Genomic DNA, 54,250 nt, shown 5'->3' on the forward strand with positions numbered 1-54,250 from the left:
ATTCTGCGGTTCCCCCTGGAAGACCTACGCAAGTTGGGCCAGCTCAGAGGTGGAATCAACGAAGGCGAGCGAATGAGGCATCTTTTCTGGCGTCTTAACTTTCTCCTTCTCTCCGGGGCAACAAACAGCGCCCAGATGTACCATGAGGCCGCCGCTCTTTCCTCCGAGCTGGATACTCGTTGGTCTTACCGCTCCAAAGAGCTTATGACGCTCTACAGCAAGGCGAAATCCTATGAGGCTGGGGAACGTGTCGAGTTCGGCGGAAAGTCGTTTGCACCGCTATACACGCCCAAAAACGACACGCTGATCAACCTATTCCAGATCTCACAGCAAGAACAAGAGCAACTGAAGACGATTATCAGCACTGACGAGGCTCAGAAGCGCCGCAGAGAGCGCGATAGACTGCGTGATGAAGAACGTCGCCGCGCCGCTGGCCAGCTTGAGCGTGAAGCCTATGAAGCCAACTCATTGAGCAGGCAAAAGCCCTGGGAAGCTATGGGCATGAGCCGGGCTAAATGGTATCGCCTGGGCAAGCCTTCACCTCAACAAAACAGTGAGACAAGTCCCTCCCCTATTACTAATGGCGAAGCCTCAGCGGTTGCCCTTCAGGCGGCCAGGTGTAAAGCCGTTTAGATGGCTATTTCAAAGTGAGTGAGATTTCGTAACGGATGGCAGCCCTAGAGGCTGCTTTCTTTTGAGGGGTTAGCAGGCGTATAGCCATGCTGGATCTCAGTCTATCACTACCTGCTTAATATTCCACCTTTAGATCCGGCAGCAGTTCGACCAGGTGGCCAACTTACCAGGCACCGGCAGCAGCTCGACCGGGTGGCCAAGTTCAGATCTGGACGCCAGAAGGAAATCAACCAGGTGGCCAACTTACCAGGCACCGGCAGCAGCTCGACCAGGTGGCCAAGTTCAGATCTGGACGCCAGAAGGAAATCAACCAGGTGGCCAACTCACCAGGCATCGGCAGCAGCTCGACCAGGTGGCCCATTTCGTACGTACGAAATCAGGCGACGCTATGCGAAATCTTGGCGGCAATCCCCCGCGACTACGTGATTTTTTTAACGTAGAGCGCGCTTTTTCTTGCCATAGTAGGCCATTTTGGCCTATAATCTTAATTAAGAAGACCGGGCACCCGCCACGGTCAATACCGGAGAACTCCGATGATCCACACAGCTAACCGCACCTTTCACCAACTCTATCGAGAATGGATACGCGAACGCCGCGAGCATATGCACAACGTTTTGACCTGGGAGCGTGATCGTTACGGTGCTCGCCTCGTCGGTCTGTTTTATCGTTACTGCAAGGTGGCCAACCCCTTTCCCCGTTGCACTCTGAATACTCGGATCAACTACCGCGCCCATGCGGTGAATCTGCCAGATTGGCCAGCCCGCAGCCTGGAGCTGAATAAAATGTGGCTCAGTTGGAGAGAAAAAAAGTAGGCCGATTTGGCCTATTTTTTATTGTACCCGCTTGACACAATAGGCCAAAATGGCCTATTATATATCTCAGAAGGCCGGGCACCCGCCACGGTCAATACCGGAGAACTCCGATGATGCAAACAGAACTTAATCCCCTGATCTGCTCCCTGGTCGCCACCCCTCGCCGTATGGCTGCAATGCCCCGCTATGTAGGCCGTTTCTATGTGGTTTTCGAGTCGATGCTTTACCAGCAAATGAAAGGGCTCTGCCGCGAGTATCGCGGGGCTTATTGGCTTATGTGGGAGCTGTCGAACGGCGGCTTTTATATGGCTCCTGGGCGTCGTGATGAAATGCTGAACATCGAGGCCATGAACTACTTTAGTGGCCAAATGAGCGCCGATGCTGCCGGGATTACCGCTTGCCTCTACCTCTATAGCCATCTGTCATTTCACACAGAAGGCGCTGACCAGGAGCGGTTTTCAAGGCTGTATCACAGCTTGCGGGATTGGGCTTGTGAGCATGACGAAAAAGAGGCCATCTTGGCCGCAATAGACTAGCAACAGAAAGCCCCGGTGATGGCCGGGGCTCTTAAAGGAGGTGCATAGGTAGAAAAAGAAATGGTGCCCCTGGTATGGCTGCAACCAATCACAGGGGCTTTCACCGGTCAATTTGAGGATAAACGCGATGAATACGGATATTGTATCACTTGCAAAACACATTGGCGACGCTCTGACGGCCCGCCGCCCCGTTCATATGCCGCGCATGAAGATGCGGGAGCTTGGCTTGCTCTTGATTGAACTGAAGGCGTATCGGGAGGCCGCCGCGACCGTTACCCATTGATAAAAAAGCCCCGGCATTGACCGGGGCTATTTGAGGATTTATCGCATGATTAGACCTGAAACGCTTAGGCCGTTCGCTGAAGATTGGCAGGCTCCAACCGCCGATGAAATCAAAGAGGTGTTGGAGCTGATTAGGCAACGAAAAGGGCTTAGTAAGCCTCTCAGTGGCGTTGATGTCGCTGATCTCGTTGGTTTGCCTGGTGAGAGAGGCAGCGGAAAGGGAACCCGAACCTTCAGGCGTTGGGTGAGCAAAACCAACCCTAGCCCTATTGCTTATGGTGCCTGGTCTATCTTGGCCCACCTGGCAGGTTTCGGGGCTATATGGGACGCTGACCGGGATTGAAACCATGACCGAACATAAGGCCGAACGTGCTCCCTGGGGAGACTTCCCGGCAGTAGTGAGGAACGGCGATCTAAAGGATCTCTCTAAAGAACCTGAATACGAAGCCGCCAAACATGGCGACCACAAGGCGATGAGCTATAAGCGCATGAAGCCGGCCGAGGACGAATTGCATTGCGAGATCAAGGCGCTGCTTGATCGCGCCAAGGCTACCGACGACCAGGAGCGTAACGAGCCGGAGCTGGACATTCCTGCCGAGATTTCTCGCCGCGAGAAGCGCCTGGAGGCGATCCAGGCGGCAAAGGCGCGCCTGGAAGCGCGCCAGCGTGAAGCGGACCAGGCCCGGGGGCGCAGCGAAGACGATGGCCGCCGGCCTCGCCATCCGGATGGCTCGGACAAGGGCGGTGGCTCGTACAAACGCGAGTTTGGTGTGCCGGATGACCGTGATCAGGAAAGCTTCACCGATCCGGACAGCCGGATCATGAAACACGCCGGTGGTGGCTCCGAGCAGAGCTACAACGGGTACACAGCGGTCGATGCCGAGCACCAGATCATCGTGGCGGCGGAGTTGACCAACTGCGCCGCGGACAGTCAGGCGCTGCTGGGCATGCTGGCAGCAGTTCAGGCCAACACCGGAGAAATGCCGGCCCAGACGCTGGCGGATGCGGGATTCCGTAGTGAGGCTGTTCTGGCAAAGGTCGCCGATCACCACGGCGATGTCATCGTTGCCCTCGGCCGCGAGGGACGTGAAGATGCCAAGGTCAATGCCAAGACCCATCCGCATACGGCGGCGATTGCGGCGAAATTGAAAACGGAGCAAGGCGATGCAGCTTACCGCCGGCGCAAGTCGATCGTGGAGGCTCCGAATGGTTGGATCAAGGCGGTGATGGGATTGCGTCAGTTCAGCATGAGGGGCCTGGACAAGGTGCAAGCCGAGTGGAAGCTCGTCTGCATGGCGCTAAATCTGAGGCGAATGGCGTATCTGTGAGGGCGAAGGTTAAATGGGGCGGCTCAAATGCACCCCAGTCGTCATAACACGCCGCGCGCCGCAAGATTGGTATCCTTGGCGCCGACGCCTTGCCAATTGCAGAGAGCGCCGCCGCCATCGTCAGTGCTCTACAGAAAACCGGTCACACGGCTCTGCCGCGCAGACTCCTAGCCTAAATGTGACAGTGGTTGGTAATCCATGCCGCCCGCAAGGGCGGCGGTGGTGGGCCAATAGATGATTTTCAGAGCCTTACTGCCCGTTGACGCCCAATCCCTCGAGCGCGAGTCTAGCCGCAGCGGCGATGACGGCCTCGCTGTGCTTGTCATCCTTGTTAGGCGCCCGGGTGTAGACGGCCAACACAATAGGTGCGCGCCCAGTGGGCCAGACGACGGCATAGTCATTTGCCGTGCCATACACTCCGCAGGTTCCGGTTTTGTCTCCGACTGCCCAGTCTGCCGGCACCGCCGCGCGGATGCGGTGGTTGCCGGTCGTGTTTCCCTTTAGCCAATCAACAAACTGCTGCCGCTGCGGCGCAGCCAGTGCAGAGCCCAGTGTCAGTTTTTGTAAGCTTTCCGTCACGGCGCGCGGCGATGAGGTATCGCGCGCATCGCCTGGGATGGCGGAGTTCAGCTCCAGCTCCCAGCGGTCCAGACGGAACGTGGTATCGCCGATAGAGCGCATGAAGGCCGTCAGCCCGGCCGGGCCGCCCAACTCCTTCAGCAACAAATTGGCGGCGGCGTTATCACTGTATTGCACGGCGGCCGCGGACAGCTCCGCCACCGTCATGCCTGTTGTCAGATATTTTTCCGAGATGGGTGACCACGGAACCAGCGCATTTTTGCCGTAACGGATGGGTGTGTCCAGCAAGCCGGCCTGCTGCTGGCTGCGAGCCAGCACAGCGGCAGCAAGAAAGCCCTTGAATGAGCTGCACAGTGGGAAGCGCTCCTCAGCGCGGTAACTTACAGTTGCGCCTGAGCCGGTATCCATCGCGTACACACCGATGGAGCCGCCAAAGTCCTGTTCGAGTTTAGCGAATGGTTCCGCGACGAGGTTGGTCAGCGCGGTGGCAGAAAAGCCAGCCAGCGGCCATGAGAGACAAGACAGCAGAACTAGACGGCGATACAGTGACATCAACGATATTCCTTGTTTGAAGGTGGAGCTAGGTGTAGCGGCCGGATGTAATCAGGCCGCTACAGCTGGGATTAGGGGGTCTGACGCTCAGTGGAACGAAAACTCACGTTAAGGGATTTTGGTCATGAGATTATCAAAACTAGATCCTTTTAAATTAAAAATGAAGTTTTAAATCAATCTAAAGTATATATGAGTAAACTTGGTCTGACAGTTACCAATGCTTAATCAGTGAGGCACCTATCTCAGCGATCTGTCTATTTCGTTCATCCATAGTTGCCTGACTCCCCGTCGTGTAGATAACTACGATACGGGAGGGCTTACCATCTGGCCCCAGTGCTGCAATGATACCGCGAGACCCACGCTCACCGGCTCCAGATTTATCAGCAATAAACCAGCCAGCCGGAAGGGCCGAGCGCAGAAGTGGTCCTGTAACTTTATCCGCCTCCATCCAGTCTATTAATTGTTGCCGGGAAGCTAGAGTAAGTAGTTCGCCAGTTAATAGTTTGCGCAACGTTGTTGCCATTGCTGCAGGCATCGTGGTGTCACGCTCGTCGTTTGGTATGGCTTCATTCAGCTCCGGTTCCCAACGATCAAGGCGAGTTACATGATCCCCCATGTTGTGCAAAAAGCGGTTAGCTCCTTCGGTCCTCCGATCGTTGTCAGAAGTAAGTTGGCCGCAGTGTTATCACTCATGGTTATGGCAGCACTGCATAATTCTCTTACTGTCATGCCATCCGTAAGATGCTTTTCTGTGACTGGTGAGTACTCAACCAAGTCATTTTTCAATATTATTGAAGCATTTATCAGGGTTATTGTCTCATGAGCGGATACATATTTGAATGTATTTAGAAAAATAAACAAATAGGGGTTCCGCGCACATTTCCCCCGAAAAGTGCCACCTGACGTCTAAGAAACCATTATTATCATGACATTAACCTATATGTCAAGACCCGGCTGGTTATACACGCGTTTCCTGAACAATTCAGGGCGTTTTTCATGCCATTCCTTGAGCGCCTGAACGGGTGTTTTGTGTTGGAGCGCGCGTTGCGGAATGCTGTGGTTGTAGATCTTGACGTAATTGCGCAGCGTCGATTCCAGTTCGGCAGCTGAACCAAAACGGGTCTGGTTGACGATGTCGCTGATACGACCGTTGAAGCGCTCCACCATGCCGTTGGTCTGCGGATGACGAGGCGGGATGAGCCGGTGCTCGATGCCGAGCTGCTTGCACAGGCGGTCGAACACGTGTGTGCCGCTGGGTTCCTTCTTCTTGCCGCCAGCCGTGAAGCGGTCGGTGAACTGGCTGCCGTTGTCGGTCAGAAGCTTGACGATCTTGACGGGACAGGCTTGCTGGACTTTGTTGAGGAAGTCGCCACTGCTGCCATCGGTCTGGTCGGCATAGAGCTCGATGAAGACCCAGCGCGTAGCACGGTCGATGGCAACGAAGAGATAGCGCCTTGCCGTCTCGTCGGGCATCTGCGGCAGGTACTTGATGTCGATGTGCACAAAGCCCGGCTCGTAGTCCTTGAAGGTCTTTTTCGTGGCGGGCGCAGTGCCTTCCTGCTCGACCAGGTTACGTAGATCCGAGACACCGTGGCGGCGCAGGCAACGTCCCAGGCCGGCACGCGAGACGGCTGGATTGATGAACTCGCGCGTGACCGCCAGCAGGTCGTCCGTGGGCAGCAGCAACGTCTTGCGCAGCTCCACCACGATGAGCTCCTGCTCGGGCGTGAGCGTCGTGTACATCTTGTTCGGCGCATGCGACTTGTCTTCAGGAGACTCGCGGTTTTGCCACTTTCGGATGGTTTGGCGGGTGACGTTGTACATCCTGGCCAGTTCGGCCTGCGGGAGCGTCGAGTTCCTGATTTCCTCACGGATCAGGTGGGTAGTACGGGCTTGGCTGTGCAGTGCCTGGGTCATCGAGTTGCCAGTGAAGAGTCGGATTGGAACAGTGTACGCAAAACGTGTCTGGCCTTGAAGAGCGGCCAGCTACGCATGGGTACATGATCCCACGAGTCCAGACACCTATAAAAATAGGCGTATCACGAGGCCCTTTCGTCTTCAAGAATTTTATAAACCGTGGAGCGGGCAATACTGAGCTGATGAGCAATTTCCGTTGCACCAGTGCCCTTCTGATGAAGCGTCAGCACGACGTTCCTGTCCACGGTACGCCTGCGGCCAAATTTGATTCCTTTCAGCTTTGCTTCCTGTCGGCCCTCATTCGTGCGCTCTAGGATCCTCCGGCGTTCAGCTTGTGCCACAGCCGACAGGATGGTGACCACCATTTGCCCCCATATCACCGTCGGTACTGATCCCGTCGTCAATAAACCGAACCGCGACACCCTGAGCATCAAACTCTTTTATCAGTTGGATCATGTCGGCGGTGTCGCGGCCAAGACGGTCGAGCTTCTTCACCAGAATGACATCACCTTCCTCCACCTTCATCCTCAGCAAATCCAGCCCTTCCCGATCTGTTGAACTGCCGGATGCCTTGTCGGTAAAGATGCGGTTAGCTTTTACCCCTGCATCTTTGAGCGCTCTGATCTGAATATCGAGGGACTGCTGGCTGGTTGAGACCCGCGCATAACCAAAAATTCGCATAAAATGTACCTTAAATCGAATATCAGACACGATGTGTCTATTATGCCAAAATGACGATTTAATGGACACTCAAACGAAGCCGTTTTACTATGTCTGATAATTTATAACATTTCGTACGGTTGGAAAAATGTTACTAAATGCCCGTCAGGCAGGGAGGCCGATATGCCCGTTGACTTTCTGACCACTGAGCAGACTGAAAGCTATGGCAGATTCACCGGTGAACCGGATGAGCTTCAGCTGGCACGATATTTTCACCTTGATGAAGCAGACAAGGAATTTATCGGAAAAAGCAGAGGTGATCACAACCGTCTGGGCATTGCCCTGCAAATTGGATGTGTCCGTTTTCTGGGCACCTTCCTCACCGATATGAATCATATTCCTTCCGGCGTCCGGCATTTTACCGCCAGACAGCTCGGGATTCGTGATATCACCGTTCTTGCAGAATACGGTCAGAGGGAAAATACCCGCCGTGAGCATGCAGCGCTGATACGTCAGCACTATCAGTATCGTGAATTGGCTCTGTTGCAAAAATCGTGAAGCTTGAGCATGCTTGGCGGAGATTGGACGGACGGAACGATGACGGATTTCAAGTGGCGCCATTTCCAGGGTGATGTGATCCTGTGGGCGGTGCGCTGGTATTGTCGCTATCCGATCAGCTATCGCGACCTTGAGGAAATGCTGGCGGAACGCGGCATTTCGGTCGACCATACGACGATCTATCGCTGGGTCCAGTGCTACGCCCCGGAGATGGAGAAGCGGCTGCGCTGGTTCTGGCGGCGTGGCTTTGATCCGAGCTGGCGCCTGGATGAAACCTACGTCAAGGTGCGGGGCAAGTGGACCTACCTGTACCGGGCAGTCGACAAGCGGGGCGACACGATCGATTTCTACCTGTCGCCGACCCGCAGCGCCAAGGCAGCGAAGCGGTTCCTGGGCAAGGCCCTGCGAGGCCTGAAGCACTGGGAAAAGCCTGCCACGCTCAATACCGACAAAGCGCCGAGCTATGGTGCAGCGATCACCGAATTGAAGCGCGAAGGAAAGCTGGACCGGGAGACGGCCCACCGGCAGGTGAAGTATCTCAATAACGTGATCGAGGCCGATCACGGAAAGCTCAAGATACTGATCAAGCCGGTGCGCGGTTTCAAATCGATCCCCACGGCCTATGCCACGATCAAGGGATTCGAAGTCATGCGAGCCCTGCGCAAAGGACAGGCTCGCCCCTGGTGCCTGCAGCCCGGCATCAGGGGCGAGGTGCGCCTTGTGGAGAGAGCTTTTGGCATTGGGCCCTCGGCGCTGACGGAGGCCATGGGCATGCTCAACCACCATTTCGCAGCAGCCGCCTGATCGGCGCAGAGCGACAGCCTACCTCTGACTGCCGCCAATCTTTGCAACAGAGCCCGCCGTGCTAGTCTGCTCGGTGATGGTGGAGTGAAGCCAACCCGCAATCGGGTTATGAATCTGCATCGCGATTCGCAATCAGCTGTCTCTTGAGCATGTCGAACTCCTGCGATGTTATCTCGCCGTGCTCGTGCTGCTACACCAACTTGTCCAACTCATCCGCCACACCGCTCCCCACCACCTGCGATGGCCAGGTTGTTTGCTGGGCGCATTGGCGGAGTATCGTCTCGACCCGGGACACCCACACCGGCACAACCTTACGGGAGTGATTCACTGTCAAAGAATCGGCCCGGTGCTCTGACGCAAGTATCGGGATGGTCACCATTTGTAAGCCGTAGACCTGAGTGGTGATCAAGACTTCGATACCACCGACCGTACCGGTACTAATCGACGACGGTCGTGTTCGTCGCCTGCCGCAGGGACTCTGCACACCTCCGTTTACGCATGTGCCTGGAGGAGTTGGAAATCGTCGTGTTCGGGAAACATTAAACACAGGATGGCAGCGATCTGAGCCAGCACATGATCAGCTAGCTCACCATCCGGATCGACGGCCCACTGCATCGTCGCGCCAGCGATGACCGAGTGCAGGAGCAACTCAGCTGCCGCAGGAGCACCTGGGGGCAGTCGCTTGCGGATCCCCTCCACCACCGCGCGGTTCCGCTGGATCGCAAGCGTGCGTAGCTCCGGCACCTGGAGCTCGTACCAGGAGATGAGATAGTTCACCGAGAAGTCGTTGCGAGTGTTCATGCTCCGAACGAGCACCTGCAAAAATTCCCAGAGCCCTTGCGGCCCTGCGCCTATCGGTATCGCATTCAGGTAATGCCGCACCTGCTCGACGCCGCGCTCCATCATCCTCACCAGCAGCGTATCGCGGTTGGTGAAGCGCTGGATTAACGCTGCGCGGGAGAGCCCCACCTCCTTTGCTACTCCGCTGAGCGTGAACTCTATGGGACCGCAACGCTTCAGCACTACGGTGGCGGCCTCGAGTACCTCGTCATCGGACTTGAGCTTGGGGCGGGGCATCAGTGTTCACCTTCTGTATGGGTTGGGGCGGAGGCTGTGGCTGCCGCCGCCATTGTAGCAAATTGAAGACGGAGCGAGAGTAGAGCCACGAGCCCCGCAAACACGGCCGATACAACGAGGCCAGGGAGCGGACCAGCAAGGTCGACAAACGCGCCGGCCGCAAGCATAACCATGGGCGAGGCTGACAGCATCACCGCCGAGACCGTGCCGAGTACCCGGCCGAGAAGTTCTGGCGGCGTGCGGTTGTAGATGGCAGCGTTGAGAATGGGAGAGACTGAGCCGGTCAGCAGTCCCACGAGCGCGCCCAACAACATCAGCACCGGCACGCCTGGCAACTGTGAAAGCAGAAGCGAGCCCACCGCAGAGCCACAAAATGCCACCGCCAGCCAGTTCTGCGCTGATATCCGGGCGCCGACCGACGCATGAATGGCAATGCCAAGGAGACCACCAGCCCCCATCATTGAGGAGAACAGCCCGAGCTCTGCTACTTGGCGTCCTGCATCTACAAACAGCGCAGGCATGATGACGCTGCCGTTGGCGCCAACGATGCCCACGAAGATCATCACTATACCAAAGAGAGGGCGCAGCAGGGGTTCGCTCCAGAGAAAAGCGACGCCGGCGCGCATGGAGAGAGTCGCCGTCGTGGTCATCGTCCGAGCGGCACGCGCGGGAAGCACCCACGCGCCGAGCAGACCTGCAAGGACGGAGCAGAACGCCGTCAGCCCGAGCGTTGGCGCAGCGCCAAGCAGGCCGATTGCGGCCCCCCCAAGGGCCGGGCCACCTAGAATCGCGACGTTCCCGATCACCGCTTTCAGTGACGAGACGCGCTCAACGGAGAGCCCGGCGACGTGGCCGAGTTTGGGCAGCTCACTGTCCTGCGCGGCCATACCGGGTGCGTCGAACGCGGCACCGAGCACCACGCAAGCGATCAGCCCAGTGTTCGAGAGGGCGCCAACGGCATCGAGCAGTGGGATGCTCGCCATGGCCACGCCGCCCACCACACCCGAGATCAATGCGACGGGCGCGCGCCCGAACCGATCGACGAGGCCACCACCAACCCACGCGCCGATGATGGTCGCGATGACGCTGCTAGCGGCCGTGGCGCCCGCCCAGGCCGCGCTCTTTGTATGAGACAGGACGAACCATGGAAGCGCGAGGGCCGCCACCGCGTTGCCGATCCGGAAGAGAAAGGTCGCCGCGAACAGCGTCGCGAGCGGGCTATATCGACGTTCGCTCATTCCGCTGCGGCGAGCTGCGCCTTCGCCGCAGCGAGGTACTCTTCGTTACCCGAGTCGAGGGCGAAGAGTGCGTAGGTGACCGCCCCGAACGCAAGGCGCTCCGCGATGTGGTGGGCGAGCCGCGGCCACACCCGGCCACCGGCCGCTTCATACGTGAGGAGGAGCTTCGCGAGCCCCTCTTCACCAAAGACCATAAGGTGCGCGGCCATGTCGATGGCAGGGTCATCAACGCGGGCCTCGCTCCAGTCGATCATCCCGCTGACGCGCTCCGTGTTGTCGATGAGCACATGGCCCACGTAGAGATCGCCATGCACCACCACGGAGAAATCTGGCCACGACGAATCGTCGTCGAGCCAGCGCTGCCACCGGTGGAGGCGCTTGTCGTTCACCACGAACTCGCGTCGGACGCGGTCAACGTCGTCGGCCACCTTCTGACGGGCCTGCGTCGGTGTACGGATGAGCATCCCCGCATCCACGGCGGCGGAAATGGGGACGGCATGCAGGGCGGCGAGCGCGGTCGCGAAGCTCTCCGCGAAGACCTCCGAGTCCTGCGGCACGACCCAGTCGGGCGTGGACGAACCAGGCTGGATGACCATCGCAGTCGAGTCTTCGAGCATGGGATAGGCAACGAGCTCGGCGTTGGCCACGCGCCAGTCCGGCACCGCGAACGGCAGGCGATTCTTGAGCATTGCCAGCACCCGCGCCTCTGGTTCGACCTTCGCGCTTACCTCGGCTCGGCGCGGGATGCGCAGCACCCACCGACGTCCATCGTCGACGGTGGCGATCACGATCCTATAGTCGAGCCCAAGCTCATTGACAGTCAGCGGGCCATGGAGCTTGAGCCCATGTCGGGCTGCAAGTGCGTACAGTTGGGAGGTATCGGCGGTCGTGACTACGGTCATGATTCACTCCTGAGGGCTTGACGGGTTTAGCCACCTAAATGTAACAGTCACGTCGGTTATATTCAATCCGGCACTGTTGCAAAGTTAGCGATGAGGCAGCCTTTTGTCTTATTCAAAGGCCTTACATTTCAAAAACTCTGCTTACCAGGCGCATTTCGCCCAGGGGATCACCATAATAAAATGCTGAGGCCTGGCCTTTGCGTAGTGCACGCATCACCTCAATACCTTTGATGGTGGCGTAAGCCGTCTTCATGGATTTAAATCCCAGCGTGGCGCCGATTATCCGTTTCAGTTTGCCATGATCGCATTCAATCACGTTGTTCCGGTACTTAATCTGTCGGTGTTCAACGTCAGACGGGCACCGGCCTTCGCGTTTGAGCAGAGCAAGCGCGCGACCATAGGCGGGCGCTTTATCCGTGTTGATGAATCGCGGGATCTGCCACTTCTTCACGTTGTTGAGGATTTTACCCAGAAACCGGTATGCAGCTTTGCTGTTACGACGGGAGGAGAGATAAAAATCGACAGTGCGGCCCCGGCTGTCGACGGCCCGGTACAGATACGCCCAGCGGCCATTGACCTTCACGTAGGTTTCATCCATGTGCCACGGGCAAAGATCGGAAGGGTTACGCCAGTACCAGCGCAGCCGTTTTTCCATTTCAGGCGCATAACGCTGAACCCAGCGGTAAATCGTGGAGTGATCGACATTCACTCCGCGTTCAGCCAGCATCTCCTGCAGCTCACGGTAACTGATGCCGTATTTGCAGTACCAGCGTACGGCCCACAGAATGATGTCACGCTGAAAATGCCGGCCTTTGAATGGGTTCATGTGCAGCTCCATCAGCAAAAGGGATGATAAGTTTATCACCACCGACTATTTGCAACAGTGCCGAAAACCTGAGTACACTCCCGGCTGTGCGCCTGAAAAATCTCGCACGTTATGCTGGTATGACTTCGGTGTTCAATATTGCCAGGATGTCACCGCAGAAAAGGATGGCGGTTCTGGTTGCCTTTGTCCTTGCATGGAAACGCTGGCGCTGGATGATGCATTGGACGTTCTGGACGCCATGCTGGCCGTTATCATCCGTGACGCCAGAAAGATTGGGCAGAAAAAACGGCTCCGCTCGCTGAAGGATCTGGATAAATCTGCATTGGCGCTCGCCAGCGCATGTTCGTACCTGCTGAAAGAAGAAACACCGGACGAATCGATTCGTGCTGAGGTGTTCAGCTACATCCCAAGGCAAAAGCTGGCTGAAATCATCACGCTTGTCCGTGAAATTGCCCGGCCCTCAGACGATAATTTTCATGAAGAAATGGTGGAGCAGTACGGGCGCGTTCGTCGTTTCCTGCCCCATCTGCTGAATACCGTTAAATTTTCATCCGCACCTGCCGGGGTTACCACTCTGAATGCCTGTGACTACCTCAGCCGGGAGTTCAGCTCACGGCGGCAGTTTTTTGACGACGCACCAACGGAAATTATCAGTCGGTCATGGAAACGGCTGGTGATTAACAAGGAAAAACATATCACCCGCAGGGGATACACGCTCTGCTTTCTCAGTAAACTGCAGGATAGTCTGAGGCGGAGGGATGTCTACGTTACCGGCAGTAACCGGTGGGGAGATCCTCGTGCAAGATTACTACAGGGTGCTGACTGGCAGGCAAACCGGATTAAGGTTTATCGTTCTTTGGGGCACCCGACAGACCCGCAGGAAGCAATAAAATCTCTGGGTCATCAGCTTGATAGTCGTTACAGACAGGTTGCTGCACGTCTTTGCGAAAATGAGGCTGTCGAACTCGATGTTTCTGGCCCGAAGCCCCGGTTGACAATTTCTCCCCTCGCCAGTCTTGATGAGCCGGACAGTCTGAAACGACTGAGCAAAATGATCAGTGATCTACTCCCTCCGGTGGATTTAACGGAGTTGCTGCTCGAAATTAACGCCCATACCGGATTTGCTGATGAGTTTTTCCATGCTAGTGAAGCCAGTGCCAGAGTTGATGATCTGCCCGTCAGCATCAGCGCCGTGCTGATGGCTGAAGCCTGCAATATCGGTCTGGAACCACTGATCAGATCAAATGTTCCTGCACTGACCCGACACCGGCTGAACTGGACAAAAGCGAACTATCTGCGGGCTGAAACTATCACCAGCGCTAATGCCAGACTGGTTGATTTTCAGGCAACGCTGCCACTGGCACAGATATGGGGTGGAGGAGAAGTGGCATCTGCAGATGGAATGCGCTTTGTTACGCCAGTCAGAACAATCAATGCCGGACCGAACCGCAAATACTTTGGTAATAACAGAGGGATCACCTGGTACAACTTTGTGTCCGATCAGTATTCCGGCTTTCATGGCATCGTTATACCGGGGACGCTGAGGGACTCTATCTTTGTGCTGGAAGGTCTTCTGGAACAGGAGACCGGGCTGAATCCAACCGAAATTATGACCGATACAGCAGGTGCCAGCGAACTTGTCTTTGGCCTTTTCTGGCTGCTGGGATACCAGTTTTCTCCACGCCTGGCTGATGCCGGTGCTTCGGTTTTCTGGCGAATGGACCATGATGCCGACTATGGCGTGCTGAATGATATTGCCAGAGGGCAATCAGATCCCCGAAAAATAGTCCTTCAGTGGGACGAAATGATCCGGACCGCTGGCTCCCTGAAGCTGGGCAAAGTACAGGCTTCAGTGCTGGTCCGTTCATTGCTGAAAAGTGAACGTCCTTCCGGACTGACTCAGGCAATCATTGAAGTGGGGCGCATCAACAAAACGCTGTATCTGCTTAATTATATTGATGATGAAGATTACCGCCGGCGCATTCTGACCCAGCTTAATCGGGGAGAAAGTCGCCATGCCGTTGCCAGAGCCATCTGTCACGGTCAAAAAGGTGAGATAAGAAAACGATATACCGACGGTCAGGAAGATCAACTGGGCGCACTGGGGCTGGTCACTAACGCCGTCGTGTTATGGAACACTATTTATATGCAGGCAGCCCTGGATCATCTCCGGGCGCAGGGTGAAACACTGAATGATGAAGATATCGCACGCCTCTCCCCGCTTTGCCACGGACATATCAATATGCTCGGCCATTATTCCTTCACGCTGGCAGAACTGGTGACCAAAGGACATCTGAGACCATTAAAAGAGGCGTCAGAGGCAGAAAACGTTGCTTAACGTGAGTTTTCGTTCCACTGAGCGTCAGACCCCATCCACTGACTGGCGCAGTATTCTCATTGATTGGATGTGTCATGTTGTATGGCGCTGTAGGAGCTGCAGGTTATCTCCAGGGAAAATGGCATAACGATGAAGTTGATATGTCAGATCTTCATAAAATTCGTGCTTTTTCCCCATTTGTGAAACAGCTGATCACTAACGGCATGGCAAAGAATAACGGTCTGCTGACTTATACCCTGCTTGAAAGCCTGCTCTGTGAAATCGAGTTCGCGCTGAAAGAAGATGACCTGCGTTTCAATATAAATAAGCAACTTAATGTGTAGCTGCGATTTTAGCGGCTAAAAAGATTGTACAAATCATTTTGTTTAGCTAAACTAAATCAAAATGTAAGACAGAGGCTATTATGACAGGTGCAGGAAATATCGAGGTTCCAACCAAGGAACGGCTGAAAGAGGTCATTTTACCGACCTTATTCAGCGATGCAAATGCGATAAGCAGATATGGCGAATCGGAAATTTCTTCTAATGCTATGGACCGCTACTCGTCGCTTATGGAAAAGTCAGCTGTCTCCGCATTGTCCGGCTCAATAAGCCAAATAGTTAATGCGCTGGCTGAGGCCGATCCCCGGAGCATTGCAAGGAAACCATCATGGTTTTCCCGTTTCTCAGGTACGCATCTTGAAAAAAAGGTTCGTTATCAAAAAGCTCGCATGAATGTTGAGGCTTTAATTGGTGAAGGGAAAAGTTTCATGGAGCACGTATACGAAATGCTTCATGCGCTGGAAGATCTCATGGTGATTCATCATCAGGAAATTGAAAGGCTCAAAGTGTTCATTGACGCCGGAAGGGAATATTTACGCGAAATACCAGAAGAACCGAAAGCCGACGACCTGAATATTGTCTTCGATAAGCCGCGTGAACGATTTGCCAGGAAAATCGCAAACCTTGCTACGTTGCTTGCTTCGCATGAAATGAGCGTCATGCAAATGAAAATTACCCGCGCTCAGTGCATTGATATTCTGGATCGTTTCAACGAAACCGTGAATGTTTTGGTTCCTGTCTGGCGACAACATACCCTGTCGCTAATCACGACAACAAACATGGACCCGGATATGGTCAGCAAAGCGACTCAGGCACACCAGGCGCTTATGAAAAGTCTGCATAAGAGTTTAGAGGGGATCGATAAATGAATACTCAAACTGCCACCAATACTGCAATTACGCCGTATGTCATTAATGCAACCGAACTGGAAAAGTTTGGTTTACGCCAGGAAGATGAATCTGAGATTCAGGCCGTTGCAGAGCGTATTGATGCCAGCAACCCGGACACGGTGTATCAGTTTGGCCGTGATGTTGCCGAAAATACTGCAGCTTATGCAGATAGCCTGTTGGAACAGATCAGAAATAAAGATCTGGATGACGCTGGCTCTAAGCTGACGGAAGTCGTCAACCTGGCCCGCAGCGTGAATGTTTCAAACCTGACGGAAAGCCGTTCTAACCTGCCGGTCATCGGTCCGATTATCAATAAAATCCGCACACGGGGTAAGAATTTCGCTGCACAGTTTGATTCTACCCGCGAGCAGATAGATGCGCTGGTATCTGAGGTGTCTATTACGCAGCGTAGCCTGGCTGCTAATAACGGTGCATTGCAGCAGATGTTTGAAGAGGTGGTAAAAGAACATCACCTTCTTGGCGTCCACATTGCCGCAGGCAAGGTCCGTCTTTCGCAGCTGCAGCTGCAGGCTGAGAAGCTAAGAGCGAGTGTCGGAAATAACCCTGCCTCTTTCCAGGAAGTAGCCGATCTCGATACGCTGATTTCTAATCTGGATAAGCGAATCGGAGATTTGATCGTGTCTCAGCAGTCGGCCATGCAGGTTCTGCCGATGATTCGTATCATCCAGGCGAATAATCAGAACCTTGTTGATAAATTTCATAGCGTTAAAGAAACAACGGTCCCGAACTTTAAGAGACAATTCCTGTTGGCTATTTCCCTGAATGGTCAGCGTAATGCTGTTAACCTGGCGAATGATATTGATAACGCCAATAACGAACTCCTTCGCAGTAACGCAAAACTGCTGCACCGGAATGCGGTTGAAACGATGCGCGCTAATCAGCGGCTTGTAATCGACGTCAGTACGCTTAAAGAGGTACAGGATACGCTGATCCAGACTGTCGGTGACGTTATTAAGATTCAACGTGAGGGGGCGACAAAACTCCGTGAGACTGAAAAGCAGGTGTTAACCATGCGTGAAAATCTCAGGGCCAGACTGACTCAGAAAGGGATCACTCAGGAGGTTTAAGATGGTTAAGACTGACAGTATCGGGCAGGAGGTATCTGCCCTTGATAAACGTACTCGCACTATCAGCAGAAGCGGTATTGTTTTACTTATCTCAGGGCTGGCAACACTGGTCGTTGCGGGAGTAGGCTATGCCATTTCGCGTTTGTTAAGTCCGGGTATTAATGATTTTATGATAGATGTACCGGGGCTATTGTTACCTTCTGCCGGTCATGGAGAAGCAAGTGATGTGTTCTCATCTGCAATGCCATTCACATCAGCGTTCTCAGGCTACCTTTCATCGCCACTGTTCACCGCTATCCCGGTGGTGATTGTTCTTGTGTACGTTGCTTTTAAGGTGTTTGACGGGGAAGGTGTAACGTCCGTTCTTCCTCTATTGGGAATCCTTCCCGTCATCTTCGGAGCCAAGATGATGTTGAGTACGTTAACTGAAACGCCAGAAGATGATTCCTCTTCGCCGACAGAAGTAGTCAGGCAGCTTATCAAGGATGATAAGCCAGCAGAGCTTGTTACCTATCTTGAAAAAATCAGCGGCCAGACTCCAGAAACTGCCAAGTTACTTGATTACGTCAAAGCGCAGGCCAGTATCCGGGAGAACAAACCCGATATCGATCTGGTCAGGAAGGTTGTAGCCGACTATCAACGTAATCCAGCTGAGCCTGTCCCTGCTGATGTCAGATACGGGCTTGAAATGACTGCTTTTAAGGAAACAATCACGCCACCGGCTACCCGTTATGCGCAGGGAAAACTGAAAAAGGCACGTTTCTTTACCTCTGTTTCATCTGCAGGATTTTCGATTAGTGGGATTCTTGTTCTCCTCGGAGGCATGTTATTCCTGTGGGGGGCGCAGATGAAAAAACGAGTAGCTTTCATCAAAGATGTTGCACTGAAATAACCCGGCTTTCCGGGTTTTTTCGTTATATCCATTAAAAAATGGATTTTAGCGGCTAAAATGATTGACCTGCAAACGCAGTTTAGCTAAACTGTGTTTGCGGTGTCATTGAGGCGTCCAGTCAAAGACGTTGAATTTGGAAGTAAATTTTATGACGACTGTTAATAGTAATGACCCGCACGTTGCCAAAACTGGCGATGAAAAAAGTGAAAAAAAACGCCTGACTAATGAGGTATTTGCAAGAGTTACCCGAAGCCTGAATGTTGGTAAGCAAACGCTTGATATCGCTTACGGCGTACTGGTTGAAGGGAGACCGCAGAAATATTTTGTTGAAACGCTGGATATTTCTCGCGGGGCTGTTTCTCAGGCAGTTAACAGAGTGTGGGATGCCTATAAACAAGAAGTACCTGACGGCTTTGTGCGTATTGAAGTAGTGTTACCGGAGCGGCAGGCTTTCATTGTTAAAAAGTGGGCTGACGAGGCAAAACGTAAACAGGAAGAATAGCGATGGCTATGAAAGTATTGGTTACAGCAAATCAAAAAGGTGGTGTTGGCAAGACTTCCACCCTGGTTCATCTGGCATTTGATTTTTCAGAACGAGGCAAGCGGGTTGCTGTAATCGATATGGATACCCAGGGCAACGCCTCTTTTACCCTGAAACAGTTCTCGTCCGGCATTAAAGCGAATGAAATGTGGGGCGAGATCGAGCCAACTCGCTTTACCCAAATGCCTGAGAGCGGAATTTCTCTCATTGAGTCAGATATTCAACTGGCAAACGTAGAAAAATTAAATCTGCCGGAAATGGTGAAGCAGTTCCGCCATAACCTGCAGCAGCTGGCCGACAGTGGCTTTGACGTCTGCCTGATTGATACTGCGCCTACGGTTAACAATGCGCTTATCGTTGCGCTGGCGAGCGCTGATTTTGTGGTATGCCCTATTGAGCTTGAGGTGTACTCAATTCAGGGTATTAAAAAAATGCTGACCACCTTCACCCAGGTGAAACGCAAAATGAACAGCAAGCTGGAATTTATTGGTATGGTTCCAAGTAAGGTAGATGGCCGCAATCCTCGCCATGTAAACCACCTGCAGGAGCTGCAGACGGCCTACCCTACGTTAATGGTTCCTGTGTCTGTCGGGTTGCGAAGCAGCATTGCTGATGCACTGGCTTCACATGTCCCTGTCTGGAAAATCAAGAAGACAGCAGCACGTAAAGCCAGCCAGGAAATGAGAGCACTGGCCGATCATGTTTTTACTAAGATGGAGATTGCATAATGACTAAAAAAAATTCTTCCGGCCTTGGCCTTGATACCGTTGGTGATCTCTCCGACTTTCTTGATGCGTCTGCAGGTGCTGAGGGTAAACCACTGATGCTGGACGTTGATGCGATTGATCCCGATCCTGAACAACCGCGTAAGCAGGACAACCCAGGGTTCTCAGAGGAATCCATTAAGGAGCTGGCTGATACCATTAAAGCGCGTGGTGTGAAAATGCCTGTCTCCGTTCGCGAGAACCCGGAGCAAGCGGGGCGCTATATCATTAACCATGGAGAACGTCGCTGGCGAGCCAGTAAAGTGGCCGGGAAGAAACAAATTCCCGCTTTTATCGATAATGACTATAGCGACGATGATCAGGTCATTGAGAACATCCAGCGTAATGACCTGACGGCGCGTGAAATTGCCGTACACATTGGCCGCAAACTGGCTGAGGGGGTATCAAAATCTCAGATTGCTAAAAGGCTTGGCAAGTCGCCAGCGTTCGTAACCCAACACGCCGCGTTGCTGGATCTGCCGGATTGTATAGCAGATGCTTTTAATAAAGGCTCAATCCGTGATGTTACCGTAGTTAATGAGCTGGTAACGGCTTACAAGCAAGACCCGGAAGAAGTTCAAAAACTTCTTGAAGAGAACGAGGGTGAAGACATTACCCGTAGTGCGGTGAAAGTTTTCCGTGAGTTCCTGGACGAAAAAGAATCCAGCAAGCGTGATCCAGACACCATTGACGCCTTCAATGGCCGTACCGATTCGGAAGCTGCCGAAGATGATACGGACGGCCACGATGATAACGATGTGACCGATAAGGTCCGTAAGACGCCAGAAAAGGAAACCGATCCTGATAAATTCAAAAAGGCTATTGTTATCGTTGAGTACCTGGGGGAGCAGGGCCGCCTTATCCTGACCAAGCGCCCAAGTGAAGAAGGGCTTGCCTGGATTAAGTTTGATTCAACTGGTGTAGAAGAAGAGCTAAATCTCGAAAACGTGAAAATAATTTGCCTTATTGAAGGATAAAAGGTATCAATTTCCGCTCAGAATCCCGCAGTCGCGGGATTTTTTTTTAAGTAATTTGCAGTATTGCATGATTTTAGCGGCTAAAATATTATAATATAGCTAAACAAAATTTAACCGGAGGGGCCATGTCAAACAGTTCAGTCAGGGCAAGAGGATTTGAAAAAGCTGAGGCCAGTCTGAGGCTGGAAGGTATGGACCCTAGCGGAACCCCCCTTTATGAAGGTATCAAACAACGCATCATTGCCGGTGAAATTACTTACGAGCAGGGTAGAGCGGAGATATTCGAATATCATGCTCAACGTGCAAAACAACACCAGGCATGAGCGACAAAAAAGACCCGTATCTGTATCCGGGTACTGATACCCTTATCAACAACGCTGGGATCAGGGATAAAAAACAGCTTGAAGAGTTTGAGCGCGACACAGTAGCGCTTAACTTATCGCAGCTGGAAGAAAGCCCTATCATTGGTCCTTTCGACAAGCAGCGCCTAAAAGAAACTCACAAACGCATTTTTAACGGCATTTATCCGTGGGCCGGTGAATTCCGGGAAAATACCGGGATGATGGTCAAAGAGCGTTTGGGTAATCAGGTGATGTACGCTGATTCAGCCTACATTGAACCTGAGCTGAGTAAACTTTTTCTCTCCATGGAGAAAGAGCAATTCTTTCATGGAATGGACCCCGAAAAATTTTCAGAGCGTCTAGGGCATTATTACGGCGAGTTGGATGCTTTGCATCCATTCAGGGAAGGAAACAGCCGGACGCTGAGACAGTTCACGTCAGACCTGGCATTAAATGCCGGTATGAACCTGGACTGGTCTATGGTGGCAGCAGATGATGATGCAAGGAGAAAACTGTATCTTGCGCGTGACGTGGCCGTTATCAACGCAGATTCATCCATGCTTGCTGACATTATAAAAATAGCAGTCAGCCCTATCCCGACACAGACGGTTGACGATAACACCAGGAGTAACACCGACATGAGCAAACAGCGTGTTCTTGTCATGAACGGCCAGCGCGTGCTGCAAAGCGAAGAAGCAGGCAAATGGAAAAATGACAACGTTGATAAAGCGGGCAGCATAAAGCCAGGCATTTACCCGCTTTATCTGTCCAAGGGGCCGGATAAAGCCAGCTCTTATAATGGGCCGATTTTACACGCAGATAAACAATCAGTATATCAGCAGGTAGGTAAGCAGATTTTCAAGCATGATCGCCAAAATTTCGATAAACTGCCAGAAGTAGGTACGGAAAAGAGTATTTCGTATGACCAGACTTCCGGTAAAGCTCAGGTAGCAGCAGCCACAGAGAAGCAGGGCCGGAAGTTCTCCAGATAGCGAATAGCGTAGGAGTCCCGGATGAAGCCAACTACCCCATTTAAAAATCCCGGCGCGGTCCGGGATACCTCCCCCCCTCGTCAGCAGCCTGATATTAAACCTGATCTTATCGCAGAGTCGGAAGCTGTAAATATCCAGGAACAGGTACAGCAGCTGCATGACGAGCAGCAGCAGTTGATCAATGACCCATCCCATTTACAGGATTCGCAAACTGACGCCGGTAACATCGAGCAGGAATATAAGGATGCGGTAGAGGCGGCAGTAGCGGATAAAGAAACGCAGGCAGAAAACCTTGAAAACCGGCTGGAATCGCTGATAGACAAGCAGGAGGCGGTTCTGCAGCAGATGATGAGTCGTCAGCCTGGGTTTTTGGCTCTGCCCGGCCAGAAGGCAAAATGGCAGTCGCAGGTACAACAACAACAGTCATTGCTGAGTCGCCTGCAGAACCGGCTGGAAACTGTCAAAGAGATTCATGACGGGATGGGGTTACATGGCCCGCGTATACACGAACTGGCGACGGCCAAAGTGCGGCATGATAAACCAGAGCTTGCCGAAGGATGGGATGAAATGCGGGCCGCACAGCGAGCGCATGAGAATCTCATGCGGAAGCAGGCGAAAGAACAGAAAGAAAAGCTACAAAGAGAGCAGGCTCCATCACTAAGTAAAGGGAATGGTCTGAGCCTTACAAGAACAATAACTTGATCAGCTACAGAATCCCCGTCATGCGGGGATTTTTTTTCCGCAACAATTCCTACCCCCCAAAAACAGCGAAACCCCGATAAACGGGGTTCAGGCCGGTTGGCGATAAGGCACGCTACAACAAACTTCGCGATCTGACTACATAGGCTGCATTCCGCTTTCCCGCCTTACAGGGAGGTTGCCTAAACCTCGCCAGACCATGAAGTAAACATATAACATCAAGTGCGATAATGCAATATCTTTTAGCTAAACAAAACCCGCCAATTTTAGCCGCTAAAATTAATTTTCGTTACGTTGTCACTACACCGAACCTACAGGGTGACAAAAATAGCTCACTAACGGTAAAGAACCTCGTCGATGATTTGAAATGGGCGACCTGGTTTTTTGCCTACAAAGTAACGGCCCCGTGGTAAGCGTTCGCCTTTCTTCAAACGGTAGATCCAGTCCTGGAAAGCAGGGCGGGGTTTATAGCGGCCAAAGGCTTCCAGAGACTGTGTTACTTCGATAGTCTGGCTACCATGTTTTCTCATTTTACGCAGTGTTTCTTCCATCATTGACACGTTTTGCATTTAACTATTCTCCCAGGATTTTTTAGCCGCTAAAAGTTAGCGGCTAATAGTCACTTGTAAAATGTTGCAATGAATGCGACGGCTGCAGCCATTAAGGTGATCACCGCCGCCGCCATATTCATCATGGCAAGTTTTCTTGCCCCTTCTATGTGCGACCGCGATTTTCTGATCTCGTCCTGAACTTCTTTTCTGATTATGGCAGCGGTTTCTGTAGCTGCAGATGTCAAAACACGCTCCATTACTTCCGTATTGGCCTTTAGCGCGGCGTTAAGGATACGGTCAGCCTTATCCTTCGCGCTGTAATCCCATTGCATCAGGGCGCTTTGTAGCTCGGATTTAAACTCATCCAGAATTTCTCCCTGTTTCTCCTGGCTTTCATCCAGCAAATACCGAAGCAGGGTAGGAACGACCATAATCGGATCGGTTTCATCCAGTGCTATACCATGCTTTTTAGCAATGAGCGCAATGAGTTCTTCCGTCTTATCATCCATCAGATCACCGTTGCTAAATCAAGCTGTTCGAAAACAAGGGCGCGAACCTGTTTCAGACGCTGGCGAACCATAATAGATAATGATTTATCTTCAATGGCCTCATCGAAGGTCTTGTAATTTTCCAGCATGTCGGCAAAGTCCTGGCCGTGTAACTCTTTTTTGAGCGTAGGCAACCGGATAAGCGCATCCACCTTGTCTTTATTCATCAGGTACGCTTCTGATTCTTCGAATGGCACTCCCTGATCGGATTCCACCGCGCCCCAATACGGGTTAAGCCAGACAACAAAACGGGTTTCTGACGGATACTGCTCCACCATGGCCTTGAACCCCTCGACGGTGTAATCATGTGCCTGCCCCCCCACAATCGAGATATGAATGACAAGCTGTTTACCCATTTCATAAAGCAGGGCGGGGATTTGCTGGCTAATCATATAACTTGATAACGGAATAAATGACGGAGCGCCGTTATCGATAATAACGTCCCTGTCACCGGCTTCATCAATCCACTGGATGAGGGTATCCAGTTTGCGCTGATTAATTTCATCACCTTCCATGATGTTCAGCTGTCGGACGTTCAGTTTTTCATAATTAGAGAATGTCGGATTGAGCGGATCGGTATCGATGCACAGCGGTAGTTCACCTTTGCTAATCTTGTACATTCCCAGCAAAGCGGTACTAACGGATTTACCACAACCACCTTTTCCTTGCTGGGCGCTGTGAACAGCATGGCGTACCGGCACTGATTCAGCTTCACTTTGTTTTTTATTTTTGTCTGCAGTAGGCATTAGTTAGTCCCCTTCTTTTTTCCAGGATTAAAATTAAAAGTTGGCAGCTGACTGCCGGTATTCGTAGGCGGCTCTCTTTTGACCGGCGTTCTCTCCGGGATCACGTTTTCTTTCTTTGGTGACAGTCCGGCTTGTTGGCTTTCTTTCTTTACCACCGCTCCAGCAGGTGTACTTTCGCTAACAGCAGCTGCACGTTTTCGCTCATCTATGTATCGCCGGACATGCCGACGAAAAGTTTCGTATGTGGTATTAACACGACCAGTTTCGTGCATGTGTTCCCATATCGTTGTAAGAGAGTAACCGGCTTCAATCGCGTTTTTGACGTCTTCCCGGATTGCCAGGAAGACTACCCTCGCGCTGTTTGCACTCTTGCCGTTCAGCCCCTTTTTCTGCTTAACCCACTCCTGTAGGTCAGTTAAATAGTCTTTTCCCATCCGATAACCTGCGTGTGTATTTATGAGGTATTTCTGTGTATTTCCGTGTGTATTTGAGCAGGATAACAGTTGTAAACCGCCCGGAAAACGTTGGTTTTCCGGTGTATGCGGCATAGTAACGCCGTTTTTTCGTTATATCCACAGTTTTGCACCAAAAAACACGACATTCCACTTTTCTTTGTGTAGACTTTCCTTGGCGTAAACACCGGCGAAAGCCGGGCAGGACATGTAAAGTTAGCTAACCTGTAAACAGGTTATCAAACTTTACTCTCCCCTTATTCGCATCTTCGATTCTCAAGGGGAGTCCTGCTCTGCGAGGCTACGCGGCTACCGCCGCGAGTGAGGTCAAATGACGGAACAAGTGAAAACTACACGTAAACATGGCAAGCACATTCGTGTGCCAGTTCTGCCAGAAGAAGAAGCAATCATTAAGCGCAACGCAGATGCCGCTGGTCTGAGTACAGCGGCATTTCTGCGTAAGGTTGGAATGGGTTATGAAGTGGAATCCATGGTTGATATTGAACAGGTTCAGGAGCTGAGTCGGGTAAATGGTGACTTAGGCCGACTTGGGGGATTGCTTAAGTTGTGGCTTTCCAATGACGAGAGAACCCGTAATTTTTCCGCATCGCTGATCAAAACTCTTTTGGGAAAAATCGAGTCAACCCAAAACGAGCTACGCACAGTAATGGACAGGATACTGAGCAAATGATTTTAGCGGCTAAAATCCAGGGGGCATCGTGATTTCGCGTCACATCCCAATGCGTAATGTTAAGAAAAGTAGTTTTGTTGAGCTTGCAAAGTATCTGCAAGACCCGCAAAGCAAACAGGAGCGCGTGGGCGTTATTAAGGTTACGAACTGTCATCAGGAAAACATTCTTGATGCAGCCCGCTATGATATAGAGCCAACACAGCGGCGTAACACGCGCTCTGAGGGCGACAAGACTTATCACCTTGTCATTTCCTTCCGTCCTGGAGAAAAACCGTCACAGGAGGTTCTGGACGCTGCAGAAGAACGTATCTGCGAGGCTATGGGATATGCCGATCATCAGCGTGTCAGTGCTGTTCATTACGACACTGATAATGTGCATATCCATATCGCTATAAATAAAATCCATCCACAAACTCACAACATTCATACCCCCTACAACGATTACAAAACCCGTTCAGCGGTATGCCTGGCACTCGAAAAGGAATTTGGCCTTGAAAGCGACAATCATCGGGCAAGTAAAACGCGATCTGAAAATAATGCGGCAGATATGGAAAGGCATTCCGGCAGAGAAAGTTTGCTTGGCTGGATAAAGAGGGAGTGCGCAGATCAATTAAAGAGTGCGGCTAACTGGCAAGAGTTACATCAGGCAATGCGCCAGAATGGGCTTGAGTTACGCCAGAAAGGAAATGGATTCGTTATTACTGGTCCCGATGGCCTTGCTGTAAAAGCCAGCTCTGTAGATCGCTCACTATCCCGCGCAGCGCTTGAAAAGAAATTAGGCTCGTTTGAGTCTTCCGTACCCGACACGAAACCTTCCAGACCTTCCCCGGAAGCGATTAAACAGCGATTCGGTTCAGCTGCACACGTTAAGCGGCCCGGAGATCGCCCGCCTCCAATGCGTGAAAACCGACAGGTTAACCTTGGCGATGTTCCCGTTATGCAGATTAACAGTGGTAAACGCTACGAGGGCAAACCGCTGGGTTCTCAGGGGGCAAGTACCTCAGCTCTTTACGGGCGCTACCAGAGTGAACAGCAACGGCTTACAGCTGCCCGTAACGAAGCACTACGCCTGGCAAAGGTTAAACGTGATCGCCTCATTGAAAACGCCAAAAGGTCAGGCCGGTTAAAGCGAGCAGCTATCAAGTTACTGAAAGGGCCGGGCGTGAATAAACGCTATTTATATGGTCTGGCAAGTAAGGCACTTGGGGAAGAACTTGAACGGGCAAATGCCATTTATAAAAAAGACCGACAGGCAGCTTATGACATTCATAAACGCCGTACATGGGCTGACTGGCTGCAGTTCAAAGCCGCAGGTGGTGATGATGAAGCGCTGAAAACTTTACGCCAGCGGAATGCACAGCAGGCCCGAAAAGAGGCCAACATTCTGCATGGCGATAAAGTCAAAAAAGATGGCCGTATCCCTGGACTGAAACCGGACAGCGTAACGAAGGAAGGGACGATTATTTACCGCGTGGGAGAGAGTGCTATCCGTGACGGTGGTAAACGTCTGGATGTATCCCGCGATGCCGGAGATGACGGTCTTCATGCCGCACTGCTTATGGCTAAACACCGTTACGGAGACAAACTCACCGTTAACGGCAGTTTTGAGTTTAAAAAACGCATCGTAGCGGTAGCCGCTGCGCGTGAGCTGAACGTGTCATTTGCCGATCCTGAACTGGAAAAGCTGAGACAAATTCTGACTAAAAAAGCGGCCCGCGAACGTGAATACATCCACATTCCCTTTGAGCAACGAGGCAAAGCCCGACAAGCCGGGGCTATGTGGGACACCGAAAAGAAATCCTGGTTTGTCGGTCCTTACGCAACCAGAGATCGGATTGAAAAATTTATCCGAATGAATGAGGAAAAAGACAATGAGCAAAGACGACAAAGATATGCCGGAACAGAACGAACCGATGCAGGACGAGAACGAAGCGGCACTGGAAATGCTACTGGGGCAAATGAGCCAGGATTCACAGGACGAAGCACCTCCGCTGATGCCGGAAACGGATATGGAACCAGCAGCAGCGGAAGACGAACTGGCACAGGCGATGCTGTTACTACAGCAGGAAGCCAGCCAGGAAGGAGTGATGACACCCGTACAGGGAGAAGTCGAGCAGCCGAACCAAATGGCGAACGAGGACATAGTAAGCCCAACGTTGCGCGACCTGGACGCCAGCCGCCGCCCACAGCAAAAAACCGTCTGCGAGCAATGTCCGAACTCGGTATGGTTCGCATCGCCGGAGGAAGTGAAGTGTTACTGCAGGGTAATGTTTCTGACCAGCTGGAGCACAAAACAGCCGAACGTGCTGATCAACTGCGACGGGATATGGCTGGGGCAGGAGGAATAACAACGCCTGCTGAGGTTAAGAAACCGCTGAGTAGTGCTGAAAAATATATCAATGAACGTGAGCAAAAACGCCTTAAAGGGTTCGATATACCGAAACATAGAGGGTATAATTCTACTGATAAAGGTCTGTTTGAGTATGCAGGCCAACGTAAAAGCGGGCTGGAAACGTTAGCCCTGCTAAAACGGGATGATGAAATTGTTGTTATGCCTGTCAGCGATTACACCGCCCGGAGACTGAGCAATCTTAAAGTCGGGGAGTCGGTCACACTGACCCCTTCCGGTTCAGTAAGGACAACGAAAGGAAGAAGTCGATGAAAGAAAAAGAATCAACACCGGTGTTGTGTGAATCCCCTAAAGGAGTGGGGATAGTGATCCCACTTGTAACATCATGGCCGGATTCAGTCGTAGTAATGGATGTCACCCATGATGACTGGAAGATAAAAGAGGAAGCCAATGAGAAAGCCTAATAACGCTGTAGGGCCGCAGGTCCGTAATAAAAAGAAAACTGCGAGAGGGAAACTGATCCCGGCGATGGCCATCACTTCACTGGCGGCTGGCATCCAGGCTGCCACACAGTATTTCGCTTACAGCTTTAATTATCAGGAACTGCTGGGGCCAAACTTCAATCACATCTACGCGCCGTGGTCCTATTTCAAATGGTATTCAGCATGGCATGACCGTTTACCTGATGCGTTTTTTGCAGCTGGCAGTGTCGGGGCTACGGTCGCTGCCGGTGGTCTGGTCCTGACTGCACTGACAAGTATGATGAAAGCAAACTCATCCAAGGCGAATGAATATCTTCATGGTTCTGCAAGATGGGCTGACGAGCAGGATATTAAAGCTGCTGGCCTGCTGGGGAATGATGAAGGGGTTTACGTTGGCGCATGGGAAGACAAAAACGGCCAGCTGCAGTATCTGCGTCACAACGGCCCGGAGCACGTTCTGACATATGCACCTACCCGTTCGGGTAAAGGTGTCGGCCTGGTTGTTCCCACCTTGCTTTCCTGGAAACATTCAACGGTAGTGGCTGACCTTAAAGGTGAACTGTGGGCGATGACGGCGGGCTGGCGTAAAGAATACGCCAAGAATCTGTGTCTGAAATTCGAACCTGCAGCTGCCAATGGTTCCGTCGCCTGGAATCCTCTCGATGAAATCCGTGTGGGTACTGAAAACGAAGTTGGCGACGTTCAGAACCTTGCCACGCTGATAGTTGACCCGGACGGTAAAGGGCTGAACGACCACTGGCAGAAAACATCACAGGCGCTTTTAGTTGGTGTGATCCTCCATGTACTTTACAAGCACAAAAATGATGGTACGCCAGCAACGCTTCCGTATGTTGATTCCATCATGGCCGACCCGGAAAGAGGGGCTGGGGAACTGTGGATGGAAATGACGCAATACGGCCACGTAAACGGCGAGAATCATCCGGTTGTGGGTGCAGCTGGCCGAGACATGATGGACCGCCCGGAAGAGGAAGCCGGTTCCGTGCTGTCTACTGCAAAATCTTACCTCGCCCTTTTCCGTGATCCGGTTGTGGCCCGCAACGTCAGCGAGTCACATTTTAAAATTAAAGACCTGATGAACCATGACGATCCGGTTTCCCTGTACATCGTCACTCAGCCAAACGATAAAGCTCGTCTGCGCCCGCTGGTACGAATCATGCTGAACATGATTGTTCGCTTGCTGGCCGATAAGATGGAGTTTGAGCGCGTCAATAACAACCTTACGCTGTGGCAGCGCTTTAAACAGGCGTTTGGTTTTTCTGTCCAGGGAACCAAAAGAGTACAGACGAAGAAAACCTACAAACATCGTCTTCTGGCTATGATCGATGAGTTCCCAAGCCTGGGTAAACTCGAAATCATTCAGGAATCGCTGGCCTTCCTTGCGGGTTACGGCATCAAGTTCTACCTCATCTGTCAGGATATTAACCAGCTGCGTAGCCGTGAGACAGGTTACGGGCCGGATGAAACAATCACCTCGAACTGCCATGTGCAGAACGCATACCCACCTAACCGTACCGAGACAGCCGAGCACCTTTCTAAGCTGACCGGGCAGACAACGGTTATCAAAGAGCAGATCACAACCAGCGGGAAACGTGCCAGCGCGATACTGGGTGGCGTGTCCAAAACCATGCAGGAAGTACAGCGCCCGCTGCTGACTGTGGACGAATGCCTGCGTATGCCTGGACCTAAAAAGAATGCAGAAGGTCTGATCACCGAGCGCGGCGACATGGTGGTTTACGTGGCAGGGTTCCCGGCCATTTATGGAAAACAGCCGTTGTTCTTCCAGGATGAAATTTTCTCGCTTCGTGCCTCAGTACCTGAGCCAAAAACTACCGACCGTATTCGCGCCGCAGCTGCTGCGAATGATGACGCCAGTAATGAGGCTATCGCAATATGAAAAAAGTGACCCGGTACGCTGCCATTGGTGTTATTTCAGCTTCATTGATTGGTGCAGTTGTGTGTGGCCTTGGATATGCCGCCGGGTTACGCATCAATACCACGAAAAGTATCCCTGTTGGCTTGTACAAAATCAGCCAGAAAGCGCCAGAGAAGGGCGACTATGTAATTTTCTGCCCGCCTGAAAAGGCTATTTTCTCCCTGGCACAGAAGCGCGGTTACATCGGCAGCGGCTTTTGTCCTGGGGGGTATGGCGAGATGATGAAGCGGATTTTAGCGGCTAAAGGCGATGAAGTCGCTTTTCGTGATGATGGTGTTTACGTCAATGGACAGTTATTGCCTTACAGCAAGCCGTTAAGTGCTGATCCGGGCGGGCGTAAACTGCCCGCCATTCGTGAAGTGTACACGTTGGGTAAATCTGAACTGTTGCTGATGACTGACCGCAGCGCATCATCATTTGACGGGAGATACTTCGGCGCGGTCACAAAGTCACAGATTATTTCTACGGTATTACCTGTAATGACCTGGTAAAAAGAATAGGGGAATTGATATGGGATTATTTCATCAGAGTGCGGAGAAGGAGAAGTTAGAAGCACTGGAAAATGTTATTTCAAAAAACAATCGGGGTATTTTTAAACGAATTGATGAGAATCGCGAGCTACTCGAATTGTTATATGAAAAAACGCCAGAGCTTATGGATGAATGTTCCTGGATTCGTGGCTGGATTGAATCTCAGGATGAATTTTTAAGTAAGTTGGCGGAGGTTTCTGGTGTGGAAAATCGAACCTATAACCTTACTGCTGGTAAACCGTACCCACGCCCTTTTCCGAAAAAACCGGATTGTCTTACGGATTCTTCGAATGAGGGTAATACCGTATGAATAATCTCATTATGTATGCTTTGAAAACTATTCGTTATCGCAGTCTCATTGCTGAGGCGCTTTTGGGTAATTTATCAGAGTGTGAAGATACAAAAAGGCGAAGTGAAATTATCACTGTTTGTCATCGCTCCGCTGATGTGATTGAACATATATCACAGTACGCAATTGAAGATTGTCTTGATAAACATCAATTGATACAGGATCTGGAGTCCGCTCTATTCATTCTTGATGTTTTCAGTTTTGAATTAAATAAAGTTAATTCATGTATCCCTGATAGTGAAGAAATTAAAGTGCTTATGGCAGAAATAGGGAGTGTCAAATGAGAGTATTCATTGCAGAAAAACCAAGTGTTGCAAAAGCCATCGCTGAAATATTAGGCGCAACGAATAAAAAAGACGGTTACATTGAGTGCGGTAGTGACTATGTGACCTGGTGTTTTGGTCACATGTATGAGCAGGCCGAACCGGATGTGTATACACCAGATAATGTGCCGCGCAATGAGAGCGGCAAAAAAATCTGGCGAGAAGATGATCTGCCAATTATCCCGGAAAAGTGGATTATTAACCCTCGTGAAGATGCTGAGAAACAGCTGAAAACCATCCGGCATTTGGTAGAGCGGGCTGACACTATTGTTAATGCTGGCGACCCGGATCGTGAGGGGCAGTTACTGGTTGATGAAATTCTTGATGACATGGGATGCACTAAACCGGTCCTGCGTTACTGGTGTAATGCGAACGATACGGTAAGTGTTACCAGGGCGCTGAAAGGTCTGGAGAGCAACGATAAATATGTGAATTTTGGTCGTGCAGCTCTTGCGCGTGGCCGGGCTGACTGGTTGGTTGGCATGAACCTTTCAAGAGGATTCACGTTGTCGGCAGCGCGTGGTGGCTCGCGTGTTCTGTTGACGGTCGGGCGAGTTCAGACACCAACGCTGGCGCTTGTTGTTGCCCGCGATCTTGAAATTGAAAACTTCAAACCAATTCCGTATCACAATATCAAAGCTGTCTTTAAACATGATAAAGGGGCGTTTGTTGCGGGATGGCAGGCCAGAGAAGATCAGCCTGGTCTTGATTCTGAGGGAAGGCTGATTGACACAAAAGAAGCCGACAAGTTAGTCGCAGCTTTAACCGGGAAAACCGGTAAGGTTGTGGAGTATAAGCAAGAGCCTAAGAAAAAATATCACCCTAAAGCCTATTCTCTTGGCGGTATAACAAGTGTTGCTTCAAGCAAGTTTGGTTATTCCGGTGAGCAAGTGCTGGCTATATGTCAGTCTCTTTATGAAACGCATAAACTTACCAGTTATCCACGTTCTGATAGCTCTTATTTACCTGAATCTCAACACGCAGATGCGCCTCAAATTCTGGCTTCTCTTCGGGTTACTTATCCGGGAATAGCTGCCCTAATCGATAAAGCTGATCCGAAAGTAAAATCAAAAACTTTTGATGACTCTAAGGTTACAGCGCATCACGGCATTATTCCAACGATGCACAAAGGTAACGTTGAGAGGCTTACGCCAGAAGAGCGTAATATTTACGATCTCATTGTAAGAACATATCTGGCTCAGTTTTATCCAGTGCATGAATATAAAGCGACGACAATTATTATTGATGTTAATGGTGAAACGTTTGGGGCCGGTGGCCGCGTAACCACTAAAAACGGGTGGAAAGACGTTTATTCAGATGGAGAGGATGAAGACGAAGAAAATGAGTCTGAACAGTCTCTTCCATCAATGAAAAATGGTGACGAAATTGTTTGTGCTCAGGCACAGCGTCAGGATGCCAAAACTAAAGCGCCACGTCGCTTTAATGACGGTACGCTCAACACCGCAATGGAAAATATTCATAAATACGTTGAAGACCCGGCGCAGAAAAAATTACTGCGTGAAGGTGATGGTATCGGTACATCAGCTACCCGCGCCACAATCGTTGCCGAGTTAAAGAAACGTGGCTTTATCGAAAACAAAGGCAAAGACATTATCAGTACCAGGCTGGGAAGGGGGCTGATAGCCATTCTGCCAGAACTGGTTAAAAGCCCGGTCATGACAGCAATCAACGAACGTATGTTGCTGGAAATTGAGCAGGGCAAACGTGACGTTGATTCCTTTGTGAAGATGCAGGAAAAATTTGTACGAGATCAGATTAAGGTTATTAACGCTGGAGCTATCAAAGTTGCCGGTGGTGTGCAAATTTCTGACAAGTACAAATGCAAGGTATGCGGTAAAGGGCTTATTCGCCGTCCGTCCAAAAAAGCCGGTCACTTCTGGTCCTGCAGCGGTTATCCCACCTGTAAGGAGTCTTACCCGGATATTAAAGGTAGTCCGAACTATAACCCCGTAAAACGCGCTTAATCGTGGAGGCAGTATATGACTGACACTAACGCAGTAATTCGCCCTGATGTTAACGACGCAATACAGGACAAATATCGCGATTTGATGACACCGGGATATGTAGCCGAGTTTTCCCCGGATGAAGCTGATCTTGCGGGAGCGTTCGAAGATGATGCACTGAATGCGCGTGACGCATATGAAAGTGCTTTTGATGCGGAGTAACGACCATGGCAGAAGCTAAAGCGAAAAAACCATTTCATGAGATTGTGGCTGAAAACCTGATAGCCCAGCTCAAAGAGGGTACGGCGCCATGGCAGAAGCCATGGAATCCGGGCGCACCAGGTGCCGCTCTTCCCATGAACCCTACCACCGGTAAACGCTATAAGGGCATTAACGCTATTCACCTTATGGCGCAGGGTTACAGCGATCAGCGCTGGATGACCTATAAGCAGGCGACAGCTGCAGGTGCGCAGGTGAGGAAAGGCGAAAAAAGTACGCATGTCCAATACTGGAAATTCACTGAGGAACGTATCAAGCGCAACGATGATGGTAGCATTGTGCTCGATAAAGATGATAAGCCGGTAAAGGAAACCGTCCAGCTGGAGCGTCCGAAAGTATTTATCGCCTCAGTGTTTAATGCGGAGCAGATTGACGGTCTTCCACCAATGGCCGTTCGCCAGGATAAGAGCTGGAACAGCATTGAACGTGCCGAATCCATTCTTGAAGCCTCTGGCGCGAAAATCTCACATGACCAGGTAGACCGCGCTTTTTACCGCATGTCTACAGACAGTATTCACTTACCGCAGCAGGCCGCTTTTCCAAGTGCCGACCGTTACTATGCCACTGCACTTCATGAGCTGGGCCACTGGACCGGTCACGCCTCACGCCTTGATCGTGATCTGGCCCATCCTTTTGGTAGTGAAGGTTACGCCAAAGAGGAACTTCGCGCAGAAATTGCCAGCATGATCATGGGCGATGAGCTGGGAATAGGTCATGACCCTTCTCAGCATGTCGCCTATGTTAAATCCTGGATTAAAGCCTTGCAGGATGATCCGCTGGAGATTTTCCGTGCTGCAGCTGACGCTGAAAAAATCCAGGGCTTCGTGCTGGGCCTTGAACAGCAGAGGACACAGGAACAACCGGTAACGCTGGAAACAGAGCAGCGCGTAAAAGAGCATAATGAGGTCTTGGCCGAGGTACAGCGGCTGACTAACCCGCAGATTTTCGATGCTGAAACAGTGCAACTTTACCATTTCACTTTCATGACTCTGGAGCAGACAGCGGAGGAAGCTGGTTACGTTACCTATTACAGTCGTGGCACTGGTGAGCTGGGCGAAGAAACCATTCGTGTTAACTACGAAGACAGTAACGGCAATACTATTCCTGTTCATACTGATGTGGTTGGGCGCGGAAAAGCGTTGACGTATATCGGTGATGAACGTGTACCCGGAACGGGATTCTCTTCTGATAATGAATGGCAAAGTAATGCCCTTAAAACCGCTTTCGCCAGCATAGATAACAACCTGACTTTAGCGGCTAAAAAGGTTCAGAGTCAGATTGAAAATATCAGTGGCGACCCGCGAGAATTACCGCAGGACGTTAAGTTTCCTAAAAACTGGTGGCCTAATTCCAGTTTTCTGGCGTCAAAACCTAATGGAGAATCTTCCGCAGCGCCTGCGTCAGAAGAGGAATCCCTTGAGGTTTATCGTGAAAGGAAGAGGGCAGAATTATTTAACAAGCCAGCGCTTCCCAAGGAACTACAAGAACAGCTGAAGGAAAACATTAAGCGGCATGCTGACGCCATCGAAACGGGGCGCATCAATATGAGCACTAAACCTGAAACGTCTGTTACACCCGAACAGCAGCGGCAGTATCGTGCTGAGAAATTCATTCTTTCTAATCTCGATAGTGGCCTTTCTAAGCACGTCCAGAATATGAACCGTCGCCAGCTTACACTATCGCGTAACGTCCTCTTTGATGCGCAGAACAGCAATCAGGATAGTGATTTCTGGAAGCGTAACAGCGAATTTCATTCTTCATTCAGTCAGAACTGGAATGAGGCTCAGGACAAAATTAAGAGCGCATATCGTGAGCTTGATTTAGCATTAACCCTCCTGCCTGAGCCGAAATATACCATTGTGGAAAATCCCGGCCAGAATGAGCATGTGAATATCATCATGCAGACCAACAGCGCGGTTAAGGCGCTGGCCGCCGTTAACGAAGGGGATAACCGTTCAATTTATGACTCACGTCTTATCGATAACGGTCAGGTCGATCTGAATGACCTGCAGAACAATTTTTACCAAACGCTTGAGGCAGAAAAAGCAGCCTTAACGCAAGGTGTTATCAAGCCTGATGATGAGATTAGCGTACTCCCGCCAGGAGAAGCGCAGGAATGGTATCAGGACCGTGTTGAAAGCCTGATGGAGGGTGCTGACAGCCCGGATGAAATGAAACGCGCTCTGGATGCGCTGGGGCCGGAACCGGGCGATAATGAGGCTGTTTTCCTTGGTGAAGACGGCGGGCGAGTTCTCCCGGAATTCAGCCTGAATGTTGCGCAGGAAAATACCCCAATCAATGTACCCTACAAAGAACGCAATGAAGCCAAAGCGCTTGGGGCTAAATGGGATCGAACCGAACAGACCTGGTTTGTACCAAAAGGCGTATCTCTTGATAAATTTGCAAAATGGAGCGGTGAGCCAGCTGCAGCTGCAGAAAAAAATACGCCGGTTGCATCTGTGAAAGACGTAACGCCGGAAGTGGGTGAGCGTCAGGATCTGGCCGTCCCTTACAAAGACCGTGCAGAAGCTAAAGCAGCTGGCGCTAAATGGGACAAAGAGAAAAAAACCTGGTACGCCGAAGCCGGGGCTGATATGCAAAAACTGGCGAAGTGGAAACCTGAAAACGTAGTGATCGAGCAGTCACCGGCAATGACGCTGCAGGAGGAAGTGGAAACCGCGTTGAAAGATATTGGGTGCATCCTCGATGCCGATACTGACCGGGGCCAGAAGCATCCAATTATGGATGGTGAGAAGCATCGGATCACAGTAGAGGGTGACAAGAAAGGGGAGAAGTCAGGTTTTTATATCATCCACACTGACGGCCATCCTGCAGGCTTTATGCAGAACAACCGCACTAAAGAAGAGTTACGCTGGTCTTCCAAGGGATATGTGCAGTCCGACGAAGAAAAAGCGCTCCTGCGGGCGCAGGCAGCTCAGAAACAGGCCGAAAAAGCGGCACAGCAGCAAAAAGACCATGAGTCCTCTGCAAAGCGTGTTGAAAAGCAGCTCGCCAAACTTAATGAACCTCAGCAGCAAACTGCTTACCTGGAGAAAAAAGGGCTGCAGGTGCATAAAGGCGTGTTCACTGACAAGGAAGGGCAGAAAACCTTTATCCCTGCTTATGATGTCCAGGGTAAGCAATGGACCATGCAGTACATCAACGAGGACGGCACAAAACGTTTTGCCAAGAACGCCCGTAAAGAGGGATGTTTCCATGTCGTTGGCGGGCTGGACGCGCTTAAAGAATCCCCGGTGCTGATCGTGGCCGAAGGTTACGCAACGGCAGGGAGCATCACAGAGGCTACTAATATGCCAACGGTCGCCGCCTTCGATTCAGGTAATCTGGAACCTGTCGCTAAAGCACTTAAAGAAGCCTACCCCGATAAGCCAATCATCATTGCCGGTGATGATGATATTTCTCAGTCATGCAAAATGAAGGTAAAGGATAAGGCCAGTGTAAACGTTGGCAGGGAAAAGGCGCTGGAGACAGCGAAAGCTGTCGGCGGTGTGGCGGTGTTCCCGGTATTTGCTAAAGGTGAAGTACCTGGGAAAGACGAACTCAGCCAGATTAAACCGGCGGCGTATCTTGCTCACCAGACCGCCTCGCGCAAACTGGAGGCTCATACGAGCGGTGATAAGCCACTCCCGGATGCCGAAGTGAAGGTACTGCAGGCAGCGCAACTATCGGAAAAGCAGCTTGATATTATTCGCCGCGCTGATCGTTACACTGACTTTAACGATCTGGCCGTAAATAGTTCTCTTGGCCGGGAAGGTGTGGCGATGCAGTTGAAAGCCGTCATTGCTGACCAGCTGAATAAAAAACAGCAGCAGTCACAGGTCCAGACCGAAGAGAAAAAACTCGTTCAGGAAAAAGAGAAAAAGCGGACCATTCGCCACGCTATGTAAGACGTTCTGACACTGGCCTGCCTGCGGGCCAGTAAAATTATAAGGAGTAAGACCAATGCAAAAACGCAGTTATACGCAAGATGCAGCGATGCCTGCAGGTCGTAACAGTAGCGACATCGGGGTTATCATGAAGCCAGAAGGCTCCATGAAAATATGTGTGCTCAACGGTAGCCGCCAGGTAGATAAAGTGGTCGGTGGTGAATGGCAAACACAGAAGGTATTGCCGGAGGCCGGTTTGCCAAAAGGCATTTATCAGCTTTCCGAGGCGCAGCAGGCATCCAAGAACGTTTATCCGCATTCCCATGTAGGACAAGTGCTACACGTTGACGATCGCCACGTCTACCAGCTGTCTCAGAAAGGCTTAGTACAGCATAATCGAAATGCCTGGGAGAAGGAGCCGGTAGTAGGGCAAAATTACGAGGTGGCTTACTCTCGTGGAGTAGGGAAGGTAAAGAGCGAACTGACCCAGGATGAAGCGCAGAAGTTAAATAACAGTCAGTCTAAATCGCGCTCGCTTTAACATTAAAATTAAAGGCATCGAAAGATGCCTTTTAAGGACAGGAAATGAAAAAAATATATACCGCAGCGTTTTTATTAATTTTTACCCCTTTAACTTATGCTACCGGTATCCCATGTGCCAGCTGTGCAACGGTTGAGAATGCGATAAAAGGAAATACTGATGAAACACCAATAATGGTGACGCTGGATACTCCGATTGACAAAAATGATATTACGCCAAAAGAAATAAATTTAATCTCACAGGACACTAAATGTCTTTACTCTGGCGTGCTTACGCAGACTCTTTCAGATAATAAAGACAGTCGTATTATTGACGTGAATAAAAAGGTTTGCGGCTCCAATACTGAAAAAGTGTCTTACTCCGTTTTACGTATTAGTGCCAGCGAACAATACAGCAAAGGTACACCGCTAAAACTGTATCATGCCGCCGTAATGACTCCCGCAGGCCCGTTATTCAGCGCCGATGTAATGAGCGAAATGATTAAAGATATTGCAGATGCTGCAGACCAGGCTAAGGCAAAAGGACTGACTAAGTGAGTCATTCAGATAAAAGGTCCGAGTTTTTGTATATGTTCCGGCGCTGCAGAGCGATAGATACAGTTGAACGCCTTTATGAACATAAACGGGACACTGTACCCGAAGAACATATGGTGGATTTTTTGGGGGCATACGACCACAGAAAAGCGGAAGTAATTCATGGGAAAATATGGGATAAAGTACCTGCGTCAGCGTGGAAAAATGTTAAATAAGGCCGGGATACCGGCCTTTAATTTAGTTGTCGCCGTACTCACGTTTGATTTTTAATGTTAATTCGCTAAATAATTTCTGAGTAGGAAGGTAGCCGCATTCGTCCTTAATTAGATACTCCGTGGCGTACATCCAGCGCATCATTGCATTAAGGGCTTCATTAAAAGTATTGACGTCATCTTCTGTTTCTAAATAGGTTAATTTACAACAAGTCCATGCCGCTGAGTTTTCGATCAGCGTGCTCTCATTTTCGGTGTTTTTGTAAGCACCGAAAATTTCAAAACCTTTACCGCTGAATTTTGGCGGTAAATCATCGGACATTAGAAATGGATAGCCAGAGTTTCTACCCATATATGCGTTAATCACGTCGGATACAACAACAGTTGACAGCGCAAAGGGTGCGTGTTCGATGATGTAGGCTCTTAACATCGAGTAAAGATGTTCTGGTTTAAGCAAACCTGCATAGGGCTTTTCATTTTTCATTTGACTCATCCTTATAGTTCATGACATTCAGAAACCAATTAAACGGCATTCGTAGCTTACCATCTCACTCAGGTAGCGTGGGATCTGTTCTACCAGATGGGTATTGGTAGCCGCCAGACCTTCTATCTCGTCAATGGTGACTTTTGGTAGTTCGTTCAGAAATTCACGAAGGGATAACAAAGCAAGGCGCTTGCTGTTCTCTGAGTCGATTTTCCTATACGATATACGGGACATTTGAAATTCCTTGCACGGATTTTTGGTGTCGGATAGGGAGGTGGCAGCCTCCCTATCACCCCTTGAGTAGGACATTATGTCCTGTATCTATAATAGGACATTTTGTCCTATTTGCAAGTAATTTTCAAACCGTCTAAGGATTGGGAGTACGCCGTGCTATATATGTTGATCTGCAGTGTTCTGATGCTGGCACTGGTAAAAATCATGTGGCAGTCGATGATCGCGGCGGCTTCTGGAGAACGCCAGTTAATCAAAAATAATGCCAAACTTGTATTTACCTGCTTTCCAGCTATTTGCTTTATTATCTCACCGTTTATTTTGTCTTTCATTTCTGGTGAAGGTATTTATACAGTTAAAACACTTTCACAACTTTCAGTTGCGTCACAATGGCTGGGGTTTATTTCATCTTTAGTAATGGTTATAGTATTTTCATTTTATTCTGAACGTGGAAAAAAATTCTGGAATACTGGTTGTGCCGTGCTTTCATTAATTCTCGCATTTATATTTTTTGACAGTGCAATGTTCAATACCGGTGAGAATGGTTCCGCTAATTCGATATTTATTCAGTCCATTTCCCCGGATGTCAAGTGTGAACGTGGAATGGTCATTTTTAAATACAAAAAAGGCGATGAATCTGAATGGCGCTGTCCTACATCAATTGCAATGATGCAGGAATCAGGAAAGATGTTTATTCCATGGCCTGATTATGAAGATGGCAAAAGTAAAGATTTGACTAAAGGCATTGATAAGCTGCAGGATGAATTTAAAGATAAATAGAAGGAAGAGAATTAATGGAAATTTTCTGGAAGCCGCTGGGTATGGGGGCAGTGGCTGTATTTATCGGGATTGTTTTGCTCTGGCTTATTCCTGAATATAAAAAGACGCCCAGGAAGGCGGCTGTAGCTGTAATTAATATCGGAGTATCTCTCATGCTCGCGGTGGCAGTAGGAATGATTGCAGTGATGATGATGACGCCAGCAGGAACCTGAGAAAACTCTTTAGCGGCTAAAATCGTAGCCGCTGATTTTACGAAATTTTCTTTTTCTTGGCGTAAATCGCATAGTAAATGACAGTAATCACAGCCCAGCAAATAATAAAAGGGTAGCTCTTGATTAATCCGGGGCCGATAAATGATTTTCCCCCTATGAAAGGTAAAGCCAGATCAAGAACTATAGTGGTTATCCCCGCCCAACCCACAGCTTTCATCACTTTGTTCATTAAAGCATCCTCCGTAAAGTTCAAAATCGTCATCGAAGACATGGCTTTCTGCCTCAACCTTATCAGAGGCCATAATGTACTGTAATCCCTGAGATAACGATACAGGTAGCTCCGGGCCAAACTGATAAAAATCTGGATATGTACGACCAAGCCAGTAACCACCACCATAAGATTTCAGGCGCTGGAAGAATACCCATTGACCAGGGATAAGATGATCCAGCACTTCACCTCTGTAAACTATCTGATAATTCGAGTCTTTTACGCCCATGAGACACCTAATCATGACACTGTTTATATATACAGTATCATGATCGTTTTGGTTTATCTACTCACTGCTCAAGTGTGTGCTGCATTGGTATAAGCGTTAAGAATAGCGCGACTCTGTTCGCCTTTCTCTGCGCACATTTTTATAAGAGGCTCAAGCTCTTTTTCAGGCTGGGTATCTTTACTTACATTAGCTACATCTGTACATAATGATGAAGCCACTGCAGCCTGAAATGCCTTTATAAAAACGTGATCTACATTTTCGTTTGAAGCAAAAGAAGCCAAAGGGAAAATATAAAAAATAAGAGCAAATATTTTCATGTTTAACCCTCACCGTAAAGTAAACGTATTTGTTTGATAACGTTAGCCGCATCACCATTAACAAGTTTATGAAATTCTACAGCCATATCCTTTAGCTCGCTATCTTTCAGCAGCAGCTGCAGTCTCCCTAAGAAAAGTGACCATGGTTTTTCGCTATCCATACGGCGGCCAAGGCGGGTATGCGTACCGGCGTGGCATTTAGATTCTTCACCATTATGTACTGCGTTCATGAGCCTCACCAGTGCAATGAAAGTATCCCAATCATGGCGGGTATCAAATTGCGCGGTTTCACAGGTAAACGCCAGAACAGGAGGGCGGTTATCCTCCGGTGTATCGAAGGAATTACTGTCATTTCCCCGGACAATAATCGTAAAGGTCTTGTTCCCAACCGTAAACGAATAATCGACGGATTGGATGCCTACCGGCGCGTGTTCGGTTGCAAACGTCCTTCTGGATTCTTCATCACGAATATAGAAGCGATGTGCAAAGCCGAACAGATCCTGATAATAGTTAAGACTGCTTTCTATTAGGGTATTATCGATGCGGTCACGTATTGCAAAGTAATCAGGGCCAGCCAAATGTTTGCTATCCAGTTGCTTCCTGGCCGCATCTGTCAAAAAAGCTATTTCAGCGGGAGTCAGATCAGCAGGTTCATTTGTATTCCAGGGATCGCAAATTTTGTGATGAAGCCTCGAAAGTGTTTTGACCGGTTCAGCTACAAGCCGTGTAAGTTCGCTCTGTGTTCCATCATTAGCAATGTTGTTTAGTGAGTTCTCTATCAGGTTAACCAGGAAAGCGTTAACTGACAGGTTACTTGCTTTAGCATAGGTTTTGATACGCTCGACTTGATCTCTCGACGTTCGCAATGAAATCTGTGTTAGATCCATCATTTCACTCCTATTGAATGATTTAACATTCAACGATGCTACCACATTCAAAAGTGATGTCATTTCATTTTTATCACATTAATGGCTTTTTTAAGTTGCCTTGATTGCCCTAGCCAGTTTAAACTGTATATGCAGTAAAAAAGCCATACACTTAACGAGTGGGCTTTTAGGGTATACCATAACTGACCTGCTAGGATTCAGTTCTTGAGCAAAGCATAAGGGAAAAAATGTCACACAATCCTTACATTGTTCAGTTCCCGGATGGTTCCCGACTATATGGCGTGAGCAACGGCAGTGGCGTCCTTCTGCGACCCTTGTTTCGCTCACCGGAAGAGGCTATGAGTTTTCCAAGAGAAGCTCTTTACAATGCAACGGAGCCGTCTGAGGCGTCTCAGACAGACGTTAAAGTCATCATCGAACCAGGAGAGGCTTGGGAGAGTGAAAATCGAGCCTCATTGAAATTAATGTGGCTTACTGGCCCTCAGACCAGTAACGAGCGATTGGCGGAAGAGTCAAATAGTGATCATGGACTCTATGGCGGTATTCAATGGGAGTGATCATAGAACCTTTCTGCGCGGCAAGGGGAGAAGATTAGTGGAAAACAGGAAACCTAAAGCCAGATACATTGTTGGTATCCCTCATGGCCGGGTTCTGTACGAGGGCAATTTGCGCTTTGCAGCCTGGTGGTCCTGGTTGTTCAACTGTCGCCAGGCTGTAGCATTTGACCGGCGTTCGTGGGTTATCAATCCCAGCTATTGGATCGCTGGCGATATACCCAATGAAAATTACTTCAATATGGAAGGCCATCGCTGTGCAAAAAATTAATTGGACACAGGAAGAGGATGCAATCTTGGGAACCGACTCGCTGGCAAAAGTATCCGTTCGGCTCAATCGTCCAACAAGCCAGATTCAAAAGCGAATGAAAGAGCTTGGCATTGCTCATTTTGCTCAACGCGGTACACCTCGTAGTTCTGTAAGGTTACAAGCTGAAGAGGCCCAAAAGGAACGAAATAAAATCAGATTCATTCAGCGAATGCGTAAAGGTGCGGTTATTGCGGAAGGGGTAGCAAATGGTTATACCTATACCGCTTTAGCAAAAGAGTTAGGGATCAGTCCCACAGCGGCTAGGAATCAGTTTTTTGTGTTTCTTAGAGTAGCAATGCTTCCTTCGATGCTAGGCGAGGAAATACCACGGGATTTCAAAAATATTCCATCTCATGTTCTAAAAAAAGCTGTGTGCTGCGTAGAGAATTATTGTCTTAACCTTGAAAAGGAAGAGGTGGAATAAATATATGGCATACAGCAAATATCTGAATGATCCCCTCGACGAACATTATCTGTTAGAACCGGGGGAATATGTAGAAGAAGGGGCTATTCCAGATGAAGAGCTGGAAGTTAGAAAACAATTGGCTGCATTAAAATTGTGTGAAGAGCGTCTGCGTAAATGTGGTTTCTTTTGGCGTTTATTTAATTCGGAAGAATATAAAGGCTATCTTCATATAGCTAAAACAGTTAATGACAATCTAATGCAACTTGTGAACAGGACACCCCAGCATAAGGCTGCCATCAGGCGTATTGTGAATTCGATGCCTGAAAGCAATGGCGGGCGTGAAGCCTTACAAGACTTTCTTAAATAAAACTGTGGGGAGAGATTTATGAAAATCAACGAAGTAAATTGGATGGTTGAATGGTTCGCAGATCTATTACGGGAACATGCTTCTATCGAAATTGATAGCGCCAAAAAGGAGGATTTACGAAGCATCATCGCAGGTCTGCCAAAAGGGGCAAGTTTGGGTGATCTGATAAATGCAATTAAAGATTATGAGACTGAGCAAAATGCGATAGACCGTATAGGGTTCGTCATGGAAATTATAGTAAACCAGCCTATAGAGATAGAAAACAAAAGGAAGGTTTTATTTGAAAGTGAGGATGAAATCTAAAATACTTTTTTAAATAAAATTGAGGGGGTAAGTAAAATGGAAAAAACAGATCCAGTTTTTCAATTAATAGATAACTACTGCCGGAGTTATAACAAGGCAAACAAAAAGGAAATTTATTTTCACTGTTATTACATACCATTATTTTTCGCGGCTGCTGCTGTTATGTATTGGAACATTGGTATAAATGGCTTTTGGTGCTTAATGGTTGCTGGTTGGGGTTTGTTGCTTACAGCCGCCATGATTATGAACAGGAGAATGTCTTTAGCCAAGCTAAGGATGGAGTATTCCTATTTTAAAAATGATGGACATGTAATGGGTGTGATTAGTGATGACTTTCTATCACTTCTGGCCGATTCTGGAAGCATTGATAATTACGCCAAAAGAAGGCTTGCAGAAAAGCAGCAAGAAGAATGTGGTGTGCTCAGATGGAGTGATTTGTTTGAGGTTAGAGAAGAAGTCCTGAAATTGAAAGAACGCGATAAGCGTTTAATAGGTAAGGGAGCTGAAAAATTACAGCGGTATAATCAACAAGATAAATGAAAATTTTAGCCGCTAAAATCACAAGGGAGGGAGATGACATGAGTATAAAAAACAGATGTTTGGTTGTTTTAATGATGACGTTCTCATTGGTCAATGTCGCTTATGCGAAAAATGAACAGCCTTATAGGGTGGTTAACATGAATGATATTGCCGATGACGGAAATCAAAATGTTAAATTTATTAATAAAAAGGGTGACTGTTACTATTTCGGACAGGCATTATTAGTTTCCGTCAAAAATGCAAAAGTATTAGGTGTGGAAATACCTGATGCACCGAAAAGCAAAGCATGGGATTTTATTATCAAAAGCAGAGTCTGTCAGGGTGGCGACCGTGATAAAACTCCATACTCAGTCAATCAAACATTATATTTAACCCCTGATACAAAGACAATTCAGAGAAATATGTATTCTGCATTAATCCCTGCAGGTACTGAGTTTCTTGTTTTTTCATCTGAGGAAGAAAGAAACAAATATTTCGGCAAGTAACTGGATTATTGAATGTTGGGGGGGATATGAAAATAGCGCGAGTGTATTTGCGGGTTAGTACAGACGAACAGGATTTGACCCGGCAAAATGAGATCATTGAAAATGCCAGGAAAACTGGGTTCTATGTTGCCGGTGTCTATAAAGAAAAGGCGTCCGGTGCAAGAGCTGATCGCCCGGAACTGCAGCGAATGATAAATGATCTGCAGCCAGACGAAGTAGTTATTGCAGAACATATAGATCGTATCAGTCGTTTACCGCTCGATAGTGCGCTGGCGTTAATAAACTCTATAAAAGAGCGGGGCGCGAAACTCGCCATTCCCGGAATTGTGGATCTTACCGAACTGGCTAACGCTCAATCCGGTGTTGCGAAGGTAGTTCTGGAATCTGTTCAGGATATGTTACTCAAAGTTGCCCTGCAGCTGGCAAGGGATGATTATGAAAACCGTCGCAAACGCCAGAAAGAGGGTATTGAACTGGCTAAACGGCAAGGCCGGTATCAGGGGCGAACTGCAGATCTACGGCTTCATAAACGCATCATTGAGTATCGTTCAAGGAAGACAAGTATTGCGGAAACAGCGAAACTTTGTGAATGTAGCGTCAGCCTTGTAAAATCTGTATGGGCTAAATTTAAAAAAGAAGGAATAAATCACAATGCGAAATAAGGTTAATTTATTATTCATCGCGGTTATAGCTATACCGTTTTATTCCTTTTCATCAACTACAACAATCACGAACTTACACACCATGCAGTTGCAACAACAAATCTCAAGAAATGCAGCAGTAAACTCTGGAGTTACTACCAATCATAGTAAGTCTGTAAGAGGTAGCGGTGGTGGTATACCAGTGTATGACGCTGCAGCTGTTGAAGCAGCAAAGCACCAATTGTACGAGCAGTGGTTAAAAGAAAATGATAAAAAAATGGGCTATGAGAAATGGGAAAATATGATTATGGAGGGAGATAACAATGGGAAATAACAATACTCAAGTAACTAAGCGGAGAGTGGCTATCAGCTTCTTCTTGTTCATGATTATTTTTTTAATGTTTTTAACAACTCTTCCTGGGTTTTATAATATTGAATATCTTTCTACTCCTATGATTGTAGGGAAATTTACAATAGGTTTTCTATGCTTATTATTAGTCGCTTATAACGGGGCTAGTTTTATTTATAAACTCTTAAGTTACTTTGAGTGTTTGAAAAATAAGGGAAGTGATTAATGAGAAAATTAATTTTATGTAATATCTTGATATTACCTACTTTATTCTCATGTGTCGAAGCAGCGCCAGCGATTACGGTAACACGAATACTGGATGGTGATACCCTTGAGGTCAAAGATGAAGGCGAGTTGATAAGAATTCGGCTTGTAGATATTGATGCCCCGGAGAAAAGCCAGCCGTTCGGCCAGAGAGCCAAACAGAAATTGTCTGAGCTGGTAAAAGATGCTGATGACGTAGCTGTATCTTCAACCGGTAAAGATCGTTATGGACGTACCTTAGCGAAGGTCTATGTAAAAAAATGCCAGCCAGCATGTCTGGCTTATTACGTAAATGCTGAAATGGTAAAAAGTGGCCTGGCTTGGGCCTATCGCTACCATGGAAAGGCAACCAGCCCGACTATGGAAGAACTGGAGAGCAGGGCGAAGCAGGCCAAAACAGGGCTTTGGTCATTACCAGATGCTGTTGAACCATGGCGTTACCGGTATGAACATAAAACTCAGTAATTTGTCATATAATTTGAATAAGTTTACTCTAGTTGTGAGTTGTTTATATTGTTGAAAATACTGTGTTTTTTAAAATGCCGGCATCGATGGCCAGCTGCTGCAGCTGCAACGACCGGTGAACATCTACTTCAAAAAATATGGACACACGAATTATGAGCAAAAGCGTAGGCATTCGAACGGAGTTACTTGCGCAAATGGCCGGAGTAAGTGAGGCTGAACTGGTTCATGCGCTAAAGACAACCGGGGAAATCTTGGGTATAAAAATCCCTTCCCCCCTTCCCCAAAAATATAACGCCAGAACGAGAAATTTTGATTTTCTTGAAGGTAAAGCATTTGCAGATAAAGTAGCCGCTGTCCGAGCTGCAACCACGCGAAAGAAATGAAATCAAAAGCGGTTTTACGCCAGCAAGAAATAGAGGTGTCAATTTAGAGAGGCTATCTGGACAGGTAAAGGGATATAAAAAATCAATTGGAGCAGAAACCTTGATTTGGAGATAATTGTTTTGTCGGAAACGGCATCCCTTCTTTAGAAAGGTCTTATCGATGAGCACCGAACTTATCCAGAACCTCCCTCAGATCATCCTCGCTCTTGCCACCCTTATAACGGCTGTCGCCAGACTCGTGAAAGAGATTAAGAAGAAATAAATTTAGCCCCTTTCCAGGGGCTTTTTTAATGTTATCGATGTACTGTCCCCAGCTGGCCGTGTGCGTGTCATACCGGCCCGGAGTTTGCCCGCTGCGCATGTACTGTCCCGGCTGGCCGTGTGCGTGTCATACCGGCCCGGAGTTCGCCCGCTGCGCATGTACTGTCCCTGCTGCAGGTGCTACCATGGAGTTAACAGCATCTTGATCAGTTAAGTTAAAAATGGAAGCGAAAACACTTATCAGAACGGGCGTTGTAGTTGCGCTAATCGGGATTGCGGGCGTATTACTTGAAAAAATCGTCTGGCAGACAGCAGACACATATCCGGCGTTTCTGGCTGGTCACAGAGCTGTCAACACTCTTCAAAGCGTGGACAGTTTTTCTGCGGGTGATGCCCGGACAGTATGCGGGCTTAATGATACCGATGACGTTTATGACAATGCAGATGTGGCGTTTAAGAAGAACGGGACTTTTGTAAGGTGTATGAATCATCCTGTTAGTCGTGTGTATAAAGTCATCTATCCGACACCAGGTAAATCTTAACTTATTTATTAAAGGGCGAGGAATGGTCCCTCCCCGCCCTTAGTTACGTTTCCGTATTCATTAATCAATGAATTGTCGGATCAGTTCCAGGATAGCAATCAGCGCGTTTACAAGCGCCGCTGCCGCCCTCAGAACGATGATTAACAGGTTAATCATCCGTTTCTCCTTAAAGGAGTAGGAACGCTGCTGATCGCCCTTACGTTGCCTGTCACAGCAGTTCCACTGTCTAATGTAGGATGTTCCTTTTAGGCCAGAGCACCAGAACAGCACCACCTGTTTTCCGGCCAGGACTTTGAGTCTGTTCACCGCCTGCACGGTTAGGCCGAAAAGGAGCAACTACAACAACATAGACGGGCACATCATACACGCTTAGGCATCAATTTGCATTTGTGGCTCATTAGACGTAAGATTTTAACGTCTAATGTAGGATGTTCCATTTAGGCCAGAGCGCCAAAACAAAAAGCCCGATCTCACCAGTCGGGCTTTTTTGTATCTGCTATCAGCATCACCAATGCCGGTGTTAAAATGGCTCGCCCGGACAGGGCCGGGTTCCCATCATCCAGGGGTGGATTTGTTAATCCCCAGCTGTCCGGGCGTTCTCATGTGAAAAACAAATAGCCCTTTGTAGTCAGGTAAAGCTGTAAAGCCAGAATCAGATAAAGGTGTGTGGGATAGAAGACGTAAAAAAACCATTTTAGCCGGGGGAGATTAAAACGGATATTCCCGATAATGGAAATTAACGGTATTGCCAGTAGTGCATAAAAATTATGGTTAATAACAGTTAGTAATACGCAGCTGACAAATGCAAGGAGAATAAACACTCCCCTTCCCTTCTTATAATATAGCCAGATACATACACCCATAGCCACCGCAGGCCACCAAAATTCAACTATCGCGCCATATCCAGCAAAAACTAACAAAGCAAAGAGAAGATGCCTACGCTCGCCTAATTCAATGAGGTAACAGATAATGGTAACGGCCTGTAAGGTAAAAAGGATATTAAGCGGCCACCAACCATCAATTACACCCCCCAACATTATGTATGCAGGTGTAGCCAGAAGGCCAAATATCATCAGTCGCTGACAGACTTTTGAATATACTCTATAGGTGTATGAATCTGGCCTTGCAAGGTTATACGCCAGAACAAAGCAAAAAAGAGGCATCACAACACGTCCGGCATTATAAAGAATGGGGATTGTGTCATTTAATAAATATTTATTAATATGGTCGCCAATCATTAAGATTAAAGCGACCCACTTAATGAGTTCTACATTTTTGAAAGGCATGTTTTAGCCGCTAAAATCAACGTAGCTTGATATTTCCATATACTGCAGCCAGTGCATCCGCTGCAGCCTTGTTATAACGACCTGGTAGTTGCTGTGCGGGCTGCTGGTAGTCAGCCTTTGCGACGCTTTTAACCGGTATTTGTTTTACAGACGCGGCAAAACCAATAAGTTGATCCGGCGTAGATGGTGTTGCTGCTGTCCCGTCATTTTTTGGCGGTTCTGTAGCGTGTGTGTCGCTTTGTGCAAGGTCAGTAACCTGCGCAATGCTTTTCCCCGCCCTTTCTTCTGGCGTAACCCCTGCAGCCGCCAGTTGCGGCTGTGGAGTTGTTCCGGCAGGCTTTGTCGCATCAAACGTATTAAAGCGTGCTTCAATCCATGTCTGCCATTTAGCTGCTTTTCTTATCAGGTCAGCACGATAGACCTCGTTAAATTGAGGCGTTTTTGAATGATAATTTGCAGCTTTTGTCCAGATGTCGCCTTTATCATTTTTGATATGGCCGCGTATACGCCACGCAGCCAAATCATATGAATAACAGCCTGGCTGTGCTACGTCCTCCGCTGTAATGCCGTATTTTTCCAGATCCTTTAAATAAACCGTATTAAACTGCATACGGCCCACATCATATGTGCCATTTGAGTTACGATTTTTATTCTCAAGCCCGGTGCTACCACCCTCTTTTTCAGCTACGGCTAACATGATATTAGCCGGAACCTGATATTTTATCGCTGCAGTAATTGAGCAAACTACACGTTCAACCTGAGCCGGTGGCATATCTAAATACGGCATATTATTCTCCTTTGATCACAGCCCGCGCAGGCGGCCAAACTTGTTATTAATTTTTTCAACCACATCACTTCCAGCGGATGAGCACTTATCCAGCTGTTTTTTACGCTTGCGCGAAGTATGATCCGGCAGGAAAGAGCCGTGTTTTTTCTCGATGATATTGAAATAGTCACCAACCGGCCCTGAACACCCGCTTGCGACATTTCCGGTTGTCATCACACCATACAGGCATAACACCTGTTCGCATGGATCTGCGGCTTTAGCCGGGGCTGTCATAGCAACAGAACTTGCAGCTAAAACCAGAACGGAAAGAATTGCTTTCATAACGAACCCCTTAGAAGTTTTGTTTGTTTTTGAACTGTTCATATTCATCACTGCCTTGTGGAGCCTGTGACTCTCCAGAACCATTGCCTGTATCTGGCTGGCTTCCACTCAGACCGTCACCACTAAACTGATTTGTGCTGGCGTTATCGTTACTGGCGAAAGCACCCTGCATAGCCGTGTCATCTGAAACCATCGGACCAGACTGACGCGCAGCTGTTTGCGCACGGATTTGAGAAGCAAGCTGACCACCTGCAGTCTGTGCAATAGTGTCTTTTGCCGCGCTGATTTTTGAGTCATGCTTGGCCGCATTGCGTGCGGCCATGCCGTCAGCCAGACTACTCGCCATGTGAGAAGCCATGCGGCCAGCTCGTGAGAAAGATGAAGCAAACCCCTGACTTCCTCCGCTGGCGCTACCTGAACTGCTTCCTGCAGACGAACCACCGGAACCGCCAGATGGTTGGCCTCCAGAAGTATCTACGGAACCGGTATCTTCCCCGCCGCCAAATCCTCCACCGGAACCACCGGAACCACCGGAACCACCGGAACCTGATTCTTCTGCCATCGCCGCTTGTGCTGATTCAAACGCCGCTTTGAGGGCTGATGCGCCCCCGGCAGCGTTTGCGGCACCTGCTGCGGCTAAAGCGCCACCTGTTGCTGCAATAGCAGCTGCAGAAGCAGCTGCTCCAACAAGAGCACCTGCGCCAAAGGAACCAATCCCACCAGTGCTACCTCCGGCAAGTCCCCCAATTAAAGCCGGGATTTTGTTGCTCAAATAAAGAAGAGCCAATGCTACAACAAAAATAACACCCATTTCCTTGAGGCTAATTGAACTGCTCATACCTGTGTAATAGCTATCAAGAATTGACTTACCTATGCCAATAATAAGGACCATTGACATAAGCTGCGCACCGGTTGATAGGACGGTTTTGAAGAAATTGATAGCCATATCCGAAGTCCAGCGAGAACCGCCGAACCCAAGGAAAAATATCCCTCCGTAAACAAGCACCCAAGCCGAAATAAAAAGAAGCAAGAGGTTTACACCAACGAGAGCAAGTATACCGAGAATAATTATCCCAAGAATAATACCAGCTGTACTGTCTACAGGAGACCAGACTGATGACTGATCAAGAACCTTAAAGAAAATATCAAACCCGATCTGTGTAACGCCTCCCGGAGTGAAAGCGGCATTTTGCCCTATGGCCTCTGCACCGATTTGCCACATTGATTTGATGATAGCCATTGCAATAGCTGGTCCATTGGACAGTAAATACCAAAAGAAACCTATTACAACAAAAAACCGAACAATTTCGGCTAGGGCCGTGTTAATACCATCGCCCTGCATAGCCATCATGCCGAAGGTCCATACCATGCTAATCAATGCTAAAGACCAAAACAGCCATGTCCCATATTTGATCATGACACCGCTCCATGCAGAAGCAGCGGCCTGATATTTATCTAACACTTCATCCATAACATTACTATTCATCGCAGCTGACGCAAACGATGAATAGGAAAATAAAACCATCACCAGTATTAATAAAGTGAATGGTTTTATATTCTCTCTGTTTAATACTGAGATCATGTTACTTGTCCTCTTTGGAAGAGTTGTTTTCTTCCTTATTCATATCCCAGCTTTTATTTCCTGAGTTGGTGATATTACCGCTATAGTGCGGACATCCTTTTGCGGTTGGATCTTTCTTACAATCTGTCTTGTCCTCTCCGTCACATCCTGTAATTAAGAAGGTGGTAATTAACGCAACTGTGGATAAGAGTTTCAGTTTCATGTTTTTTCCTTACTGGAAAGACCAGCTTTTGGAGGATGAAGTTGAGATGTTGTCACCGTTACGTAACTGCTCTGATGCAGCCGCTTGCTGGGCCTCTTTATCGGCCTGAGCCTGCGCCAGTGTTGCTGCAGCGTTTTGTTGAGCTACCAGAAGCGAGCGGATTTGCAGCAACTGGTTCGTTTGAGCACTGGCAAGCTGGTTAGCAGCCTGAATAGCTTCCATTTGCCCTTGCGCGCCGGTTGCCTGAGTTTGCAAATCTGCCAGGTTATCAGCATCGCTTTGCAGTGTTTCCTGCTGTTGATCGAGAGCCTTAAACACGGCGTCATTAGCCTTTTTACGTGCCTCAGAGTTGTTCTGTTCAGCTTTACGCAGTGCGCTAATTTCATCCGCAGTACATTCAACATTACTGTTAAAGCACGGTGATGAGCGGTAGTAATTCACGTCCTGATAACGTTTCAGATATGAATCGAGACTCCCGGCCTGATTTTTGTAGTAATTAAGAGTGTCCTGCGCCTGCAATAATTTGTTGATGGTCGAATTGGCCTGATCCCAGATATATGCCGCAGGTGCGACTGTATTTTTCAGCATGTTTTCATACTGCTGCAGCTGCGTCTGGTACTGCTGGATCTGTTTAGCCACAGCCTGAACGTTATTGACTGCGCTGATTGTGGTCTGCACCACATTAGTACCATCGATGACAGGGATACCGGCTTTCGCCGGTAATGCCATGATTGACGCCACGAAGGAAGCCAGTAACGCTTTTTTAGCGGCTAAAACGAAACGTTTATTCATCGTCTTGTCCTCTTAGTAGTCAAATGCCTGATAAGGCTTTGTGAATGCCAGGTCTTTAGTGACCATGATATTGAAGCGATAACCCGGACGAATTTCGAGCGTAGGCGCGATATTCAGGTTTTTCTGTACAACCTGCGCAATGGCCTGACCGAATACCTGACCCAGCGCTGCACTCATTTCACTGCTCATATTCGGAGCCTGATTTGAGTTGTTATTGTTCTGGTCGCGATCCTGAGAATAAGCAATTGTCGCGGTGATACCTGACAGCAGCAGAGCGTTACCAAAGATACGGAAGTAATGGTTATTAACCTGATCACGGAAACCAGAATAACCCGCCATGTCTGCGCCCGGCATGGAGCCTAAATCAAGAGCTTTTCCGTCCGGGAACACCAGACGTTGCCAGGCAATCATGACCCCTTCCTGACCATAGGCAACATCGCTTGAATATGTACCTATCACGCGAGTACCGTGAGGGATAAGAAGGTATTTGCCTGTTGCCGAGTCATAAACGTCCTGAGCAACCTGACCAACAATCTGGCCTGGAAGATCAGAGTTAATACCGCTAATCATGACGCCAGGAATGACCCAGCCCGCACGAAGTTCATACTGGCTGTGTGGTGCAGAAACTTTTTCATCCAGTAACCATCTGTCACCCTGCCCTTTCTTACCGAACTGGTTGATGTCATTTCGGGAAACGGAAGCACCACCCACTGATGCCAGCTGCATACCAGTATCGCTGCCGCTATCTGCGCCGCCATTCATAGAGGCCCGGATTCTCTGAACCTGAGCGTCATAACTTGCAGTAGCATCGCCAGCATTGTTCTGTTCCATCTGACGGCGAACGTTAGCGATTTCCTGCAGCATTTCATCGCGGGTTTGCGGTGTATTGCCTGCAGTGGTTGAACGCCCCAACTGGTTAGGCAGGCTCACTTCCGTTTTAGCTTTTACGGCCTCAACAAAATCACGCATTTTATTGCGACGAATCTGGTCTGCTTCTGGATCATTCTGCCGTGGCGATTCCGACCGTTGCGGAACGGGTGGCTGATCTGGATCAGCCACCGGCG

63 protein-coding genes and 6 pseudogenes (1 of these 69 cut by a window edge) are annotated in these 54,250 nt (G+C 49.2%); 44 read left to right on the forward strand and 25 right to left on the reverse strand.

Going from position 1 to position 54,250, the window contains the following annotated elements; all coding sequences use genetic code 11:
* The 5 genes and pseudogenes from ACLHV9_RS27355 to ACLHV9_RS27375 form a co-directional block, all read left to right on the forward strand.
* Positions 1–633: pseudogene (locus ACLHV9_RS27355) on the forward strand (replication protein); the annotation flags it as partial.
* Between the two features lie 533 nt (positions 634–1,166).
* Positions 1,167–1,445: a hypothetical protein gene (locus tag ACLHV9_RS27360; protein WP_013213990.1), complete on the forward strand. Its 279-nt coding sequence runs from the start codon at positions 1,167–1,169 to the stop codon at positions 1,443–1,445.
* Positions 1,446–1,555: 110 nt separating this feature from the next.
* Entirely contained in the window at positions 1,556–1,981 is a 426-nt protein-coding gene (locus ACLHV9_RS27365; RefSeq protein ID WP_013213989.1) for an antirestriction protein, read from the forward strand.
* 127 nt (positions 1,982–2,108) lie between these two features.
* A complete protein-coding gene (locus tag ACLHV9_RS27370) occupies positions 2,109–2,264 on the forward strand; it encodes a hypothetical protein (RefSeq protein ID WP_013213988.1) in 156 nt (51 codons plus the stop codon).
* Between the two features lie 463 nt (positions 2,265–2,727).
* A pseudogene (locus ACLHV9_RS27375) lies at positions 2,728–3,591 on the forward strand (IS1182-like element ISKpn6 family transposase); the annotation flags it as partial.
* Between the two features lie 249 nt (positions 3,592–3,840).
* Here the strand turns inward: ACLHV9_RS27375 and ACLHV9_RS27380 are convergent.
* From ACLHV9_RS27380 to ACLHV9_RS27395, 4 genes and pseudogenes are all read right to left on the reverse strand, one after another.
* Positions 3,841–4,722: a carbapenem-hydrolyzing class A beta-lactamase KPC-2 gene (locus ACLHV9_RS27380; protein ID WP_004199234.1), complete on the reverse strand. Its 882-nt coding sequence runs from the start codon at positions 4,720–4,722 to the stop codon at positions 3,841–3,843.
* 211 nt (positions 4,723–4,933) lie between these two features.
* Positions 4,934–5,583 (reverse strand): annotated as a pseudogene (gene bla, locus ACLHV9_RS27385) (class A beta-lactamase).
* A gap of 75 nt (positions 5,584–5,658) precedes the next feature.
* Entirely contained in the window at positions 5,659–6,639 is a 981-nt protein-coding gene (locus ACLHV9_RS27390; protein ID WP_013213985.1) for an IS481-like element ISKpn27 family transposase, read from the reverse strand.
* 122 nt (positions 6,640–6,761) lie between these two features.
* A pseudogene (locus tag ACLHV9_RS27395) lies at positions 6,762–7,320 on the reverse strand (recombinase family protein).
* A 162-nt stretch (positions 7,321–7,482) separates the two neighbouring features.
* On the opposite strand from ACLHV9_RS27395, the pseudogene ACLHV9_RS27400 reads away from it, so the two are divergent.
* Positions 7,483–7,839, forward strand: a pseudogene (locus ACLHV9_RS27400) (DUF4158 domain-containing protein); the annotation flags it as partial.
* Between the two features lie 57 nt (positions 7,840–7,896).
* The gene (locus ACLHV9_RS27405; protein ID WP_001389365.1) at positions 7,897–8,661 is read left to right on the forward strand and encodes an IS6-like element IS6100 family transposase; all 765 of its coding nucleotides are present in this window, start codon (positions 7,897–7,899) and stop codon (positions 8,659–8,661) included.
* 492 nt (positions 8,662–9,153) lie between these two features.
* Here the strand turns inward: ACLHV9_RS27405 and mphR(A) are convergent, their stop codons facing one another.
* The 4 genes from mphR(A) to ACLHV9_RS27425 form a co-directional block, all read right to left on the reverse strand.
* Positions 9,154–9,738 carry a macrolide-binding transcriptional repressor MphR(A) gene (gene mphR(A) / locus ACLHV9_RS27410; protein ID WP_001137892.1) on the reverse strand — a complete coding sequence of 195 codons (585 nt, stop codon included), beginning with the start codon at positions 9,736–9,738 and terminating at the stop codon, positions 9,154–9,156.
* On the reverse strand, positions 9,738–10,976 hold the full coding sequence (gene mrx(A) / locus ACLHV9_RS27415; RefSeq protein WP_000004159.1) for a macrolide resistance MFS transporter Mrx(A): 1,239 nt from the start codon (positions 10,974–10,976) through the stop codon (positions 9,738–9,740). Before mrx(A) ends, mphR(A) begins: the two co-directional genes overlap by 1 nt.
* Positions 10,973–11,878 (reverse strand): Mph(A) family macrolide 2'-phosphotransferase, encoded by a 906-nt coding sequence (locus tag ACLHV9_RS27420; RefSeq protein ID WP_000219391.1) that lies wholly within the window; start codon positions 11,876–11,878, stop codon positions 10,973–10,975. Before ACLHV9_RS27420 ends, mrx(A) begins: the two co-directional genes overlap by 4 nt.
* Positions 11,879–11,999: 121 nt before the next feature.
* Positions 12,000–12,704 carry an IS6-like element IS26 family transposase gene (locus ACLHV9_RS27425; protein ID WP_001067855.1) on the reverse strand — a complete coding sequence of 235 codons (705 nt, stop codon included), beginning with the start codon at positions 12,702–12,704 and terminating at the stop codon, positions 12,000–12,002.
* 17 nt (positions 12,705–12,721) lie between these two features.
* Between ACLHV9_RS27425 and ACLHV9_RS27430 the strand changes: the two are divergent.
* The 11 genes and pseudogenes from ACLHV9_RS27430 to ACLHV9_RS27480 form a co-directional block, all read left to right on the forward strand.
* Positions 12,722–15,009: pseudogene (locus ACLHV9_RS27430) on the forward strand (Tn3-like element Tn3 family transposase); the annotation flags it as partial.
* 173 nt (positions 15,010–15,182) lie between these two features.
* The gene (locus ACLHV9_RS27435) at positions 15,183–15,365 is read left to right on the forward strand and encodes a hypothetical protein (protein WP_227537755.1); all 183 of its coding nucleotides are present in this window, start codon (positions 15,183–15,185) and stop codon (positions 15,363–15,365) included.
* 80 nt (positions 15,366–15,445) lie between these two features.
* Complete coding sequence (locus ACLHV9_RS27440) at positions 15,446–16,231, forward strand: toxic anion resistance protein (RefSeq protein WP_109885670.1); 786 nt, start codon at positions 15,446–15,448, stop codon at positions 16,229–16,231.
* Positions 16,228–17,340, forward strand: a complete 1,113-nt coding sequence (locus ACLHV9_RS27445; protein WP_003019716.1) for a toxic anion resistance protein — start codon at positions 16,228–16,230, stop codon at positions 17,338–17,340. Before ACLHV9_RS27440 ends, ACLHV9_RS27445 begins: the two co-directional genes overlap by 4 nt.
* A 1-nt stretch (position 17,341) precedes the next feature.
* Positions 17,342–18,232 carry a klaC gene (locus tag ACLHV9_RS27450; RefSeq protein WP_094334525.1) on the forward strand — a complete coding sequence of 297 codons (891 nt, stop codon included), beginning with the start codon at positions 17,342–17,344 and terminating at the stop codon, positions 18,230–18,232.
* Between the two features lie 148 nt (positions 18,233–18,380).
* Positions 18,381–18,734: a TrfB-related DNA-binding protein gene (locus ACLHV9_RS27455; RefSeq protein WP_004196253.1), complete on the forward strand. Its 354-nt coding sequence runs from the start codon at positions 18,381–18,383 to the stop codon at positions 18,732–18,734.
* Positions 18,735–18,742: 8 nt separating this feature from the next.
* A complete protein-coding gene (locus ACLHV9_RS27460; protein ID WP_024189760.1) occupies positions 18,743–19,501 on the forward strand; it encodes a ParA family protein in 759 nt (252 codons plus the stop codon).
* On the forward strand, positions 19,501–20,514 hold the full coding sequence (locus tag ACLHV9_RS27465; RefSeq protein ID WP_000162907.1) for a transcriptional repressor gene korB: 1,014 nt from the start codon (positions 19,501–19,503) through the stop codon (positions 20,512–20,514). Before ACLHV9_RS27460 ends, ACLHV9_RS27465 begins: the two co-directional genes overlap by 1 nt.
* Positions 20,515–20,639: 125 nt before the next feature.
* On the forward strand, positions 20,640–20,837 hold the full coding sequence (locus ACLHV9_RS27470; protein ID WP_003019726.1) for an antitoxin VbhA family protein: 198 nt from the start codon (positions 20,640–20,642) through the stop codon (positions 20,835–20,837).
* Complete coding sequence (locus tag ACLHV9_RS27475; protein ID WP_003019728.1) at positions 20,834–21,847, forward strand: KfrB domain-containing protein; 1,014 nt, start codon at positions 20,834–20,836, stop codon at positions 21,845–21,847. Before ACLHV9_RS27470 ends, ACLHV9_RS27475 begins: the two co-directional genes overlap by 4 nt.
* Positions 21,848–21,868: 21 nt before the next feature.
* Positions 21,869–22,549 (forward strand): IncP plasmid survival protein KfrC family protein, encoded by a 681-nt coding sequence (locus ACLHV9_RS27480; RefSeq protein WP_003019731.1) that lies wholly within the window; start codon positions 21,869–21,871, stop codon positions 22,547–22,549.
* Between the two features lie 332 nt (positions 22,550–22,881).
* Here the strand turns inward: ACLHV9_RS27480 and ACLHV9_RS27485 are convergent, their stop codons facing one another.
* From ACLHV9_RS27485 to ACLHV9_RS27500, 4 genes are read right to left on the reverse strand one after another with little or no spacing between them, the layout of a single operon-like run.
* Entirely contained in the window at positions 22,882–23,115 is a 234-nt protein-coding gene (locus tag ACLHV9_RS27485; protein ID WP_004196176.1) for a hypothetical protein, read from the reverse strand.
* Positions 23,116–23,165: 50 nt separating this feature from the next.
* A complete protein-coding gene (locus ACLHV9_RS27490) occupies positions 23,166–23,606 on the reverse strand; it encodes a protein traM (protein WP_004196152.1) in 441 nt (146 codons plus the stop codon).
* Positions 23,606–24,391 (reverse strand): conjugal transfer protein TraL, encoded by a 786-nt coding sequence (locus tag ACLHV9_RS27495; protein WP_003019741.1) that lies wholly within the window; start codon positions 24,389–24,391, stop codon positions 23,606–23,608. Before ACLHV9_RS27495 ends, ACLHV9_RS27490 begins: the two co-directional genes overlap by 1 nt.
* Positions 24,391–24,825, reverse strand: coding sequence for a TraK family protein (locus ACLHV9_RS27500; RefSeq protein ID WP_042932403.1), 435 nt, complete (start codon positions 24,823–24,825; stop codon positions 24,391–24,393). Before ACLHV9_RS27500 ends, ACLHV9_RS27495 begins: the two co-directional genes overlap by 1 nt.
* Before the next feature lie 349 nt (positions 24,826–25,174).
* On the opposite strand from ACLHV9_RS27500, the gene traJ reads away from it, so the two are divergent.
* From traJ to ACLHV9_RS27565, 13 genes are read left to right on the forward strand one after another with little or no spacing between them, the layout of a single operon-like run.
* Positions 25,175–25,534, forward strand: a complete 360-nt coding sequence (traJ, locus tag ACLHV9_RS27505) for a conjugal transfer transcriptional regulator TraJ (RefSeq protein WP_003019745.1) — start codon at positions 25,175–25,177, stop codon at positions 25,532–25,534.
* Between the two features lie 28 nt (positions 25,535–25,562).
* Positions 25,563–28,196: a TraI/MobA(P) family conjugative relaxase gene (gene traI / locus ACLHV9_RS27510; RefSeq protein ID WP_149998658.1), complete on the forward strand. Its 2,634-nt coding sequence runs from the start codon at positions 25,563–25,565 to the stop codon at positions 28,194–28,196.
* Positions 28,193–28,348, forward strand: coding sequence for a type IV secretory system conjugative DNA transfer family protein (locus tag ACLHV9_RS27515; protein WP_003019749.1), 156 nt, complete (start codon positions 28,193–28,195; stop codon positions 28,346–28,348). The genes traI and ACLHV9_RS27515 overlap by 4 nt, the downstream gene beginning before the upstream one ends.
* On the forward strand, positions 28,335–30,281 hold the full coding sequence (locus ACLHV9_RS27520) for a type IV secretory system conjugative DNA transfer family protein (RefSeq protein WP_004196203.1): 1,947 nt from the start codon (positions 28,335–28,337) through the stop codon (positions 30,279–30,281). Before ACLHV9_RS27515 ends, ACLHV9_RS27520 begins: the two co-directional genes overlap by 14 nt.
* Positions 30,278–30,811: a conjugative transfer signal peptidase TraF gene (gene traF / locus ACLHV9_RS27525; protein ID WP_004196194.1), complete on the forward strand. Its 534-nt coding sequence runs from the start codon at positions 30,278–30,280 to the stop codon at positions 30,809–30,811. The genes ACLHV9_RS27520 and traF overlap by 4 nt, the downstream gene beginning before the upstream one ends.
* A 19-nt stretch (positions 30,812–30,830) precedes the next feature.
* Positions 30,831–31,160 carry a hypothetical protein gene (locus ACLHV9_RS27530; protein WP_004196188.1) on the forward strand — a complete coding sequence of 110 codons (330 nt, stop codon included), beginning with the start codon at positions 30,831–30,833 and terminating at the stop codon, positions 31,158–31,160.
* The gene (locus tag ACLHV9_RS27535) at positions 31,157–31,483 is read left to right on the forward strand and encodes a hypothetical protein (protein WP_004196186.1); all 327 of its coding nucleotides are present in this window, start codon (positions 31,157–31,159) and stop codon (positions 31,481–31,483) included. Before ACLHV9_RS27530 ends, ACLHV9_RS27535 begins: the two co-directional genes overlap by 4 nt.
* Positions 31,480–33,507 carry a DNA topoisomerase 3 gene (locus tag ACLHV9_RS27540; RefSeq protein ID WP_004196257.1) on the forward strand — a complete coding sequence of 676 codons (2,028 nt, stop codon included), beginning with the start codon at positions 31,480–31,482 and terminating at the stop codon, positions 33,505–33,507. The genes ACLHV9_RS27535 and ACLHV9_RS27540 overlap by 4 nt, the downstream gene beginning before the upstream one ends.
* A gap of 15 nt (positions 33,508–33,522) precedes the next feature.
* Positions 33,523–33,708, forward strand: coding sequence for a hypothetical protein (locus tag ACLHV9_RS27545; protein ID WP_004196216.1), 186 nt, complete (start codon positions 33,523–33,525; stop codon positions 33,706–33,708).
* Between the two features lie 5 nt (positions 33,709–33,713).
* Entirely contained in the window at positions 33,714–37,673 is a 3,960-nt protein-coding gene (locus tag ACLHV9_RS27550; protein ID WP_109885645.1) for a zincin-like metallopeptidase domain-containing protein, read from the forward strand.
* 55 nt (positions 37,674–37,728) lie between these two features.
* Entirely contained in the window at positions 37,729–38,193 is a 465-nt protein-coding gene (locus ACLHV9_RS27555; protein WP_004196171.1) for a KfrB domain-containing protein, read from the forward strand.
* 44 nt (positions 38,194–38,237) lie between these two features.
* Positions 38,238–38,729, forward strand: a complete 492-nt coding sequence (locus ACLHV9_RS27560) for a hypothetical protein (protein WP_004196223.1) — start codon at positions 38,238–38,240, stop codon at positions 38,727–38,729.
* A 32-nt stretch (positions 38,730–38,761) separates the two neighbouring features.
* Positions 38,762–38,941: an Hha/YmoA family nucleoid-associated regulatory protein gene (locus ACLHV9_RS27565; RefSeq protein WP_057521282.1), complete on the forward strand. Its 180-nt coding sequence runs from the start codon at positions 38,762–38,764 to the stop codon at positions 38,939–38,941.
* 22 nt (positions 38,942–38,963) lie between these two features.
* On the opposite strand, the gene ACLHV9_RS27570 is transcribed toward ACLHV9_RS27565, so the two are convergent.
* Both ACLHV9_RS27570 and ACLHV9_RS27575 read right to left on the reverse strand, forming a co-directional pair.
* Positions 38,964–39,422 carry a hypothetical protein gene (locus ACLHV9_RS27570; RefSeq protein WP_004196228.1) on the reverse strand — a complete coding sequence of 153 codons (459 nt, stop codon included), beginning with the start codon at positions 39,420–39,422 and terminating at the stop codon, positions 38,964–38,966.
* A gap of 27 nt (positions 39,423–39,449) precedes the next feature.
* Positions 39,450–39,656, reverse strand: coding sequence for a hypothetical protein (locus ACLHV9_RS27575; protein ID WP_003019785.1), 207 nt, complete (start codon positions 39,654–39,656; stop codon positions 39,450–39,452).
* Between the two features lie 183 nt (positions 39,657–39,839).
* On the opposite strand from ACLHV9_RS27575, the gene ACLHV9_RS27580 reads away from it, so the two are divergent.
* Positions 39,840–40,433 (forward strand): hypothetical protein, encoded by a 594-nt coding sequence (locus ACLHV9_RS27580; protein ID WP_039696301.1) that lies wholly within the window; start codon positions 39,840–39,842, stop codon positions 40,431–40,433.
* Between the two features lie 14 nt (positions 40,434–40,447).
* Positions 40,448–40,645, forward strand: coding sequence for a hypothetical protein (locus ACLHV9_RS27585; RefSeq protein WP_094334529.1), 198 nt, complete (start codon positions 40,448–40,450; stop codon positions 40,643–40,645).
* Between the two features lie 173 nt (positions 40,646–40,818).
* On the opposite strand, the gene ACLHV9_RS27590 is transcribed toward ACLHV9_RS27585, so the two are convergent.
* From ACLHV9_RS27590 to ACLHV9_RS27600, 3 genes are all read right to left on the reverse strand, one after another.
* Positions 40,819–41,142, reverse strand: a complete 324-nt coding sequence (locus ACLHV9_RS27590) for a hypothetical protein (protein ID WP_004196161.1) — start codon at positions 41,140–41,142, stop codon at positions 40,819–40,821.
* Between the two features lie 68 nt (positions 41,143–41,210).
* The gene (locus ACLHV9_RS27595; protein WP_004196251.1) at positions 41,211–41,459 is read right to left on the reverse strand and encodes a hypothetical protein; all 249 of its coding nucleotides are present in this window, start codon (positions 41,457–41,459) and stop codon (positions 41,211–41,213) included.
* A gap of 2 nt (positions 41,460–41,461) precedes the next feature.
* Entirely contained in the window at positions 41,462–42,349 is an 888-nt protein-coding gene (locus ACLHV9_RS27600; RefSeq protein WP_223271236.1) for a hypothetical protein, read from the reverse strand.
* Positions 42,350–43,124: 775 nt separating this feature from the next.
* Here ACLHV9_RS27600 and ACLHV9_RS27605 point away from each other — a divergent pair.
* From ACLHV9_RS27605 to ACLHV9_RS27655, 11 genes are all read left to right on the forward strand, one after another.
* Positions 43,125–43,634 (forward strand): hypothetical protein, encoded by a 510-nt coding sequence (locus ACLHV9_RS27605; protein WP_154808169.1) that lies wholly within the window; start codon positions 43,125–43,127, stop codon positions 43,632–43,634.
* 4 nt (positions 43,635–43,638) lie between these two features.
* The gene (locus ACLHV9_RS27610) at positions 43,639–43,983 is read left to right on the forward strand and encodes a hypothetical protein (RefSeq protein ID WP_094334533.1); all 345 of its coding nucleotides are present in this window, start codon (positions 43,639–43,641) and stop codon (positions 43,981–43,983) included.
* An 18-nt stretch (positions 43,984–44,001) separates the two neighbouring features.
* Positions 44,002–44,286 carry a hypothetical protein gene (locus tag ACLHV9_RS27615; RefSeq protein WP_094334534.1) on the forward strand — a complete coding sequence of 95 codons (285 nt, stop codon included), beginning with the start codon at positions 44,002–44,004 and terminating at the stop codon, positions 44,284–44,286.
* A 36-nt stretch (positions 44,287–44,322) separates the two neighbouring features.
* Positions 44,323–44,826 (forward strand): hypothetical protein, encoded by a 504-nt coding sequence (locus ACLHV9_RS27620; RefSeq protein ID WP_039696282.1) that lies wholly within the window; start codon positions 44,323–44,325, stop codon positions 44,824–44,826.
* 38 nt (positions 44,827–44,864) lie between these two features.
* Complete coding sequence (locus ACLHV9_RS27625) at positions 44,865–45,311, forward strand: hypothetical protein (RefSeq protein WP_004196219.1); 447 nt, start codon at positions 44,865–44,867, stop codon at positions 45,309–45,311.
* Between the two features lie 26 nt (positions 45,312–45,337).
* Positions 45,338–45,973 carry a recombinase family protein gene (locus tag ACLHV9_RS27630; protein WP_004196201.1) on the forward strand — a complete coding sequence of 212 codons (636 nt, stop codon included), beginning with the start codon at positions 45,338–45,340 and terminating at the stop codon, positions 45,971–45,973.
* Positions 45,963–46,286 (forward strand): hypothetical protein, encoded by a 324-nt coding sequence (locus tag ACLHV9_RS27635; RefSeq protein ID WP_086070957.1) that lies wholly within the window; start codon positions 45,963–45,965, stop codon positions 46,284–46,286. Before ACLHV9_RS27630 ends, ACLHV9_RS27635 begins: the two co-directional genes overlap by 11 nt.
* On the forward strand, positions 46,276–46,527 hold the full coding sequence (locus tag ACLHV9_RS27640) for a hypothetical protein (RefSeq protein WP_215424271.1): 252 nt from the start codon (positions 46,276–46,278) through the stop codon (positions 46,525–46,527). The genes ACLHV9_RS27635 and ACLHV9_RS27640 overlap by 11 nt, the downstream gene beginning before the upstream one ends.
* Positions 46,527–47,030: a thermonuclease family protein gene (locus ACLHV9_RS27645; protein ID WP_094334535.1), complete on the forward strand. Its 504-nt coding sequence runs from the start codon at positions 46,527–46,529 to the stop codon at positions 47,028–47,030. The genes ACLHV9_RS27640 and ACLHV9_RS27645 overlap by 1 nt, the downstream gene beginning before the upstream one ends.
* Before the next feature lie 152 nt (positions 47,031–47,182).
* The gene (locus ACLHV9_RS27650) at positions 47,183–47,413 is read left to right on the forward strand and encodes a hypothetical protein (RefSeq protein WP_039696288.1); all 231 of its coding nucleotides are present in this window, start codon (positions 47,183–47,185) and stop codon (positions 47,411–47,413) included.
* A 482-nt stretch (positions 47,414–47,895) separates the two neighbouring features.
* Complete coding sequence (locus ACLHV9_RS27655) at positions 47,896–48,216, forward strand: hypothetical protein (protein WP_003019617.1); 321 nt, start codon at positions 47,896–47,898, stop codon at positions 48,214–48,216.
* A 60-nt stretch (positions 48,217–48,276) separates the two neighbouring features.
* Here the strand turns inward: ACLHV9_RS27655 and dqlB are convergent, their stop codons facing one another.
* From dqlB to ACLHV9_RS27695, 8 genes are all read right to left on the reverse strand, one after another.
* On the reverse strand, positions 48,277–48,372 hold the full coding sequence (gene dqlB, locus ACLHV9_RS27660) for a DinQ-like type I toxin DqlB (RefSeq protein ID WP_003019619.1): 96 nt from the start codon (positions 48,370–48,372) through the stop codon (positions 48,277–48,279).
* A gap of 443 nt (positions 48,373–48,815) precedes the next feature.
* Positions 48,816–49,502, reverse strand: a complete 687-nt coding sequence (locus tag ACLHV9_RS27665; protein ID WP_074422775.1) for a TraX family protein — start codon at positions 49,500–49,502, stop codon at positions 48,816–48,818.
* A gap of 16 nt (positions 49,503–49,518) precedes the next feature.
* Positions 49,519–50,289: a conjugal transfer protein TrbN gene (locus ACLHV9_RS27670; RefSeq protein WP_003019622.1), complete on the reverse strand. Its 771-nt coding sequence runs from the start codon at positions 50,287–50,289 to the stop codon at positions 49,519–49,521.
* Positions 50,290–50,304: 15 nt separating this feature from the next.
* Positions 50,305–50,610, reverse strand: coding sequence for a lipoprotein (locus ACLHV9_RS27675; protein WP_032310194.1), 306 nt, complete (start codon positions 50,608–50,610; stop codon positions 50,305–50,307).
* Between the two features lie 10 nt (positions 50,611–50,620).
* Positions 50,621–52,135 carry a P-type conjugative transfer protein TrbL gene (gene trbL / locus ACLHV9_RS27680; protein WP_109954554.1) on the reverse strand — a complete coding sequence of 505 codons (1,515 nt, stop codon included), beginning with the start codon at positions 52,133–52,135 and terminating at the stop codon, positions 50,621–50,623.
* 58 nt (positions 52,136–52,193) lie between these two features.
* Positions 52,194–52,394, reverse strand: coding sequence for a hypothetical protein (locus ACLHV9_RS27685; RefSeq protein WP_059338537.1), 201 nt, complete (start codon positions 52,392–52,394; stop codon positions 52,194–52,196).
* Between the two features lie 9 nt (positions 52,395–52,403).
* Positions 52,404–53,186 (reverse strand): P-type conjugative transfer protein TrbJ, encoded by a 783-nt coding sequence (gene trbJ / locus ACLHV9_RS27690; RefSeq protein WP_039696233.1) that lies wholly within the window; start codon positions 53,184–53,186, stop codon positions 52,404–52,406.
* 12 nt (positions 53,187–53,198) lie between these two features.
* Positions 53,199–54,250 carry the 3' portion of a TrbI/VirB10 family protein gene (locus ACLHV9_RS27695; RefSeq protein WP_003019636.1) on the reverse strand. It continues 343 nt past the right edge of the window, so only the last 1,052 of its 1,395 coding nucleotides appear in the window; its start codon lies off the right edge, out of view; its stop codon occupies positions 53,199–53,201.

It is taken from the genome of Enterobacter sp. CPE_E890, from assembly GCF_046521475.1.
In the GTDB taxonomy this organism is placed as follows: Bacteria; Pseudomonadota; Gammaproteobacteria; order Enterobacterales; family Enterobacteriaceae; genus Enterobacter; species Enterobacter adelaidei.

What these genes read in the sequence shown, in the direction of transcription:
- ACLHV9_RS27360 (WP_013213990.1), top strand. Translation starts at nt 1,167, where the DNA reads ATGATCCACACAGCTAACCGCACCTTTCACCAACTCTATCGAGAATGG.
- ACLHV9_RS27365 (WP_013213989.1), top strand. Translation starts at nt 1,556, where the DNA reads ATGATGCAAACAGAACTTAATCCCCTGATCTGCTCCCTGGTCGCCACC.
- ACLHV9_RS27370 (WP_013213988.1), top strand. Translation starts at nt 2,109, where the DNA reads ATGAATACGGATATTGTATCACTTGCAAAACACATTGGCGACGCTCTG.
- ACLHV9_RS27380 (WP_004199234.1), bottom strand. Translation starts at nt 4,722, where the DNA reads ATGTCACTGTATCGCCGTCTAGTTCTGCTGTCTTGTCTCTCATGGCCG.
- ACLHV9_RS27390 (WP_013213985.1), bottom strand. Translation starts at nt 6,639, where the DNA reads ATGACCCAGGCACTGCACAGCCAAGCCCGTACTACCCACCTGATCCGT.
- ACLHV9_RS27405 (WP_001389365.1), top strand. Translation starts at nt 7,897, where the DNA reads ATGACGGATTTCAAGTGGCGCCATTTCCAGGGTGATGTGATCCTGTGG.
- ACLHV9_RS27420 (WP_000219391.1), bottom strand. Translation starts at nt 11,878, where the DNA reads ATGACCGTAGTCACGACCGCCGATACCTCCCAACTGTACGCACTTGCA.
- ACLHV9_RS27425 (WP_001067855.1), bottom strand. Translation starts at nt 12,704, where the DNA reads ATGAACCCATTCAAAGGCCGGCATTTTCAGCGTGACATCATTCTGTGG.
- ACLHV9_RS27435 (WP_227537755.1), top strand. Translation starts at nt 15,183, where the DNA reads ATGTCAGATCTTCATAAAATTCGTGCTTTTTCCCCATTTGTGAAACAG.
- ACLHV9_RS27440 (WP_109885670.1), top strand. Translation starts at nt 15,446, where the DNA reads ATGACAGGTGCAGGAAATATCGAGGTTCCAACCAAGGAACGGCTGAAA.
- ACLHV9_RS27445 (WP_003019716.1), top strand. Translation starts at nt 16,228, where the DNA reads ATGAATACTCAAACTGCCACCAATACTGCAATTACGCCGTATGTCATT.
- ACLHV9_RS27450 (WP_094334525.1), top strand. Translation starts at nt 17,342, where the DNA reads ATGGTTAAGACTGACAGTATCGGGCAGGAGGTATCTGCCCTTGATAAA.
- ACLHV9_RS27455 (WP_004196253.1), top strand. Translation starts at nt 18,381, where the DNA reads ATGACGACTGTTAATAGTAATGACCCGCACGTTGCCAAAACTGGCGAT.
- ACLHV9_RS27460 (WP_024189760.1), top strand. Translation starts at nt 18,743, where the DNA reads ATGAAAGTATTGGTTACAGCAAATCAAAAAGGTGGTGTTGGCAAGACT.
- ACLHV9_RS27465 (WP_000162907.1), top strand. Translation starts at nt 19,501, where the DNA reads ATGACTAAAAAAAATTCTTCCGGCCTTGGCCTTGATACCGTTGGTGAT.
- ACLHV9_RS27470 (WP_003019726.1), top strand. Translation starts at nt 20,640, where the DNA reads ATGTCAAACAGTTCAGTCAGGGCAAGAGGATTTGAAAAAGCTGAGGCC.
- ACLHV9_RS27475 (WP_003019728.1), top strand. Translation starts at nt 20,834, where the DNA reads ATGAGCGACAAAAAAGACCCGTATCTGTATCCGGGTACTGATACCCTT.
- ACLHV9_RS27480 (WP_003019731.1), top strand. Translation starts at nt 21,869, where the DNA reads ATGAAGCCAACTACCCCATTTAAAAATCCCGGCGCGGTCCGGGATACC.
- ACLHV9_RS27485 (WP_004196176.1), bottom strand. Translation starts at nt 23,115, where the DNA reads ATGCAAAACGTGTCAATGATGGAAGAAACACTGCGTAAAATGAGAAAA.
- ACLHV9_RS27490 (WP_004196152.1), bottom strand. Translation starts at nt 23,606, where the DNA reads ATGGATGATAAGACGGAAGAACTCATTGCGCTCATTGCTAAAAAGCAT.
- ACLHV9_RS27495 (WP_003019741.1), bottom strand. Translation starts at nt 24,391, where the DNA reads ATGCCTACTGCAGACAAAAATAAAAAACAAAGTGAAGCTGAATCAGTG.
- ACLHV9_RS27500 (WP_042932403.1), bottom strand. Translation starts at nt 24,825, where the DNA reads ATGGGAAAAGACTATTTAACTGACCTACAGGAGTGGGTTAAGCAGAAA.
- traJ (WP_003019745.1), top strand. Translation starts at nt 25,175, where the DNA reads ATGACGGAACAAGTGAAAACTACACGTAAACATGGCAAGCACATTCGT.
- ACLHV9_RS27515 (WP_003019749.1), top strand. Translation starts at nt 28,193, where the DNA reads ATGAAAGAAAAAGAATCAACACCGGTGTTGTGTGAATCCCCTAAAGGA.
- ACLHV9_RS27520 (WP_004196203.1), top strand. Translation starts at nt 28,335, where the DNA reads ATGAGAAAGCCTAATAACGCTGTAGGGCCGCAGGTCCGTAATAAAAAG.
- traF (WP_004196194.1), top strand. Translation starts at nt 30,278, where the DNA reads ATGAAAAAAGTGACCCGGTACGCTGCCATTGGTGTTATTTCAGCTTCA.
- ACLHV9_RS27530 (WP_004196188.1), top strand. Translation starts at nt 30,831, where the DNA reads ATGGGATTATTTCATCAGAGTGCGGAGAAGGAGAAGTTAGAAGCACTG.
- ACLHV9_RS27535 (WP_004196186.1), top strand. Translation starts at nt 31,157, where the DNA reads ATGAATAATCTCATTATGTATGCTTTGAAAACTATTCGTTATCGCAGT.
- ACLHV9_RS27540 (WP_004196257.1), top strand. Translation starts at nt 31,480, where the DNA reads ATGAGAGTATTCATTGCAGAAAAACCAAGTGTTGCAAAAGCCATCGCT.
- ACLHV9_RS27545 (WP_004196216.1), top strand. Translation starts at nt 33,523, where the DNA reads ATGACTGACACTAACGCAGTAATTCGCCCTGATGTTAACGACGCAATA.
- ACLHV9_RS27550 (WP_109885645.1), top strand. Translation starts at nt 33,714, where the DNA reads ATGGCAGAAGCTAAAGCGAAAAAACCATTTCATGAGATTGTGGCTGAA.
- ACLHV9_RS27555 (WP_004196171.1), top strand. Translation starts at nt 37,729, where the DNA reads ATGCAAAAACGCAGTTATACGCAAGATGCAGCGATGCCTGCAGGTCGT.
- ACLHV9_RS27560 (WP_004196223.1), top strand. Translation starts at nt 38,238, where the DNA reads ATGAAAAAAATATATACCGCAGCGTTTTTATTAATTTTTACCCCTTTA.
- ACLHV9_RS27565 (WP_057521282.1), top strand. Translation starts at nt 38,762, where the DNA reads ATGTTCCGGCGCTGCAGAGCGATAGATACAGTTGAACGCCTTTATGAA.
- ACLHV9_RS27570 (WP_004196228.1), bottom strand. Translation starts at nt 39,422, where the DNA reads ATGAAAAATGAAAAGCCCTATGCAGGTTTGCTTAAACCAGAACATCTT.
- ACLHV9_RS27575 (WP_003019785.1), bottom strand. Translation starts at nt 39,656, where the DNA reads ATGTCCCGTATATCGTATAGGAAAATCGACTCAGAGAACAGCAAGCGC.
- ACLHV9_RS27580 (WP_039696301.1), top strand. Translation starts at nt 39,840, where the DNA reads ATGCTGGCACTGGTAAAAATCATGTGGCAGTCGATGATCGCGGCGGCT.
- ACLHV9_RS27585 (WP_094334529.1), top strand. Translation starts at nt 40,448, where the DNA reads ATGGAAATTTTCTGGAAGCCGCTGGGTATGGGGGCAGTGGCTGTATTT.
- ACLHV9_RS27590 (WP_004196161.1), bottom strand. Translation starts at nt 41,142, where the DNA reads ATGGGCGTAAAAGACTCGAATTATCAGATAGTTTACAGAGGTGAAGTG.
- ACLHV9_RS27595 (WP_004196251.1), bottom strand. Translation starts at nt 41,459, where the DNA reads ATGAAAATATTTGCTCTTATTTTTTATATTTTCCCTTTGGCTTCTTTT.
- ACLHV9_RS27600 (WP_223271236.1), bottom strand. Translation starts at nt 42,349, where the DNA reads ATGATGGATCTAACACAGATTTCATTGCGAACGTCGAGAGATCAAGTC.
- ACLHV9_RS27605 (WP_154808169.1), top strand. Translation starts at nt 43,125, where the DNA reads ATGAAAATTACTTCAATATGGAAGGCCATCGCTGTGCAAAAAATTAAT.
- ACLHV9_RS27610 (WP_094334533.1), top strand. Translation starts at nt 43,639, where the DNA reads ATGGCATACAGCAAATATCTGAATGATCCCCTCGACGAACATTATCTG.
- ACLHV9_RS27615 (WP_094334534.1), top strand. Translation starts at nt 44,002, where the DNA reads ATGAAAATCAACGAAGTAAATTGGATGGTTGAATGGTTCGCAGATCTA.
- ACLHV9_RS27620 (WP_039696282.1), top strand. Translation starts at nt 44,323, where the DNA reads ATGGAAAAAACAGATCCAGTTTTTCAATTAATAGATAACTACTGCCGG.
- ACLHV9_RS27625 (WP_004196219.1), top strand. Translation starts at nt 44,865, where the DNA reads ATGAGTATAAAAAACAGATGTTTGGTTGTTTTAATGATGACGTTCTCA.
- ACLHV9_RS27630 (WP_004196201.1), top strand. Translation starts at nt 45,338, where the DNA reads ATGAAAATAGCGCGAGTGTATTTGCGGGTTAGTACAGACGAACAGGAT.
- ACLHV9_RS27635 (WP_086070957.1), top strand. Translation starts at nt 45,963, where the DNA reads ATGCGAAATAAGGTTAATTTATTATTCATCGCGGTTATAGCTATACCG.
- ACLHV9_RS27640 (WP_215424271.1), top strand. Translation starts at nt 46,276, where the DNA reads ATGGGAAATAACAATACTCAAGTAACTAAGCGGAGAGTGGCTATCAGC.
- ACLHV9_RS27645 (WP_094334535.1), top strand. Translation starts at nt 46,527, where the DNA reads ATGAGAAAATTAATTTTATGTAATATCTTGATATTACCTACTTTATTC.
- ACLHV9_RS27650 (WP_039696288.1), top strand. Translation starts at nt 47,183, where the DNA reads ATGAGCAAAAGCGTAGGCATTCGAACGGAGTTACTTGCGCAAATGGCC.
- ACLHV9_RS27655 (WP_003019617.1), top strand. Translation starts at nt 47,896, where the DNA reads ATGGAAGCGAAAACACTTATCAGAACGGGCGTTGTAGTTGCGCTAATC.
- dqlB (WP_003019619.1), bottom strand. Translation starts at nt 48,372, where the DNA reads ATGATTAACCTGTTAATCATCGTTCTGAGGGCGGCAGCGGCGCTTGTA.
- ACLHV9_RS27665 (WP_074422775.1), bottom strand. Translation starts at nt 49,502, where the DNA reads ATGCCTTTCAAAAATGTAGAACTCATTAAGTGGGTCGCTTTAATCTTA.
- ACLHV9_RS27670 (WP_003019622.1), bottom strand. Translation starts at nt 50,289, where the DNA reads ATGCCGTATTTAGATATGCCACCGGCTCAGGTTGAACGTGTAGTTTGC.
- ACLHV9_RS27675 (WP_032310194.1), bottom strand. Translation starts at nt 50,610, where the DNA reads ATGAAAGCAATTCTTTCCGTTCTGGTTTTAGCTGCAAGTTCTGTTGCT.
- trbL (WP_109954554.1), bottom strand. Translation starts at nt 52,135, where the DNA reads ATGGTTTTATTTTCCTATTCATCGTTTGCGTCAGCTGCGATGAATAGT.
- ACLHV9_RS27685 (WP_059338537.1), bottom strand. Translation starts at nt 52,394, where the DNA reads ATGAAACTGAAACTCTTATCCACAGTTGCGTTAATTACCACCTTCTTA.
- trbJ (WP_039696233.1), bottom strand. Translation starts at nt 53,186, where the DNA reads ATGAATAAACGTTTCGTTTTAGCCGCTAAAAAAGCGTTACTGGCTTCC.